The 57,671-nt window shown below is 46.9% G+C and carries 60 protein-coding genes (1 of these 60 only partly in view); all 60 read left to right on the top strand.

The window, feature by feature from the left end; genetic code table 11:
* Nucleotides 1-715: the 3' portion of an ATP-dependent protease ATPase subunit HslU gene (gene hslU, locus V5J77_RS11575; RefSeq protein WP_338555910.1), read on the top strand. It extends 689 nt beyond the left edge of the window; only the last 715 of its 1,404 coding nucleotides appear in the window; its start codon lies beyond the left edge, outside the window; it ends in the stop codon at nucleotides 713-715.
* Nucleotides 716-742: 27 nt separating this feature from the next.
* Nucleotides 743-1,513, top strand: coding sequence for a GTP-sensing pleiotropic transcriptional regulator CodY (gene codY / locus V5J77_RS11580; RefSeq protein ID WP_338555912.1), 771 nt, complete (start codon nucleotides 743-745; stop codon nucleotides 1,511-1,513).
* A 225-nt stretch (nucleotides 1,514-1,738) separates the two neighbouring features.
* Nucleotides 1,739-2,146 (top strand): flagellar basal body rod protein FlgB, encoded by a 408-nt coding sequence (gene flgB / locus V5J77_RS11585; RefSeq protein WP_338555914.1) that lies wholly within the window; start codon nucleotides 1,739-1,741, stop codon nucleotides 2,144-2,146.
* 3 nt (nucleotides 2,147-2,149) lie between these two features.
* Nucleotides 2,150-2,599, top strand: a complete 450-nt coding sequence (flgC, locus tag V5J77_RS11590; protein WP_338555916.1) for a flagellar basal body rod protein FlgC — start codon at nucleotides 2,150-2,152, stop codon at nucleotides 2,597-2,599.
* Between the two features lie 62 nt (nucleotides 2,600-2,661).
* The gene (gene fliE / locus V5J77_RS11595; protein WP_338556722.1) at nucleotides 2,662-2,940 is read left to right on the top strand and encodes a flagellar hook-basal body complex protein FliE; all 279 of its coding nucleotides are present in this window, start codon (nucleotides 2,662-2,664) and stop codon (nucleotides 2,938-2,940) included.
* A 44-nt stretch (nucleotides 2,941-2,984) separates the two neighbouring features.
* Nucleotides 2,985-4,574: a flagellar basal-body MS-ring/collar protein FliF gene (gene fliF / locus V5J77_RS11600; protein WP_338555918.1), complete on the top strand. Its 1,590-nt coding sequence runs from the start codon at nucleotides 2,985-2,987 to the stop codon at nucleotides 4,572-4,574.
* Between the two features lie 11 nt (nucleotides 4,575-4,585).
* On the top strand, nucleotides 4,586-5,599 hold the full coding sequence (gene fliG / locus V5J77_RS11605) for a flagellar motor switch protein FliG (protein WP_338555920.1): 1,014 nt from the start codon (nucleotides 4,586-4,588) through the stop codon (nucleotides 5,597-5,599).
* Nucleotides 5,592-6,431 carry a FliH/SctL family protein gene (locus V5J77_RS11610; RefSeq protein ID WP_338555922.1) on the top strand — a complete coding sequence of 280 codons (840 nt, stop codon included), beginning with the start codon at nucleotides 5,592-5,594 and terminating at the stop codon, nucleotides 6,429-6,431. The genes fliG and V5J77_RS11610 overlap by 8 nt, the downstream gene beginning before the upstream one ends.
* Nucleotides 6,421-7,746 (top strand): flagellar protein export ATPase FliI, encoded by a 1,326-nt coding sequence (gene fliI, locus V5J77_RS11615; protein ID WP_338555924.1) that lies wholly within the window; start codon nucleotides 6,421-6,423, stop codon nucleotides 7,744-7,746. The genes V5J77_RS11610 and fliI overlap by 11 nt, the downstream gene beginning before the upstream one ends.
* An 8-nt stretch (nucleotides 7,747-7,754) precedes the next feature.
* Entirely contained in the window at nucleotides 7,755-8,201 is a 447-nt protein-coding gene (gene fliJ / locus V5J77_RS11620) for a flagellar export protein FliJ (protein ID WP_338555926.1), read from the top strand.
* 39 nt (nucleotides 8,202-8,240) lie between these two features.
* The gene (locus V5J77_RS11625; protein ID WP_338555928.1) at nucleotides 8,241-9,152 is read left to right on the top strand and encodes an MgtE protein; all 912 of its coding nucleotides are present in this window, start codon (nucleotides 8,241-8,243) and stop codon (nucleotides 9,150-9,152) included.
* A 16-nt stretch (nucleotides 9,153-9,168) separates the two neighbouring features.
* Nucleotides 9,169-10,575: a flagellar hook-length control protein FliK gene (locus tag V5J77_RS11630; RefSeq protein WP_338555930.1), complete on the top strand. Its 1,407-nt coding sequence runs from the start codon at nucleotides 9,169-9,171 to the stop codon at nucleotides 10,573-10,575.
* 49 nt (nucleotides 10,576-10,624) lie between these two features.
* Nucleotides 10,625-11,173: a flagellar hook capping FlgD N-terminal domain-containing protein gene (locus tag V5J77_RS11635; RefSeq protein WP_338555932.1), complete on the top strand. Its 549-nt coding sequence runs from the start codon at nucleotides 10,625-10,627 to the stop codon at nucleotides 11,171-11,173.
* Nucleotides 11,170-11,547, top strand: coding sequence for a TIGR02530 family flagellar biosynthesis protein (locus tag V5J77_RS11640; protein ID WP_338555934.1), 378 nt, complete (start codon nucleotides 11,170-11,172; stop codon nucleotides 11,545-11,547). The genes V5J77_RS11635 and V5J77_RS11640 overlap by 4 nt, the downstream gene beginning before the upstream one ends.
* 95 nt (nucleotides 11,548-11,642) lie before the next feature.
* A complete protein-coding gene (gene flgG, locus V5J77_RS11645; RefSeq protein ID WP_338555935.1) occupies nucleotides 11,643-12,464 on the top strand; it encodes a flagellar basal body rod protein FlgG in 822 nt (273 codons plus the stop codon).
* Nucleotides 12,465-12,526: 62 nt separating this feature from the next.
* A complete protein-coding gene (locus V5J77_RS11650; RefSeq protein ID WP_338555937.1) occupies nucleotides 12,527-12,748 on the top strand; it encodes a flagellar FlbD family protein in 222 nt (73 codons plus the stop codon).
* Nucleotides 12,749-12,750: 2 nt separating this feature from the next.
* Nucleotides 12,751-13,215: a flagellar basal body-associated FliL family protein gene (locus V5J77_RS11655; RefSeq protein WP_338555939.1), complete on the top strand. Its 465-nt coding sequence runs from the start codon at nucleotides 12,751-12,753 to the stop codon at nucleotides 13,213-13,215.
* Nucleotides 13,216-13,253: 38 nt separating this feature from the next.
* A complete protein-coding gene (fliM, locus tag V5J77_RS11660; protein ID WP_338555941.1) occupies nucleotides 13,254-14,255 on the top strand; it encodes a flagellar motor switch protein FliM in 1,002 nt (333 codons plus the stop codon).
* Nucleotides 14,245-15,465: a flagellar motor switch phosphatase FliY gene (gene fliY, locus V5J77_RS11665; RefSeq protein WP_338555943.1), complete on the top strand. Its 1,221-nt coding sequence runs from the start codon at nucleotides 14,245-14,247 to the stop codon at nucleotides 15,463-15,465. The genes fliM and fliY overlap by 11 nt, the downstream gene beginning before the upstream one ends.
* 21 nt (nucleotides 15,466-15,486) lie before the next feature.
* Entirely contained in the window at nucleotides 15,487-15,849 is a 363-nt protein-coding gene (locus V5J77_RS11670; protein WP_338555945.1) for a response regulator, read from the top strand.
* 12 nt (nucleotides 15,850-15,861) lie between these two features.
* On the top strand, nucleotides 15,862-16,494 hold the full coding sequence (locus tag V5J77_RS11675) for a flagellar biosynthetic protein FliO (protein WP_338555947.1): 633 nt from the start codon (nucleotides 15,862-15,864) through the stop codon (nucleotides 16,492-16,494).
* Complete coding sequence (fliP, locus tag V5J77_RS11680; protein ID WP_338555949.1) at nucleotides 16,484-17,239, top strand: flagellar type III secretion system pore protein FliP; 756 nt, start codon at nucleotides 16,484-16,486, stop codon at nucleotides 17,237-17,239. Before V5J77_RS11675 ends, fliP begins: the two co-directional genes overlap by 11 nt.
* Nucleotides 17,240-17,260: 21 nt before the next feature.
* A complete protein-coding gene (gene fliQ, locus V5J77_RS11685; protein WP_338555951.1) occupies nucleotides 17,261-17,530 on the top strand; it encodes a flagellar biosynthesis protein FliQ in 270 nt (89 codons plus the stop codon).
* 15 nt (nucleotides 17,531-17,545) lie between these two features.
* Nucleotides 17,546-18,334 (top strand): flagellar biosynthetic protein FliR, encoded by a 789-nt coding sequence (gene fliR / locus V5J77_RS11690; protein ID WP_338555953.1) that lies wholly within the window; start codon nucleotides 17,546-17,548, stop codon nucleotides 18,332-18,334.
* A gap of 11 nt (nucleotides 18,335-18,345) precedes the next feature.
* Nucleotides 18,346-19,446 carry a flagellar biosynthesis protein FlhB gene (flhB, locus tag V5J77_RS11695; RefSeq protein ID WP_338555955.1) on the top strand — a complete coding sequence of 367 codons (1,101 nt, stop codon included), beginning with the start codon at nucleotides 18,346-18,348 and terminating at the stop codon, nucleotides 19,444-19,446.
* A 21-nt stretch (nucleotides 19,447-19,467) separates the two neighbouring features.
* Entirely contained in the window at nucleotides 19,468-21,501 is a 2,034-nt protein-coding gene (gene flhA / locus V5J77_RS11700; RefSeq protein WP_338555957.1) for a flagellar biosynthesis protein FlhA, read from the top strand.
* Complete coding sequence (gene flhF / locus V5J77_RS11705; RefSeq protein ID WP_338555959.1) at nucleotides 21,498-22,727, top strand: flagellar biosynthesis protein FlhF; 1,230 nt, start codon at nucleotides 21,498-21,500, stop codon at nucleotides 22,725-22,727. The genes flhA and flhF overlap by 4 nt, the downstream gene beginning before the upstream one ends.
* The gene (locus V5J77_RS11710; protein ID WP_338555961.1) at nucleotides 22,720-23,592 is read left to right on the top strand and encodes a MinD/ParA family protein; all 873 of its coding nucleotides are present in this window, start codon (nucleotides 22,720-22,722) and stop codon (nucleotides 23,590-23,592) included. Before flhF ends, V5J77_RS11710 begins: the two co-directional genes overlap by 8 nt.
* A 26-nt stretch (nucleotides 23,593-23,618) precedes the next feature.
* A complete protein-coding gene (locus V5J77_RS11715; RefSeq protein WP_338555963.1) occupies nucleotides 23,619-24,908 on the top strand; it encodes a chemotaxis response regulator protein-glutamate methylesterase in 1,290 nt (429 codons plus the stop codon).
* A 40-nt stretch (nucleotides 24,909-24,948) separates the two neighbouring features.
* On the top strand, nucleotides 24,949-27,039 hold the full coding sequence (locus tag V5J77_RS11720) for a chemotaxis protein CheA (protein WP_338555965.1): 2,091 nt from the start codon (nucleotides 24,949-24,951) through the stop codon (nucleotides 27,037-27,039).
* 12 nt (nucleotides 27,040-27,051) lie between these two features.
* The gene (locus tag V5J77_RS11725; protein WP_338555967.1) at nucleotides 27,052-27,513 is read left to right on the top strand and encodes a chemotaxis protein CheW; all 462 of its coding nucleotides are present in this window, start codon (nucleotides 27,052-27,054) and stop codon (nucleotides 27,511-27,513) included.
* Nucleotides 27,514-27,515: 2 nt separating this feature from the next.
* Nucleotides 27,516-28,136 carry a chemotaxis protein CheC gene (locus V5J77_RS11730; RefSeq protein ID WP_338555969.1) on the top strand — a complete coding sequence of 207 codons (621 nt, stop codon included), beginning with the start codon at nucleotides 27,516-27,518 and terminating at the stop codon, nucleotides 28,134-28,136.
* Nucleotides 28,133-28,627 carry a chemotaxis protein CheD gene (locus tag V5J77_RS11735; protein ID WP_338555971.1) on the top strand — a complete coding sequence of 165 codons (495 nt, stop codon included), beginning with the start codon at nucleotides 28,133-28,135 and terminating at the stop codon, nucleotides 28,625-28,627. Before V5J77_RS11730 ends, V5J77_RS11735 begins: the two co-directional genes overlap by 4 nt.
* Nucleotides 28,628-28,633: 6 nt before the next feature.
* Entirely contained in the window at nucleotides 28,634-29,080 is a 447-nt protein-coding gene (locus V5J77_RS11740) for a hypothetical protein (RefSeq protein ID WP_338555973.1), read from the top strand.
* A 5-nt stretch (nucleotides 29,081-29,085) separates the two neighbouring features.
* Nucleotides 29,086-29,856, top strand: coding sequence for a FliA/WhiG family RNA polymerase sigma factor (locus tag V5J77_RS11745; protein ID WP_338555975.1), 771 nt, complete (start codon nucleotides 29,086-29,088; stop codon nucleotides 29,854-29,856).
* A gap of 14 nt (nucleotides 29,857-29,870) precedes the next feature.
* Entirely contained in the window at nucleotides 29,871-31,277 is a 1,407-nt protein-coding gene (locus V5J77_RS11750; RefSeq protein WP_338555977.1) for a FapA family protein, read from the top strand.
* A gap of 38 nt (nucleotides 31,278-31,315) precedes the next feature.
* Nucleotides 31,316-31,639: a hypothetical protein gene (locus tag V5J77_RS11755; protein WP_338555979.1), complete on the top strand. Its 324-nt coding sequence runs from the start codon at nucleotides 31,316-31,318 to the stop codon at nucleotides 31,637-31,639.
* Between the two features lie 18 nt (nucleotides 31,640-31,657).
* A complete protein-coding gene (locus V5J77_RS11760) occupies nucleotides 31,658-32,215 on the top strand; it encodes a hypothetical protein (protein ID WP_338555981.1) in 558 nt (185 codons plus the stop codon).
* Complete coding sequence (locus V5J77_RS11765) at nucleotides 32,208-32,819, top strand: hypothetical protein (RefSeq protein ID WP_338555983.1); 612 nt, start codon at nucleotides 32,208-32,210, stop codon at nucleotides 32,817-32,819. The genes V5J77_RS11760 and V5J77_RS11765 overlap by 8 nt, the downstream gene beginning before the upstream one ends.
* Before the next feature lie 194 nt (nucleotides 32,820-33,013).
* Nucleotides 33,014-33,712 carry a 30S ribosomal protein S2 gene (gene rpsB, locus V5J77_RS11770; RefSeq protein WP_046230742.1) on the top strand — a complete coding sequence of 233 codons (699 nt, stop codon included), beginning with the start codon at nucleotides 33,014-33,016 and terminating at the stop codon, nucleotides 33,710-33,712.
* A 211-nt stretch (nucleotides 33,713-33,923) separates the two neighbouring features.
* Complete coding sequence (gene tsf, locus V5J77_RS11775; protein WP_338555985.1) at nucleotides 33,924-34,574, top strand: translation elongation factor Ts; 651 nt, start codon at nucleotides 33,924-33,926, stop codon at nucleotides 34,572-34,574.
* 122 nt (nucleotides 34,575-34,696) lie between these two features.
* Nucleotides 34,697-35,425 (top strand): UMP kinase, encoded by a 729-nt coding sequence (gene pyrH, locus V5J77_RS11780; protein WP_338555987.1) that lies wholly within the window; start codon nucleotides 34,697-34,699, stop codon nucleotides 35,423-35,425.
* On the top strand, nucleotides 35,425-35,979 hold the full coding sequence (frr, locus tag V5J77_RS11785) for a ribosome recycling factor (RefSeq protein WP_338555989.1): 555 nt from the start codon (nucleotides 35,425-35,427) through the stop codon (nucleotides 35,977-35,979). The genes pyrH and frr overlap by 1 nt, the downstream gene beginning before the upstream one ends.
* A gap of 152 nt (nucleotides 35,980-36,131) precedes the next feature.
* Nucleotides 36,132-36,896 carry an isoprenyl transferase gene (locus V5J77_RS11790; protein WP_338555991.1) on the top strand — a complete coding sequence of 255 codons (765 nt, stop codon included), beginning with the start codon at nucleotides 36,132-36,134 and terminating at the stop codon, nucleotides 36,894-36,896.
* A 28-nt stretch (nucleotides 36,897-36,924) separates the two neighbouring features.
* Nucleotides 36,925-37,719, top strand: coding sequence for a phosphatidate cytidylyltransferase (locus V5J77_RS11795; protein WP_338555993.1), 795 nt, complete (start codon nucleotides 36,925-36,927; stop codon nucleotides 37,717-37,719).
* Between the two features lie 54 nt (nucleotides 37,720-37,773).
* Complete coding sequence (locus V5J77_RS11800) at nucleotides 37,774-38,913, top strand: 1-deoxy-D-xylulose-5-phosphate reductoisomerase (RefSeq protein WP_338555995.1); 1,140 nt, start codon at nucleotides 37,774-37,776, stop codon at nucleotides 38,911-38,913.
* An 87-nt stretch (nucleotides 38,914-39,000) separates the two neighbouring features.
* Nucleotides 39,001-40,266, top strand: a complete 1,266-nt coding sequence (gene rseP, locus V5J77_RS11805; protein ID WP_338555997.1) for an RIP metalloprotease RseP — start codon at nucleotides 39,001-39,003, stop codon at nucleotides 40,264-40,266.
* Nucleotides 40,267-40,272: 6 nt separating this feature from the next.
* Nucleotides 40,273-41,721 (top strand): proline--tRNA ligase, encoded by a 1,449-nt coding sequence (gene proS, locus V5J77_RS11810; protein WP_338555999.1) that lies wholly within the window; start codon nucleotides 40,273-40,275, stop codon nucleotides 41,719-41,721.
* 453 nt (nucleotides 41,722-42,174) lie between these two features.
* Nucleotides 42,175-46,485, top strand: coding sequence for a PolC-type DNA polymerase III (locus tag V5J77_RS11815; protein ID WP_338556001.1), 4,311 nt, complete (start codon nucleotides 42,175-42,177; stop codon nucleotides 46,483-46,485).
* Nucleotides 46,486-46,697: 212 nt separating this feature from the next.
* Nucleotides 46,698-47,159, top strand: coding sequence for a ribosome maturation factor RimP (rimP, locus tag V5J77_RS11820; RefSeq protein ID WP_046230752.1), 462 nt, complete (start codon nucleotides 46,698-46,700; stop codon nucleotides 47,157-47,159).
* 138 nt (nucleotides 47,160-47,297) lie between these two features.
* Nucleotides 47,298-48,401, top strand: coding sequence for a transcription termination factor NusA (gene nusA, locus V5J77_RS11825; RefSeq protein ID WP_338556004.1), 1,104 nt, complete (start codon nucleotides 47,298-47,300; stop codon nucleotides 48,399-48,401).
* A gap of 45 nt (nucleotides 48,402-48,446) precedes the next feature.
* Nucleotides 48,447-48,761, top strand: coding sequence for a YlxR family protein (locus V5J77_RS11830; RefSeq protein ID WP_338556006.1), 315 nt, complete (start codon nucleotides 48,447-48,449; stop codon nucleotides 48,759-48,761).
* Entirely contained in the window at nucleotides 48,754-49,101 is a 348-nt protein-coding gene (locus tag V5J77_RS11835; protein WP_338556724.1) for a ribosomal L7Ae/L30e/S12e/Gadd45 family protein, read from the top strand. The genes V5J77_RS11830 and V5J77_RS11835 overlap by 8 nt, the downstream gene beginning before the upstream one ends.
* 40 nt (nucleotides 49,102-49,141) lie before the next feature.
* Nucleotides 49,142-51,673 carry a translation initiation factor IF-2 gene (gene infB, locus V5J77_RS11840; protein ID WP_338556726.1) on the top strand — a complete coding sequence of 844 codons (2,532 nt, stop codon included), beginning with the start codon at nucleotides 49,142-49,144 and terminating at the stop codon, nucleotides 51,671-51,673.
* A gap of 7 nt (nucleotides 51,674-51,680) precedes the next feature.
* Nucleotides 51,681-52,037, top strand: a complete 357-nt coding sequence (rbfA, locus tag V5J77_RS11845; protein WP_338556008.1) for a 30S ribosome-binding factor RbfA — start codon at nucleotides 51,681-51,683, stop codon at nucleotides 52,035-52,037.
* Nucleotides 52,034-53,023, top strand: a complete 990-nt coding sequence (locus tag V5J77_RS11850; RefSeq protein ID WP_338556010.1) for a bifunctional oligoribonuclease/PAP phosphatase NrnA — start codon at nucleotides 52,034-52,036, stop codon at nucleotides 53,021-53,023. The genes rbfA and V5J77_RS11850 overlap by 4 nt, the downstream gene beginning before the upstream one ends.
* 3 nt (nucleotides 53,024-53,026) lie before the next feature.
* Entirely contained in the window at nucleotides 53,027-53,926 is a 900-nt protein-coding gene (truB, locus tag V5J77_RS11855) for a tRNA pseudouridine(55) synthase TruB (RefSeq protein WP_338556012.1), read from the top strand.
* A gap of 61 nt (nucleotides 53,927-53,987) precedes the next feature.
* The gene (locus V5J77_RS11860) at nucleotides 53,988-54,929 is read left to right on the top strand and encodes a bifunctional riboflavin kinase/FAD synthetase (RefSeq protein ID WP_338556728.1); all 942 of its coding nucleotides are present in this window, start codon (nucleotides 53,988-53,990) and stop codon (nucleotides 54,927-54,929) included.
* Nucleotides 54,930-55,107: 178 nt separating this feature from the next.
* On the top strand, nucleotides 55,108-55,377 hold the full coding sequence (rpsO, locus tag V5J77_RS11865) for a 30S ribosomal protein S15 (RefSeq protein ID WP_338556014.1): 270 nt from the start codon (nucleotides 55,108-55,110) through the stop codon (nucleotides 55,375-55,377).
* A 187-nt stretch (nucleotides 55,378-55,564) separates the two neighbouring features.
* Complete coding sequence (pnp, locus tag V5J77_RS11870; protein ID WP_338556730.1) at nucleotides 55,565-57,646, top strand: polyribonucleotide nucleotidyltransferase; 2,082 nt, start codon at nucleotides 55,565-55,567, stop codon at nucleotides 57,644-57,646.
* Nucleotides 57,647-57,671 lie beyond the last annotated feature (25 nt).

The following is a 57,671-nucleotide window of genomic DNA, read 5'->3' on the forward strand; positions in this document are numbered from 1 at the left end:
GATGCCGAAAAAAACAAAGCGGCGCAAGCTGCCGGTTAAGGAAGCGCGTAAAGTGCTTATTCAGGAAGAAGCAAACAAGCTGATCAATATGGATGATGTGATTTCGGAATCGGTAACACGCGCGGAACAGTCCGGCATTATTTTTATCGATGAAATTGACAAAATTGCGAGCTCCTCGCGTGGCAATGGCCCAGACGTTTCGCGCGAAGGGGTGCAGCGTGATATTTTGCCAATCGTTGAAGGCTCGACGGTTATGACAAAATATGGCCCGGTGAAAACGGATTATGTGCTCTTTATTGCGGCTGGTGCTTTTCATATTGCGAAGCCATCCGATTTGATTCCTGAGCTGCAAGGCCGTTTCCCCATTCGGGTGGAGCTTACATCGCTTACGCTTGACGATTTTGTGAGCATCTTGAGGGAACCCAAAAACGCGCTGACTAAGCAGTACACAGCACTGCTGCAAACCGAAGGCATTGAGATCGAATTTTCAGATGAGGCCATTCATGAGCTGGCATCTATTGCCGCAGAAGTGAATCGGAATACCGAAAATATTGGAGCAAGAAGACTGCATACGATTTTAGAAAAGCTGCTGGAGGATCTGTCCTTCGAAGCGCCTGATATTACGCTTGACCATATGCTAATCACACCGGAATATGTTCGTGAAAAGCTGGGAAGCATTGCACAAAATAAAGATTTGAGTCAATATATATTGTAGTTGGTATGAGTTTTAGGGGGCAATGGCATGACGTTATTAACAAAAACAAGGACGCTAAACCGTCTGCTGCAGCGGGCGGCGGGCAAACCGCTTATTTTTAGGGAAATGGCGGAGGTGCTGTCCAGCACCATTCAAACGAGTGTATTTGTCGTTAGCCGCAAGGGGAAGGTGCTTGGCTGTGCGGCTGTGAATCCGCATGATCATGACTCGCTGCGTTCCATGTCGGCGGAAGAGCTTCGTTTCCCGCAGGAAAGCAATGAGCAATTTCTTGAAATGACGGAATCAGTTACGAATGTGGCGCCGGATGCTGGGGTTTATGAGACTTTTCCATCGCTGGGGCAGCAGGAAATTATGACGGTTGTTCCAATAACAGGCGGCGGGGATCGCTTAGGCACGCTAATCTTGACACGGCATCAGGGCGCGTTTGATGACGATGATTTAGTGTTGGCGGAATATGGCTCCACGATTGTCGGTATGGAAATATTGCGTGAGCGTTCGGTAGAAATTGAGCATGAGGCACGCAGTCGCGCTGTCGTGTCGGTTGCTATTGGTTCATTATCGTTCAGTGAGCTTGAGGCAGTCGAGCATATTTTTGAACAGCTGGAAGGCAAGGAGGGGCTGCTTGTAGCCTCAAAAATTGCTGACAGGGTCGGTATTACTAGGTCTGTAATCGTAAATGCCCTTAGGAAATTAGAAAGTGCGGGGGTCATAGAGACTAGATCGCTCGGAATGAAAGGAACTTACATTAAGATATTAAATCACCAGCTTCTTCAAGAGTTGGAAAAAATTAAATCTTGAAATATGAGTCTATATGACTAAAAAAGTCCTGTCTTTTTATAAAGATAGGGCTTTTTTCTTATTGTAATAAATTAGGTAATTGATGAATATAAACATGTCGGCAAATATCGACAGCGTGATCTCATTTTTTTAATAATTTAATGTCGAACAAAGCAGGAATGCTACGAAGTGTGTTGAATAACTAATGAGTAGGATCTTTTAATTATCGAAAGTGGTGATAATAAAGTGAACTTATTAAGCGGATCTTCATTCCAAAGGCTGGAGGGGGCTGTTCATGCAGCAGAAATGCGGCAAAACGTCATTGCAAATAACATTGCTAATAACGACACCCCGCATTTTAAACGGTCAGAGGTTGAATTCGAGCAGCTTTTGGAACAACAAATGGGTAACAGCTCATCTAAGCTGAAAGGGAAGCTTACGAATGCAAGGCACATTCCTATAGGTGGTCCGGTCAATCCTACGCCTCAAGTCATAAGCGATAAAGACACCGCCATGAACAATAATGAGAACAATGTGGATATTGATCGAGAAATGTCTTTGCTTGCGAAAAACCAGCTCAGCTACAACGCTTACCTGCAACAAATCAATCATGAAATTAAAATGATGCGAACAGCAATTGAAGGGAGAGGCTAAAGAGTGAAAATTTCCAGCGGATTTGATGCGAGCGCCTCTGCTCTAACCGCACAGCGCCTGCGAATGGATGTTATTTCTTCAAATATTGCGAATGCGGAAACGACGCGTGCTGGTTATGAGAACGGACAGTTCGTGCCTTATAAACGGAAGATGGTCGTTTTGGAGCCGTTGAAATCAAGCTTTTCCAATACGCTGAATGCCAAAATGGGACAAAATACAACGACTGGCGGGGTTAAGGCTGTGAAAATCATCGACGATACAGCCCCAACGAAGCTTGTATATAATCCTACCCATCCTGATGCCGATTCAAACGGCTATGTAAATATGCCGAATGTGGATGTCGCCAAAGAGATGGTTGATATGATTTCGGCGTCGCGTTCTTATGAAGCGAACGTCACAGCCATTAATTCTTCTAAAGCGATGTTTGTAAAAGCATTGGAAATAGGGAAATAGCATCAACAAATAAACAATAGTCGAGGAGGAATATAGTGATTCAAGCCATTTCAACAAACCAGATGCAGCCTTTAAAGACGATGACAACTGCATCTGTAGAGCAAGCTACTCCGGCAGAGCTTACACAAACTTTTAGTCAGTTTTTAAATAATGCAATTGAGAGTGTTAGTGCCCAAGAACAAGATGTACATAAGCTTAACGATAAGTTTTTAATTGGTGAAGTTGATGTTTCTCAGGTCATGATTGCTGGCGAAAGAGCGCAGCTTAGTCTTCAACTAACCTCACAAATCCGCAACAAGGTTGTAGAGGCATATCAAGAAATTATGCGGATGCAGGTATAATGAACGATAAAAAACCTGGCAAAGAATTTGGGTGAGGTGACAAGGTGAATGAGAAAATCGCCCAATTTAGACTGAGAATTTCGCAATTCTGGAGTCAAATGGGAAAAAAACAGAAAATAGGCTTGGGGGCTTCTGCAGGCGTACTATTGTTATCAATTATTTTACTGACTGTTATATTTAGTAGAACAGATTATGAGTTGGCTTTTCGAGACCTGGATACGACAGACTCGGCAGCGATTATGAACTATTTGGATAGTAATGGTATCCCTTATGAGCTAGGTAGTGGTGGAACTAGCATTTCTGTGCCAAGCGCAGTTGCAGAACGTACGAAAGTAACGATTGGCTCGCTTGGACTTGTGCAAAATGGATCAATCGGTTTTGAGGCTTTTACAAAGAGCTCTTCGACCTTCGGCACAACCGAAAATGAATTTAATGTCAAATATTTAAGTGCCTTAAATGGTGAGATTCAACAATTGTTAAATCGCATGCAAGGTGTGAAAAGCTCTAAGGTGCTTGTGAACTTGCCAGAAGAAAGCGTGTTTCTAACTCCAGAAGAGAAGGATAAGGCATCGGCTTCCATCTCATTGGAGTTTATGGCTGGCTATCGTCCAACTCAAAAGGAAATTGACGGTTATTACAATCTAGTAAAAACAGCAGTTCCAGGAACAACAGTGGACAGCATCACCATTTCTGGTCCGCAAGGTGAGCTTTTATCCTCTGAAGCGGGAGGTACGATTGCCGGTACCGCTGAAGCAGTTGACAGCCAGTTCCAAATTCAACGCAAATATGAAGCGGAATTGAAAAAAAATATTCAACAGTTTCTAGGGCCGATAGTAGGCTCTGAAAATTTGGTTATCAGCATTGGAAGTAACTTGAACTTCGATAATAAGAAGACGGAGGAACAGCAGGTTGTACCGCTGCCTGACAATAATAATAACGGAATTATTGTAAGTCAAACGGAACAAACCAGTTCTTCTACAGGTGGCAGCTCCAGTGCAGGCGGTGTAGCAGGAACGGGCGAGACAGATGTGCCGGGCTACACAGCAACAGATGGTTCTGGAAATTCCACCTCGGAACAAAGCTCTTCTACTGTTAATTACGATTTTGGGAAAATTAATCGTACCACGATTTCAGGGCCTTTCGTAATTAAAGATCTATCCATTAGCATTGGTGTTGAAGCAAGTCGTCTCACTCCAGAATCACGTACAGAGATTACGACATTTTTGACGGGTTTAGTGCGTGCGCAGCTTGCTGATTCAGGTCAAGATGTAAATAATGACGATTTAATTAATAAAAAGGTTTCACTTATCGGACAAACATTTGCTGAAAGCACCGCTGCAAACACGATTGGCGGCTTATCAATGGGATGGGCAATTGGAATTGGAGCAGCAGCGCTTGCGATTATTGCCGGCCTGATCATTTTGCTCGTTCGCAGACGCAGACAGCAAGCGGCCGCAGCAGCAACAGCTGAAGCACAGGAAGCAGTTGTAGCATCAACCGCTGTAGAATATCCTACCCTTGATTTTGATAGCTTAAGCAATGACAGTCAGGCACGGAAAAATCTTGAGACACTCGCCAAACGCAAGCCGGATGAATTTGTTAATTTACTTCGGACTTGGCTTGTCGATGAATAGAGGTCGTTTGCATGAGTAAATCAATGAATGGGCTAACCGGAAGGCAGAAAGCGGCAATCCTGCTAATTACACTAGGCCCTGAGGTATCAGCTCAAATTTTTAAACATTTAAGAGAAGATGAGATTGAGCAGCTAACTCTTGAAATTGCTAATGTGCGTAAAGTTGATAGCTCAGAGCGTGAAGCCATTTTAGGCGAGTTCAATCAAATTTGTGTAGCTCAGGAATATATTTCACAGGGCGGTATTACTTACGCCAGAGATATTTTGGAGAAGGCGCTAGGAGAGAGCAAGGCGGCGGAAGTAATAAATCGCTTGACTGCTACCTTGCAGGTACGACCATTCGATTTTGCCCGCAAAGCAGAGCCGATGCAAATACTCAATTTTATTCAAAATGAGAACTCTCAAACGATCGCGCTCGTGTTGTCCTATCTTCAATCGGACCAGTCATCGCATATTTTATCTTCTTTGCCGCAAGAGAAGCAGGCGGAAGTTGCCAGAAGAATTGCGCTTATGGACAGCACTTCGCCAGAAGTTATTTCTCAGGTGGAGCGTGTGCTGGAGCAGAAGCTTTCAGCTACTGTCACTCAGGATTACACAAATGCTGGCGGTATTGACGCTATCGTTCAAATTTTGAATGGTGTTGACCGCGGTACGGAACGTACCATTCTCGATTCTTTGGAAATTCAAGATCCAGAACTTGCAGAAGAAATCAAAAAACGGATGTTTGTCTTCGAAGATATTGTTAACATCGACAATCGTTCGATTCAGCGGATTATCCGCGATATCGAAAATGCCGATTTGCAGCTTGCGCTTAAAGTTGCTAGTGAAGAAGTGCGAGATGCGATTTTCCAAAATATGTCGAAGCGTATGGCGGAAACATTCAAGGAAGAAATGGAGTTTATGGGTCCAGTCCGATTGCGTGACGTAGAGGAGGCCCAAACCCGCATTGTCGCAACGATTCGTAGATTAGAGGAATCAGGTGAAATCATTATCGCCCGTGGCGGAGGAGATGATATCATTGTCTAATTTGATTAAATCGACAAGCGTTGTTTCTATTGATCAACTAAGAGAGCTTTACTGGAAGAACAAGTATGCGACACTCGCAGCAGATGCGAATGGCGAAGCTGAAGCTCCTGAAGAAGAACAGCCTGATGAAGAAACGATTACGCTGCGTGATCAAATTATTGCTGATGCCAGGCAGTTTGCAGAAGAAAGATTGCGGGAAACGGGAGTTCAGTGTGAGCAAATGCTGACTGAGGCTGAAGCGAATGTGGAGGCATGGTGGCTGGAGAAGAGGCTTGAAGACGAAGCGACGACAGAAGCTGCCCGTAGCAATGGCTATGAGCGTGGTTTCGCGGAAGGCATCGAGCAAGCGAATATGCTGGCCAAGCAGGAATGGGAGCAAAAGCTACTCGAAGCGAATTCGATTCTAGCTTCCGCTTATACGATGCGTGAGCAAATTATTCAGGAAGCAGAACCTTTTCTCGTTGAGCTTAGCTGCGCAGTTGCAGAAAAGGTAATTGGACAACAGCTTGAGCAAGCTCCAGAAATGGTCATTGAGCTGATTAAAAAATCGCTTGCAAGAAGACGAGAGCAAGGTGTTATCACGCTGTGCGTCGCACCTGGTCAGTTGGCATTCGTTCAGGCTGCTCAAGAAGAGCTGAATTTGGCGGTGGATTCTCAAGCTGAATTGCAAATTTTGCCGGATGCAACCGTTAAAGATTTTGGCTGCGTTATTCGTTCCGCTTACGGAAGCATTGATGCCCGCATCGATACACAGCTGTCTGAATTAAAGCGCGAGCTGGTACAGTTTGCCCACCAGTCAAGGGACGAGCGAGGGCCTGCTGATGAGCAATAGTTCATTGCAGGCAGGCAAATATGTTGAGCATTTGCAAGCAATTGATCCAATAAGAGTGAATGGGAAGGTCACACAGGTTATCGGGCTAACCGTTGAATCGGAAGGTCCTGATGCAAGTATCGGTGATGTGTGCTACATCTATCCCAATAAAGGCGCAAAGCCGATTAAAGCTGAGGTTGTAGGCTTTCGGAACAATAAAGTTATTTTAATGCCGCTTGGCGATCTGCATTCCATCAGCTCAGGCTGTGATGTAGTAGGAACAGGCAAGCCGCTTAGTGTGCAGGTTGGCTCCGAATTGCTTGGAAAAGTGCTGGATGGCCTCGGTCAGCCACTGGACGGTTCTTTTTTACCAAGCCGAATGCAGCATTATTCTACTCATAATGAGCCTAGCAATCCACTTATGCGCCCACGTGTTCTGGAGCCGCTTGGTATTGGGGTTAGAGCTATTGACGGTTTGCTGACCGTTGGCAGGGGCCAGCGTGTAGGTATATTTGCCGGGTCGGGTGTAGGGAAAAGTACGCTGCTCGGCATGATTGCCCGAAACACCTCTGCTGATGTCAATGTCATTGCGTTAATCGGTGAGCGGGGCCGTGAAGTGCTTGAGTTTATTGAGAAGGACTTGGGGCCTGAGGGGTTAGCCCGCTCAGTCGTCATCGTTGCTACCTCGGACCAGCCGGCGCTCATACGGATGAAGGGGGCTTTGATTGCCACCTCCATTGCTGAATATTTTCGTGATCGCGGTCTAAACGTCATGCTTATGATGGACTCCGTGACGCGTTACGCTATGGCGCTTCGTGAGGTAGGTCTTGCGATTGGCGAGCCGCCGGCTACGAGAGGGTATACGCCTTCGGTATTTGCGAATTTGCCTAAGTTGCTGGAACGAGCGGGTACGGGCCCGAAAGGATCTATCACCGCCTTCTACACGGTTTTAGTAGATGGGGATGATATGAACGAGCCGATCGCAGATGCGGTACGGGGGATTTTAGATGGCCATATCGTTCTGAGTCGTCAACTTGCACATAAAGGACATTTTCCAGCCATTGATGTCCTGCAATCCGTAAGCCGGGTTATGAAAGAAATTATTACGGAGGAGCAGCAGGATGCGGCTAATCAGTTGAAGCGCCTGTTATCTATTTATAAGGATTCGGAGGACCTCATCAATATTGGGGCTTATCAACGCGGTTCTAATGAAGAAATTGATTTGGCGATGCAATTTATTGATTCGATTCATCAGTTCACGAGACAAAAAACAGATGAAAAAGTCACCTTGGAAGAGGCTCAAGAGCGGCTAATAATTGATTTTTACAGGAGATGAAGCGTTGAATGGGAGCTTTTCGTTATTCCTACCAGAAAATCGTTGATCTGAAGACAAGTGAAAAAACGCAGGCTGAATGGATTCTGTCCTCTTCAATTGGAGAACTCCAGGCTGCCGAGCTAACCGTCGAGCAATTGCGTGAACGCCGAGAGGAATGGGAGCAGAAGCAGCATCAGTCTTCGCAGTCTGGCGTTTCATTGGCTGAACTTCAGACCATTCAACAATATGTGGAATATTTGGATTCATGTATTGAAGCTAAAATGCTTGAAGTGAAACGGGCGCAAAAGGTCGTCGAGCAAAATCGGATCAAGCTTTCGGACAAAATGCAGGATGAGAAGGTATGGTTGAAGGCAAAGGATAACGAGAAGGAACGTTTCCGGTATGCGATGCAGCTAAAGGAGCAAAACGAGTTGGATGAAATGGCAACGGTCCGTTTCATGGTAAGCGTGCCGTAAACATCCGGCTGCAGCGCAAGGTTAGAGGGAGTGAAATCAGTGGCAGATACAGATGTGGAGAAACAAGGATATAGTGGATTTGAGCGGGCTATGTTTTTTATGACCCCGGTGTTGTTTACGATTGTTGTGCTCGGTATATTGCTAATACTTCTTAATAGCGATATGCGAAATCAGGCGCTAACGATCGGAAATTCAATTCCATTGCTCAAAGATGTGCTGCCGAACCCGCAGTCTGCTAGCGGTGAAAGCACAGATGAAACGCTCAAGGCAGAAAATATGACTCGTAAAATTGCCGAGCTGCAAGCTCAACTGACAGAGAAAGAGGGCCAATTGACGGAGACGTCGACTCTTAAAACGGATCAGGAAAAGGAAATTGCCAGCTTGAAGAGTCAAATTGAGCAGTTGAAACAGTCAAATGCAACAAAGGCGCTTGAGGATGAGGCCTACACGGCCAAAATTAAAGAGCTTGCTAGCATGTACGCGCGAATTGCTCCTAATAAGGCTGCACCTATTTTAGAAAGCATGACGCTTGATGAAATGGTGCTCGTGCTCGATGCGATGGCTCCTAATGATCGTGTGAAAGTGTTGGAGAAAATGACGCCGAAAACGGCGGCTGATGCGACGCTGAAGCTGAAGGATACCGTTTCGGCGAAAGATTTGCAAATTGCGGCGCTGCAATCGCAGCTTAAAAATGCCCAGTCGACGACAGCTACCACGACTGCCACGACTTCTACACTGGATTCGACGCAGCTAGGTGCAACGTTTGCAGCTATGGATGCGAAAAGCGCTGCCAAGCTGCTGATGACGATGTCGGATGTAAGTGCCAGCAAGGTGCTGCGGATTTTGAACGCGGTAGATGACACAACAAGATCCAATATTGTTGGCGAGATGTCGACGCTGAATGATAAAGTAACAGCGCAAATCGTTTCGAAGCTGATGGCGGGTAAATAGAGGGGAGGTGAAAAAAATGGACGTTTTATCATCACCAGCAGCTTCACAGGCGGCGGCTCCTTCCGCTGGTGTGAATGCCCAAGTGAAGGGTACAGGCGATGCGGCTTTTGCCCAAACGCTAAACGGTCAACTAAATAATGGCCAAGCAGGAACAGGTACTGGTACAACAACTCCAGCAAATACGACAGATGCGGCAGCACTCGGAACAATTCGGATGACTGCGCTAAATGTAGCCGGGTTGCTTGGAGAAACGAACAATCAGGATTTGCTTGCCGCTATTGATGGGCTGCTAGAGCAAATGGATGAATTGGATGCTGCTGATACCGATGAGGCTGCACTAGCCCAATTGGCAGATTTGCAAGCGATGCTGGAGCAGATGCAGGCATTGCTGGCGTTGTTAGGTTCTCCGCTTGTCACTTTGAAACAGCCTGATGAGCTGCTTTCCTCAGAGGAGCTCGTTCAAGCAGAGGACGCAGGGAATGATCACGTTGCAGTAAAAGCACAATTTGCGCTTGTAAAGCATGATTTGGAAAATGCATTGATTCAGCTTGCTAATGTGCTTGAGCAGGGCTCTGCGAAACGCGTTCAGCAGCAGGAGCCATCGCAGCTGATTGCACAGCAGCTGGAAGCTTTGCAGAAACTGCTGCTGAAGCAGAAGGAAGCAGGCACGGCCGATCGCAATAACAGCAATGCTCAGGCGATATTTGAGCCAGCTGCAACGGATGAGGCTGCTCCTTGGCAAACAGCTGCATGGCTTCAGCGTTTGAACCAGCAGTCACAGCATACTATCGCCTTGAAAAGCGCAGTAGCGGAAGCTTTATCAGCCGAAACTTTGGTTGAAGAAACGGCAGATACAGCCGATGATGAGTCTGTTCTGGCTGGTAATTTAAATGCAAACTTTGCTCATTCGCTTAAGCAGGCAACGACTAGCGTGGCAACGAGAGCAGTCGCTCAGCCTTACGTACTTGCAGACCAATTTGCGGAATCCATGACGGGGCTTATCGTACAGAAGTTTGATATTTCTTCATTGAACGGGAAGCACGAGGCTAAAATCATGCTGTTCCCTGAACAACTGGGCCAGGTTGATGTTAGGATCACGATGCAAAATGGTCAATTGACGGCGCTTTTCCATACGGATACGGTAATGGCCAAGGATATGCTGGACAACCAAATGTCGCAATTGAGACTGGCACTGCAATCCCAGGGCTTAACGATTGACAAGCTTGAAGTGACGCAGGGTCAAGCTGCATCAGAGCTATTTAACGGCGGGCAGGGACAAGGCTCCAATCAACAATTCACGAATCGGAACAACAATGGAAAAGGCGGAAACAGAGCGGATGAAGCTGCTTTTGAAGCAGATGTAATCGAGCAAATCGCCATTCAGGATATGGGCTACGGACGGTCGGTTAACGCAACTGTCTAAAGTGAGGTTAGGGTCATGAGCAACCATTTGCGGGATGGAGGTGATGGAATTGGCAGTCGTTACGAATAAAGTAGTCTGGCCGAATTATGATCAGACCAATGTTAAAACAGCAGGAAAGACCGAGGATGATAAAACATCGCTTAGTAAGGACGCATTTCTCGAATTGCTCGTCACACAGCTTAAAAATCAGGATCCATTAAGCCCGCAGAGCAACACAGAGTTTATTGCCCAAATGGCGCAGTTCACCTCAGTCGAGCAGTTGATGAATATGAATAAGCAGCTTACACAGCTGAATTCGGACATTGGCAGTGCATCTACAATGATTGGCAAGAGCGTAACATGGAAGGAGCTTGATGATAAAGGAAGCACCGTCATGTATACGGATGTTGTGAAGTCGATTGTAGCAACAGACGGGGTATTATATGCCAAGTTTGAAGATAACACGATGATTAAAGTAAGTGACATCGTTACTATTTCTGAGCAGACTCCAGCAGAGACGGAGGAGCCTGAAACGGATGCTCCAACTGAAAGTGTTGGTGATGCTGAAACGCCTGATAGCGAGGCCGCTGCTGATAGCGGGGAGGAACAAACCTCATGAGCGACAGCGTAAAGATTGGACATTATTTTCCACTCAAATCCTCGTCATTAAACAATGCGAAGTCGGCGGGGCTAAAATCACAGCAGCCAAGTGAATTTCAGGATTTGCTTGATTCAAAAGTATTGAAATTCAGCCATCATGCTGAAGTTAGGATGAAGCAGCGTGGCATTCAGCTTCAAGCCGATTCAATAACGAAAATTGTAAATGCTGTTGACGAAGCGGCATCTAAAGGCGCGATTGACTCTTTAATCGTTTTTAAGGATATCGCGATGATCGTGAATGTGCCTAGTCGTACAGTCGTTACTGCAATGGACGGCAAGCAAATGCAAAGCAATGTGTTCACGCAAATAGACAGCGCCGTTATTTTAAGCTAGAGCCGGACCAATACGGAGGCTCTTCAGGCTGCTGACCGACAGAGGCAGCCAACTAATCAAAAGGATAAACCTAAATTTAGGAGGGCTTAAATACTATGCTAAGATCAATGTACTCCGGTGTGTCAGGTATGCGCGGTTTTCAAACGAAGCTGGATGTCATCGGCAACAATATCGCGAACGTTAATACGGTGGGCTTTAAAGGCGGCCGCGTCATGTTCAGCGATATATTAAGCCAAACAACAGCGGGTGTTACTGCTTCGACTGAAGGCGAGCAGGGCGGTGTGAATGCGAAGCAAATCGGACTTGGTGTCAGCATTGCTTCTATTGATACCATTCATACGCCAGGCAGTGCAATGACAACAAACCAACCGACGGATCTTCGCATTGACGGCGATGGATTTTTTCAAGTGAGCCCTACTGCAGACGCTGAGGTTTCTTACTTAACCAGAGCCGGAAACTTTACACTTGATGCAAACAGGCAGCTTGTAAATGCAAATGGGTTGTTTGTATTAGATAATGGTGGTGGTGTTATTACTTTGCCAGCAGAGGTCACTTCGTTCACAATAGGGCAAGATGGGATGATCACCGGTATTACCGCGGATGGAACACAAGAAGTTGCTCAGATTGGAGTAGTCAAAGTCATTAATCCAAGCGGTCTTGAAAAAATGGGCGGTAATCTTTATCGTATGACGAATAATGCCAATCCAGACGGAGATATTGAAGCCTTCAGAACCGTTGCAGGTGACGCTGATCTTGGAACAGGCGCAATCGTAGCTGGACAACTGGAAATGTCGAACGTTGACTTGACAGGCGAGTTCACAGAAATGATCGTAGCTCAGCGCGGCTTCCAAGCGAATTCGCGTATCATCACGACTTCTGATGAAATTTTGCAAGAGGTTGTCAATCTGAAACGATAATCGCTAGGCATGACGCAGGTGGGGGGCTATAGCGCCTCCCCCGCGATGTGAGGGGGCAGTTTATGATTACAGTGACTCGTATTAATGGTACTAAGCTCATGATCAATGCTCTGTTGATTGAAGTGGTGGAGGAAGTGCCCGATACCATTATTACTTTGACCACTGGAAAGAAATTTATAGTGGTGGAAAGCTCGCAGGAGCTTTTGCTGCTGATCCAGAATTATCTTCGTACGATCGGCGTATATGCGGCGGCCCAGAAGAGTGAACAGACGGAGGGTCCATAGAGATGAAAAAAATGTTGCCATGGTTAGTAACTATACTGCTGTCAATTGTATTAATTGCTGTTGTGGCCTGGTTTATGTGGCCCACAATAATGGGAAGTACAAAAGAAGATTCGGCTAACCAAGAGGTTGAAGTCAAGCATCTTACTGCCGATGAGCGTGTCGAAGTAACCTCAGAGCTTAAAGAATTCAAGCGTAACTTGAAAGATTCGAACAAAGTCGTTGTCGTTAGCTTTGCTTTCCAACTGGACAGCAAGAAGACGAAGGAAGATTTTGATAAAATCATTGAAATCGAAGTTAAGCCGATTATTAACCGGGCACTTGCAGATATGACGGCTGAAGAGTTGAATGGCTCTAAAGGCGAGGATTTGCTGGAATCGAAGCTGCTCAATGAAATTAATCCGATTTTGGATAAAGGGCAGAAGCTGGTCAAGGTAGAAATAACAGCGTTTATCATGACCAACATTTAATGCTGGTTGGCGACATTCCTTGAAGGGGGTGAGAAAATTTGGTTGATGTTTTATCGCAAAATGAGATAGATGCGCTGCTGGCGGCCCTAAATTCTGGCGAGATGGATGCTGAGGATTTAAAAAAGGAAGAAGAAACGAAAAAAGTCAGAGTTTATGATTTCAAACGCGCTGTTCGATTTTCGAAGGATCATATTCGCAGCTTGACTCGCATACACGAGAACTTCGCGCGATATTTGACAACCTATTTCTCAGCGCAGCTTCGTACTTTCGTTCAAATCAGTGTAGTTCAGGTCGAGCAGCTTCCTTATGATGAGTTTATTCGTTCGATTCCGAAGATGACCATATTGAATATCTTTGAGGCGGAGCCGCTTGAAGGACGTATGGTGATGGAGGTGCATCCAAATGTCGCTTACGCGATGCTGGATCGTATGCTTGGCGGTCAAGGAGTTGCGCCTTCCAAAATCAATAGCTTGACTGAAATCGAAACGATTATTATGGAAAAGATTTTTAGCCGGACGTTTGAGAGTTTGCAAGAGGCGTGGAAAACAATCATTGATATATCTCCACGGCTGGAAGCACTTGAGACGAATCCTCAATTTATGCAAATCGTATCGCCGAATGAAACAATCGCGCTTATATCCTTAAGTACGAAAATCGGTGAAACGACGGGGATGATCAATCTTTGTATACCCCACGTTGTCATTGAGCCCGTTATGCCTCGTTTGTCGGCGCATCATTGGTTCGTTTCGCAGAAAAAGGAGCGTATTCCAGCGGAAGTTGAAATGCTGGAGCAGCGCGTCAGCAAAGCGAAGCTGCCGATTGTTGCCGAGCTTGGTGAATCTTCCATTACCATTCAAGAGTTTCTGGGTCTTAATGTCGGAGATGTCATTTCGCTTAGCAAGCCGGTAGGGGAAGGCCTGCATATTAAGGTAGGCGATAAATTGAAGTTCATCGGCAGTCCAGGCTCCGTGAAAGATCGGTTGGCTATTCAGCTTGATGAAGTTGTGAACGAAGGAGCGGGAGAAGAATATGACGAGTAAAGATTATTTGTCGCAGGAGGAAATTGATGCGTTACTAAATCAATCTTCTGGCAGTACGGATGCTGAACAGCCATCTGCCGATGATGTTCAGTTATCAGATTTCCTCTCAGCTATGGAACAGGATGCGCTTGGTGAAATAGGGAACATTACGTTCGGAAGCGCAGCAACTGCCTTGTCCACATTGCTAGGCGTGAAGGTGGATATTACGACGCCGGAAGTTACCTTTATTCGCAGAGATCAGCTGTCAGATGAATTTCCAAAGCCACATGTTGCAGTAAGTGTTCAATATGTTGACGGCTTTCAAGGAATAAATTCGCTTGTCATTAAGACGAGAGACGCACAAATTATTGCTGATTTAATGCTTGGCGGGTCAGGTAATCCTACAGATGAAGAGCTTAATGAGATTCACATTAGCGCCGTCCAAGAAGCGATGAATCAAATGATGGGGTCATCTGCAACGTCGATGTCTACTATTTTCAATCGTTTTGTCAATATATCGCCGCCAGGCATTGATATTCTCGATGTAGACAACGGTGGGGGAATGGGTCATCTGCCTCCGGTAGATATATTCATAAAAATTTCATTCCGTCTTAAAATTGGAGATTTGATAGATTCGACAATTATGCAGCTACTGCCAGTTTCTTTTGCTAAGCAAATGGTTGCTATTCTTATGGGTGAAGAGACGGCTGTAGAGAGCGCGACAATAGTCGAAGCGCCTCCGGTGGTAGAAGCCCCTCCGGTTGCTCCGCAAGCGCCACAGAGCGCTCCAGCGCAGCCTACGGCTCCATCGTTGCAGAAGCAAGAACAACAACCGCCAGCGGGATATTATGAAGCGCCGATGATGCAGCCGCCTGGCCCGAATACATATGGCCATGCAGCCAATCGCAATGTGAATGTCCAGCCTGTGCAGTTTGCTAATTTCAATAATGCGCCATATATTCAAGGCGATGAAACAAACCTCAATTTACTGCTCGACATACCACTGAAGGTTACCGTAGAATTAGGAAGGACCCAGAAGCAAATAAAAGATATTTTGGAATTGTCTCAAGGGTCTATTATCGAGCTGGACAAGCTTGCTGGTGAGCCTGTAGACATTCTGGTTAACAATAAGCTGATCGCAAAAGGCGAGGTTGTCGTTATTGATGAGAACTTCGGCGTACGTGTAACCGATATCGTAAGCCAATGGGACCGAATTCAAAAATTACAATAGCATCCTAGGAGGAAGAAAAAGATGGCAAACCGCATTCTAATCGTAGACGACGCAGCATTTATGCGCATGATGATCCGCGATATTTTATCCAAAAATGGTTACGAGGTAGTTGGTGAAGCACCAGATGGTGCACAAGCAGTGGAAAGATTTAAGGAATTAAAGCCGGACCTTATTACAATGGATATCACGATGCCAGAGATGGACGGCATTGCAGCACTTAAAGAAGTAAAAAAAATCGACCCGAATGCAAAAGTCATTATGTGCTCTGCAATGGGACAGCAAGCAATGGTTATTGATGCCATTCAAGCTGGAGCAAAAGATTTCATCGTAAAGCCTTTCCAAGCTGACCGTGTTATTGAAGCAATCAAGAAAACGCTGGGCTAACGGTTGTATGCGATGGTCAAACTTAAAGCTCGTGTAACGCTTATATTGTTTTCAGGCATGGCCGTTCTGCCTGCCGCCGCTTTTGCGGGAGCAGCTCAGACGAGCCAGCCTGAATCACCATATACTAGCCCGTCCAACATGGCAGGTAGTGTGGTATGGGTTATCTTTTCTTTGTTGCTAATTATCGGGTTAATCATTGTTGTTATTAAATGGCTCTCGCGGCGCAACCGAGCGTTCGGAGGAACAAATCGTTCGCTTCGCTCGCTCGGGGGCATTTCCTTAGGTCAAAATCATTCGCTTCAAGTTGTTGAGCTTGCAGGCCGTCTATATATTGTAGGGGTTGGTGAGAACATTACCTTGCTGGATAAGATTGATGATGAGGCACAGGCTGAGGCAATTATTGAGGCAATGGAGAGGCAAGTGCAGGGTGGCTGGTCGCCTAGCGCTTTGACGGGCTTAATCTCACGCTTTCGTCAAGGCACTGGCGAGCAGGAACCACGAGATGAACAGTGGAATGATGCTTCTTCGTTTCAGAATGTGCTCAAGGACAAGATGAATCGTCAGGCGGATCGCAAGCAGCAGCTCGAAGCACTCCTCAAAGACCCTAACCCTAATGAACGGTTGAATGATGATCATGAAAAATAAATGGTGGATAGCTCTTGTTGCGGTACAGTTAACCGGACTCATATTTCAATCACATGCTTTTGCTGAACCGCTGCCGAACGTAGAAATTAACTTTGGCAATACGGGCAGTGATCAGCCGAACCCTAGCGCGCTATCGATATTGTTGCTTATTACTGTACTAAGCATAGCACCTGCTATTCTAGTATTAATGACCAGCTTTACACGCATTATTATCGTGCTAAGCTTTGTTCGAACATCCCTCGGTACGCAGATGATGCCGCCGAACCAAGTGCTGATCGGACTTGCGATGTTTTTAACCTTTTTTATTATGGCCCCTACCTTTGGTCAAGTAAACGAGGTAGCCTTTCAGCCCTATTTGAAAGGGGAAATTTCCCAAACAGCGGCTTTCGAGAAGGCGTCTGTGCCGATGAAGGCGTTTATGTTCAAGCAGACGAGGGAGAAGGACTTGAAGCTGTTTATGGATTACACGAAGACGGAAAAGCCGGCAACATTCGAGGATATTCCACTGACGGTTCTCATTCCGGCATATGCGATTAGCGAAATTAAGACAGCCTTTCAAATGGGCTTTCTAATATTCATACCATTTCTCGTCATTGATATGATTGTAGCGAGTACATTGATGGCGATGGGGATGATGATGCTTCCGCCAGTAATGATTTCATTGCCGTTCAAGCTTTTGCTGTTCGTCATGGTAGATGGCTGGTATTTGATAGTCAAATCCTTGTTATTAAGCTTCAATACCTGACGACTGTAAGGGGGATGTTCAATGAGTGCCGATTTTATTATCGGTTTGGCAAGCGAGGCTGTATTTGTAGTTTTAAAAAGCAGCGCACCTATGCTCGCTATCGCTCTTGTTGTCGGACTATTGGTTAGTATTTTTCAAGCGACTACCCAGATTCAAGAGCAAACCTTAGCATTTGTTCCGAAAATCGTAGCGGTTTTTGCATCCGTTGTTTTGTTTGGGCCGTGGATTTTAAATACGATCGTCGATTTCACTTATAATCTGCTGGACAACCTGTATAAATATATCGGATAGGCGTGAATCGCAGCGATGGAGCTTATCGAAAAAAGTTTTCCTATTTTTTTGCTTATTTTTTGTCGAATTACATCATTTTTCGTCGTGGCTCCGATGTTTTCAGGTAAAATGGTGCCGAATGTTGCGAAGCTTGGGCTAGGTTTTTTTATATCCTTTATTGTGTTTCTCACTTATGGCGTGAACCAGACGGTGGCTACGGATGCAAGCTATGTGCTTTACGTTGTACAGGAAATATTGATTGGCCTGCTGTTCGGGTTTGTTGTTTATTTATTTTTTGTGGTCGTACAGACAGCAGGGGCATTAATGGATTTGCAAATTGGTTTTGCAATGGCGAACGTCGTCAATCCTTTGACGGGCACTTCGGCACCATTGCTGGGCAATTTTAAATACCTTATGCTCATTGTCATTTTCTTTTCCTTGAATGGTCATCATTATTTGCTTAAAGGGCTAATGGACAGTTACAAATGGATGCCGCTTGCTGGAGAGTTTTTTGCGAGAATCAGCAGTGGCAGCATTAGCGAGTTTTTAGTAAAGGCAGTTGGAAACACCTTCCTTCTAGCTTTGCAAGTTGCAGCACCGCTGGTCATTGCTATGTTTCTAACCGATGTTGGGCTGGGGTTTCTAGCCAAAACAGCGCCCCAATACAATGTGTTTGTTATTGGAATACCGCTCAAGCTCATTATCGGAATGATTTTGCTCGTGCTTTTAATGCCGGGACTTGCCGGATTATATGAACGGCTCTTTTCTATTATGTTTGATAATCTGGAGCAGCTATTCGTTATTTTCAAAGGGCCGAACGGGTAAAGGGGGCTGTAATGGTGCAATTGTATCGCTTAAAGCTCGACCTGCAGCTGTTCAGCCAAGAAAAAACGGAAAAAGCAACCCCGAAAAAACGCTCGGAATCACGTAAAAAAGGGCAGGTTTCCAAATCGGCGGATTTTCCCAGCTCCTTCATTTTATTGTTTACGTTCGCTGGTTTTGCTATGTTTGGCGGTTTTTACAAAAAGCGTATTATGACGATGTTCGATGATATATTCGAAAATTGGCTGCTTATGGAGCTGACCTCAGAAAATGTTTTCAACTTATTTTATACGCTAATAACCCAAATGCTGATTTTCTTGTTGCCGATATTTACGATAGCCATTTTGGTTGGCATTATTGGCAACGTTGCTCAATTTGGATTTCTGCTTACTGGAGAGCCGCTTAAGTTGAAGATCAGCAAGCTCAATCCACTCCAAGGATTAAAGCAAATATTCTCAATGCGCTCGATTGTGGAAATGCTTAAAAGCATGCTCAAGCTTGCAATCATTGGATTGCTGGTCTATCAGACGATTGCCAGTGATTGGAGCCGGTTGCTTTCGCTCTCAGATTTATCTGTTGAACAAATTTTCGCCTTTGCAGCTGGTTTGACAGTTAATTTGGGGATTAAGATCGGTGCTGCACTAGTCATACTTGCCTTTGCCGATTATTTGTATCAAAAGTATGAAAATGAGAAAAGCATGAAAATGTCCAAGCAGGACATTAAGGATGAGCATAAGAAATCAGAGGGTGATCCGCTAATTAAAGGCCGCATCCGTGAAAAACAGCGGCGAATGGCCATCCAGCGGATGATGCAGCAAATTCCGAATGCAGATGTCGTTATTACGAACCCGACGCATTTTGCAATCGCCTTGAAATATGATTCCTCTAATATGGAGGCGCCCGTTATTATTGCCAAAGGCATGGATCATGTGGCGCTGCGCATTAGGGAAATCGCCAAAGAGCACGGCGTTATAACGATGGAAAATAAGCCGCTTGCCAGAGCATTATACGAACGCGCCGAAATCGGAGATGCCATACCGGCAGATCTGTTCCAGGCGGTGGCGGAGGTGCTCGCATACGTTTACAAGCTGAAAGGCCGTGTCAAATCATCGTAATTTAAGGGAGGAGGAAGCGTCATGAAACCAAAAGATCTTATCGTTTTACTCGGGATCATAGGCATCGTGCTCATGATGGTTATTCCCATCCCTATTCTTTTGCTCGATATTTTGCTTATCCTGAATATTTCAGTTGCTTTAATGATATTGCTTATTGCAATGAATACGAAGGAAGCGCTGGAGTTTTCCATCTTTCCCGCCATTTTGCTTGTTACGACCTTATTTCGATTAGCGCTCAACGTTTCCACAACCCGGAACATTTTGCAGCATGCAGAAGCAGGGGAAGTTGTCGCAACATTCGGCAGATGGGTCGGCGGTGGGCAAATCGCAATCGGGTTTATCGTCTTCCTTATTCTCGTCGTCGTTCAGTTCATCGTTATTACAAAAGGTTCTGAGCGGGTGGCCGAGGTAGCAGCACGGTTTACGCTCGATGCGATGCCCGGCAAGCAAATGAGTATTGATGCCGACTTAAACGCGGGGCTCATTAATGAGCAGCAGGCGCGGGCTCGTCGTTCCAAGATTGAAAGAGAAGCAGATTTCTATGGAGCTATGGACGGTGCCAGTAAGTTTGTAAAAGGGGATGCGATTGCATCCATCATCATTCTCATTATTAACCTGGTTGGTGGATTTATAATCGGGATGGCAGTACATGGCTTTGCGTTTGCTGAGGCACTCGAAACCTATTCGATTCTAACGATCGGGGACGGCCTCGTCAGTCAAATTCCAGCATTGCTAATTTCGGTAGCAGCAGGCTTAATCGTTACACGGGCTGCATCGGATGGGAACCTGGCGCAGGACTTAACAGCACAGTTATTTAAATATCCTAATCTTTTATACATAGTTGCAGGAACTATTGCTATGCTTGGTCTCGTTTCGCCAATCGGCGTTCTTCGTACGTTCCCCTTTGCGGCGTTTCTCGCATTTGGAGCGTGGAGAATGAAGAAGTTGCAGGAGAAGCAAGTGGAGCAAGAGGAGATGCTTGTGGAAGAGCAGCAAATTGAAGAGGTTCGCAATCCGGAGAGCGTCATTGGCTTGCTGCAGGTGGATCCAATCGAGTTCGAATTTGGCTACGGCCTAATTCCACTGGCAGACACGCAGCAGGGCGGGGATTTGCTGGATCGAATCATTATGATCAGAAGGCAATGTGCGCTTGAGCTAGGTCTTGTCGTTCCCGTTATTCGAATCCGCGACAATATTCAATTAAGGCCCAATGAGTATGTGGTTAAGATTAAAGGGAATACGGTTGCGAAAGGCGAGCTTCTGCTCAATCATTATTTGGCAATGAGCCCAGGGTTCGATGATGAGTCGGTACTCGGTATCGAGACGACAGAGCCGGCATTCGGGCTTCCAGCCATTTGGATTGACGAGCAGATGAAGGAAAGAGCGGAAATGTCGGGATACACTGTCGTAGATCCGCCATCGGTTGTCGCCACGCATTTGACTGAAATTATTAAGCGTCATGCGCATGAGCTGCTCGGCCGTCAAGAGACGAAGGCGCTTATTGAAAATGTTAAGGAATCGTATCCAGCGCTTATCGACGATCTCATTCCTTCTGTTTTATCCATTGGCGATTTGCAAAAAGTGCTTGCCAAGCTGCTTCGTGAGAAAGTTTCGATTCGCGATTTGGTGACCATTTTTGAAACGCTAGCTGATCACGGCCACTATACGAAAGACCCCGATGTACTGACGGAATATGTCAGACAAGCGCTGTCAAGGCAAATTACTCAGCAGTTTGCGGCATCGGGAGACAAGCTTAAAGTGATTACAGTCGGGCCAGCGATGGAGAAGAAAATCGCTGAATCCGTGCAGCAGACCGATCAGGGAAGTTATATTGCGCTTGATCCGATCGTCACTCAACAAATTTATTCCAAGCTGAATGAGCAGGTTACACGGCAAATCCAGTCTGGACAGCAGCCTGTTGTGTTGACTTCACCTACAATCCGCATGTATTTGCGTCAGATTGTGGAGCGGACGATGCAGGAGGTTCCGGTCATTTCTTATAGTGAGCTTGAACCTAGCGTTGAAGTTCAGAGCGTAGGGGTGGTGAATTTATGAGAGTGAAACGTTATGTGGTCAATGCCCTTCCCGAGGCGCTGCCAATGATTCGAAGCGATCTTGGCAAGGATGCCGTTATATTGAATACGAAAGAAGTCAAAGTCGGCGGCTTCATGGGTATGTTTCGTAAAAAGAAAATGGAAGTTATTGCCGCTATTGAGTCCAGCGCTGCTGCCCCAAACAATCCGCCGCAGCAGCGCAAAGCGCCGGATGATGTCAGTGCCGTAATGGCTGCCATTACGGAGACGATGCAGAAGCAGCAGCGTGCAGCAGCGGCAAACGCAGCAGCTGCTACAGCTACGATTGAACCGCCGGCAAGAGCTGCGCCAGTTGCAGCGGCTTCTCCGGTAAGCGAACAGCTGATGGATGAAATTAAAGGGATTAAGCAGTCCCTCCTACAGCTTTCTTCTCAGAAAGCAGGAAATTCATTTTCGGAAGCTGCACAAGCGCTTCATAACCGCCTTCAAGAGCAGGAGCTGGAAGCGGAGTGGATCGATCAGCTAATGGCGATCATCTCTGAGCGGGAAGCGGAGCAAAGGGAGCCATTGACACGTTCGCAAGTATGGGAGCTAGCCAAACGGCAGTTGCTGGAATGGATGGCTCCATATGCTGCCGGCATGATTGATGAGCAGGCTAGAATCGTTCATTTTGTTGGTCCAACGGGCGTAGGAAAAACGACAACAATCGCTAAGCTTGCGGCTAATCAAACGATTAAGCATAACAAGAAAGTAGGCTTTATTACATCGGATACGTACCGAATTGCAGCCGTCGACCAACTGAGAACGTACGCGAATATATTAAATATTCCGCTGGAGGTTGTTTTTTCTCCTATGGATTTGCCGAAGGCATTCAAGCAGCTTGAAGACCGAGAGCTCATCTATATGGACACGGCTGGCCGCAACTTCCGTAATGAGCTGAATGTCTCAGAAGTGAATAGCCTGCTTCAATCGCATGATCGTAACGAAACGGTGCTTGTGCTGAGTCTTACCGGCAAAACGAAGGATATGACGTCAGTAGCCGGAAACTTTGTGAAATACGGCATCGAGAAGGTATTGTTTACGAAGCAGGATGAAACGGCGGTGTACGGCTCTATTTTCAACCTTGTGATGAAGTTTGGTTTAACACCGACTTATGTGGCAAGAGGGCAGACGGTGCCGGACGATATTGGTCGTTTTGACGCTGCTGCTTATATGTTTGACTTGCTGGGGGAAGCAGACGATGAATGATCAGGCTGAAGCGCTGCGACATATGGTAAAGGCAAGCAGCAGCGAAGGCAGCAAGCGCGAGACGCGCATTTTGGCAGTCACCAGCGGCAAGGGCGGTGTGGGCAAGTCCAACTTTAGTCTCAATTTTGCGCTGATGCTTCAGAGGCTGGGTCAGAAGGTTCTCGTTTTTGATGTCGATATTGGAATGGCCAATATTGATATACTGATGGGCGTACGCTCCTCCTACCATTTATACCATTTGTTCAAGCAGGACAAAACGATTTGGGATGTCGTTCAGGAAGGGCCCGAAGGGCTGCATTATATTGCAGGTGGATCAGGCATCAAGGATTTGCTGGAGCTGTCGGATAAAGAACTGACTTTGTTTATGGAGCAGGTTTCCAAGCTTCAAGGTCTGTACGACGTTATTGTGTTTGATACGGGAGCGGGACTTTCCAAGGAAACGGCGAGATTTATTGCCGCAGCTCAGGAAACCATCGTTGTTACGACGCCAGAGCCGACATCTATAACCGATGCGTATGCCTTGATTAAGATGGTAAAAGCGATGGGTATCCATCCTAATTTCAGACTTGTTGTTAATCGGGCAGACAGCAAGCGGGAAGGTCGACTAACAGCAGATAAAATCAATTTGGCTGCTGAGCGCTTCCTAGAAGCCTCCTTGCCATTTCTTGGGCTTGTTCCCGATGATGCTCATGTGGGCAAGGCAGTAAAACGCCAGATTCCTTTCACGATTGCCTACCCAGGCAGTGAAGCATCGAAAGCGATGCATGAAATTGCAGTTCGTTTTCTCGAAATCAATAGACCGGAATCTGATGCTAAAAACGGTGTAAAGGGATTTTTGCATAAATTATTCAAGCTAACGAGATAGTCCTTTTAATCAGGGGAGGGGAAAAGATGGCTCCTTATCGTGTACTTATTGTAGATGATTCTGCTTTTATGAGAAAAATTTTTAGTGACCTAATTTTAAAAGATTCAATGTTTTCAATTATAGCGACTGCAACCAATGGGGCCGAAGCTGTTAAAGCAGTGGAAAAATGGAAGCCCGACGTTGTGACACTTGATCTGGAAATGCCTGAAATGAATGGACTTGAAGCTTTGCAAAAGATTATGAAACAAAATCCGACACCGGTCATTATGCTGTCCGGCATTAGTGAGGATAATACGCGGGATACAATCAAAGCCTTGCAATTTGGAGCATTTGACTTTATACGCAAGCCGTCAGGCATTGCAACAAATGATATTATCCAGGTTGGGGAGCAATTGATTGAGAAGCTAAAAACTGCCGTACAGGCGAGGAAGCCTTCATTCATTGAAGAGAAGATGGAGCTGCCAGATAAGGCAAAGGAGTTAGAAACGAAAAAGCCTCCAACAACCGAAGCACAGACAAAAGCAGCATCACGGCTTGCTGCACCTACTACGGCGAAGAAGAGAACGGAAATTACGCCGCCCATAAAGCCGCCCAGCATTAGCAAAAAGCCGGAACAGCCAGCGGCAGCCAAAACGGTGGCGCCTTCCTCTACATATAAGCCAGTTGCTCCGCCAATTATAGCGAGCAAAAAAACGGAAGAGCCTTCCCCGCCGAAAAAAGAGCTGCCAAGGTCTACATCGTTTCAGCATATTGTCGCAATCGGCGCTTCAACAGGTGGACCACGTGCCTTGCATACGGTCATTAGCGCTTTGCCTAGGGATTTAGGTGCGCCTGTCCTAGTGGTTCAGCACATGCCTCCCAAATTTACAAAATCGCTGGCTCAGCGTCTCGACAGCTTCAGTGCGCTGCATGTCGTTGAAGCGGCTCAAGGCGACCGGGTACATCCGGGCGTTGTCTATGTTGCTCCCGGAGGCTATCATTTAGAGCTTGGCAAAGATAGTTCCGGTTATTATATTCATTTAACTGAGCAGCCGCTGCGCAATGGGCATCGTCCATCGGTAGATGTGATGTATGAATCATTGGTTCCTTTCAAGGAGCTAAAGCGTCATGCGGTCATCCTGACCGGAATGGGCAGCGATGGTACGAAGGGTCTTAAGCAGCTGGTTGAGAGCGGTGCGGTAACCTCCATAGGCGAGGCGGAGGAAACTTGCATCGTTTACGGTATGCCGCGCAGCGCCTACGAAAGCGGAGCAGTTAAGACCGTGCTCCCGCTGCAACAAATCGCTGCACGCATAGAAAGCTGTGTACTTAAATAACGATTGAAGCAATCACAAGTCTAGCAGGAGGTGCGATACAATGGATATGAATGCCTATCTGTCGATGTTCATCGACGAATCTAACGACCATCTTCAAAGTTTGAATGAAAACTTATTGCGACTGGAAGGCGAGCCGGAAGATCTGTCAATTGTTCAAAATATATTCCGTTCGGCTCATACTTTGAAAGGCATGTCGGCAACGATGGGATATGAGGATCTGGCTGCCTTAACACATGAAATGGAAAATGTGCTTGATCTTGTTCGCAATAGCAAGCTCAAGATGGACAGCTTTATATTTGATACCCTTTTCAAGGGTCTTGATGCGCTGGAGGCTATGGTGCAGGATGTCGTTAACGGTGGTACTGGTAAAGCGGATGTGACATCAATTGTGTCCGCACTTCAGTCGATTTTTAGCGGAGAGCATAAACAAGCGGAGCCGGATCAAAAGGCCGCAGCTACAGGCGAATCTGCCAGTGCGGACAAGCCTATTTTGCTGCTGGATGAATATCAGACTTCGGTTCTTAAGCAATCCATTGATAGCGGTCATCAGGCCTATCATATTCATGTAACGATTCGCGAGGACTGTTTGCTGAAGGCCGTTCGCGCCTATATGGTGTTCAACCTGCTAGAAGCACACGGAGAGATTGTGAAATCGGAGCCCTCTGTACAGGATTTGGAGCAGGAAAAATTCGATCGTTCCTTCACTGTATTTACAATTACACAGACGAAGCTGGAAGATCTGCACGTGCAAATTATGAATGTATCCGAAGTAGAGTCGGCAGTTGTGACTTTGCTTGATGAGGAGTCGCTTCATCTGCTCAGCACGCCAACAGCGAGCCAGCAAGCAGAGAATGAGATTAAGAAGGCGAAGGAAGAGGTTGCAGCGGCAATCGCTGTCATCGAGAAAAAAGACGAAGACAAGGCTCCTGCCGCGGCTGCACCTCGTAAAGAAGCTGCTGCTGCGGCTGCACCAGCAGCTGTTAATCGGACAATTCGCGTTGATATCGACCGTCTGGATACGCTGATGAATTTGTTTAGCGAACTGCTGATTGATCGCGTACGACTGGAACAGCTTTCAAGCGAAATCAAGCGCAATGATTTGACCGAGACGGTTGAGCATATGACGCGTGTAAGTACGGATTTGCAAAATATCGTACTCAAGCTGCGCATGGTTCCCGTCGATTCGGTGTTCAACCGTTTCCCGCGCATGATTCGCGATTTGGCGAAGTCGCTTGATAAAAAAATCGAATTGGTCATCACAGGTGCGGATACAGAGCTTGACCGTACCGTTATTGATGAAATAGGCGATCCGCTCGTTCACTTGCTTCGCAACTCAGTCGATCATGGCATCGAGACGGTGGAAGAACGTATTGCTGCTGGAAAGTCGGAGGTAGGAACCATTTACCTGCGCGCTTACCACAGCGGCAACCATGTGTTCATTGAAGTGGAAGAGGATGGACGCGGCATTAACCAAGAGCGCGTTCTGAAGACAGCGATCAAAAACGGCGTCGTTACCGAAGATGAGGCGAAAAAGCTGTCCAGCGACGAAATTAATATGCTGATTTTTGCAGCAGGTTTTAGTACAGCTGAGAAAATTTCAGATATTTCTGGACGCGGTGTAGGACTGGACGTTGTACGTTCCAAAATTACATCGCTCGGCGGAAATGTTACCATTGATTCGGCGTTTGGCAGAGGGACTAAATTTTCGGTACAGCTTCCGCTGACGTTGTCGATTATTTCGGCCATGCTGATCAAGCTGGGCTCGGAAAAATATGCGATTCCGCTATCCTCCATTGTGGAAACCAGCATTATCCGCAGATCGCAAATTTTGAACGTTCATGGCAATTTAATGATTGAATTCCGCAATACTGTTATTCCTCTTGTATCGCTGAGCCGTGTGCTTGAGACACCTGACTTTAATGATAGCGCCGAGGAAGAAACCGAAATTGTAGTGGTGCGCAAGGGAGAAAAATGGGCGGCGGTCACCGTTGATGAGTTTATCGGCCAAAACGAGATCGTGCTTAAAACGCTTGGCAAATATTTGACCAATATCGAGGCGATTTCTGGAGCGACGATTTTAGGTGACGGCCAAGTGGCATTAATTATTGATCCTAACGCATTAATCAAATAGGAGGTTTTCACAATGGGAGAAGAATTGAAGGTCATTGTTTTCGCGCTAGCTGAAGAGGAATACGGAATTGAAGTAGATAAAGTCAGAACGATAGAGCGGATGTCGCCGATTACTCGCGTACCTAAAACAGCTGCTTTTATTAAAGGCGTTATGAATTTGCGCGGTGTGGTTGTGCCTGTTGTCGATCTTCGTGGGCGTTTTGGCCTACCTGAGCAGGAACCGACAGATAATTCGCGAATTATAGTAGTAGCGGTAGATGATCTTGAAGTAGGATTTATTGTCGATTCCGCGAATGATGTCATAGATATCGATACGGACAACATCGACTCTCCACCAGAAATCGTTGGCGGTGTTAAAGCGAAATACTTGCACGGCATTGCTAAGCTTGGGGACAGCAGGCTGCTCATTATGTTAAATCTAGTTGAGGTGCTGAATAAAAACGAGATCGAACAGCTCATGCAACTGGAGGGATAAAAGTGCCACAATTCAGCAAGTTTGAAGCTTTTGAGCTCGACGTACTAAAGGAAGTTGGCAATATTGGCGCAGGCAATGCAGCTACTGCATTGTCTCGTCTCCTTAACAAGCCAGTCGATATGGGAGTGCCAAAGGTTAGCCTGCTGCCCTTTGAAGAAATTGCCGAACGCGTTGGAGGTACAGAGCAGGTCGTCATCGCCGTATTTTTAAGAGTGGAAGGCGAAGCGCCAGGAAATATGTTCTTCATTATTCAGGAGGATGCAGCAAAGCGTTTGCTTACTCAACTGCTGGCACTGCCTCATGACGATGAGACGGGCTATTCCGAAATGGAGTTTTCAGCTTTATGTGAAATCGGAAATATATTGACAGGCTCTTATCTGTCCTCGCTAGCTGATTTTACTCACTTGGCGATGGCTCCATCGGTTCCATCTGTTGCGCTGGACATGGCGGGTGCTATTTTAAGCTATGGCTTGCTGCAATATGGCGAGATGGGTGATTCCGCGCTGTTGATTGAAACGACATTTCTAGAAGACTGCCAAGACCTGGAAGGCCATTTTTTCCTCATACCCGATCCTGAATCGTTCACAAAAATTTTCCGCGCTTTGGGAGTAAATGTCGAATGATACAGCAAAATTTGATTAAGGTAGGAATGGCTGATTTAAATATTGCAACGGAGGGTTCCGTCCTCAAAACAACTGGGCTTGGTTCTTGTGTAGGGCTTACGCTATATGATCCGTATAATAAAGTAGCCGGTATGGCGCATGTCATGCTGCCTTCCTCTGAAATTGCAAGAGAGTCGACGATTAACGTGGCGAAATATGCGGATACAGCCATTCCTGAGCTTCTAGAACGGATGAAGCATGTGGGTGCACAGCAAAATCGCATAGTTGCGAAATTGGCTGGCGGCGCACAAATGTTCGCTTTTTCAGGGCAGTCGGACTCTATGCGCATTGGTCCAAGAAATGTCGAATCTTGTCTTGAGATCGTCAACAAATTCAAGATTCCCGTTTTTGCACAGGATACAGGCGGCAATTATGGTCGCACTATTGAGTTTGACAGCGGAAGCGGTCTGCTACTCATTCGCAGCGTACAGCTTGGAATAAAGGAGATTTGAATTAATATGATCGGAAATTGGCGATGGAATGTCGGATTAGGACTAACGGGTGTTATATTAACGATTCTTTTCTCACTCGGTAAAAATGCGGTCACAGTCATACTGCTACGCAGTGTATATGCATTCATCGCCTTTGTTGTCATTGCGTTTATACTGCGTGCGGTGCTTACGTTTATTTTGAAGCCTCCGGCACTACTGGATAACGGCGCTATAGAAGAAGATGGAGTAGGATCACAGTTTGATTTAACGACGCCGGACGAAAGCGAAGATTTAAATCAGCTGTTGAAAGACGGACTGGATACTCGCCCTGCACAAGGTGAGGCAGATGGCAAGCAGCAAATGTCGCAAGAGCAAGAGCCGTTTCGGCCATTAGCGCCGCCGCAGCTCGTGTCTGCACAAAACAAAGAACCGGAAGAACTGGCTAAAGTAGTACGTCACCTGACAGGAGGGTGAAAAATATGATTGCTTCTTTAAACATTCCGATGTGGCAAGCCTGGAAAGAAGAAGGGGATATTGAAGCGAAGAAGCGGCTTATTGAGCAATATTTGCCGCTTGTTGATTATGTGACCAATCGTATGGCTATTGGCCTGCCTAAAAATGTATCGAAGGATGACCTAGCCAGCAATGGCGTTATGGGACTAATTGATGCGATAGAGAAGTTTGACTACTGTCGGGGGCTGCAATTCGAGACCTATGCTTCCTGGCGCATTCGCGGCGCAATTATTGACGGTCTCCGTCAAGGCGACTGGGTACCGCGATCCGTGAGAGAGAAAGCGAAAAAAGTAGAAGAGGCTTATCAAAAGCTGGAACAACAGTATTTACGCTCGGTTTCCGATGCTGAAATTAGCAGTTATCTGAACATAACGGAAAAGGAGTTTACAACGATGCTCCAAGAGATTGCGGTAACGACTGTATGTTCGCTTGAGGATCCTCTTCGCGAGGAAGAATCGGAAACAAGACTTTCTCTGCTCGTGGATGAACGGGCAAAAAATCCTGACCATAAGGTCCATGAAGTATATTTGAAAGATTCGTTAGTGAATGGAATAGAGAAGCTGACGGAGAAAGAACGTATCGTCGTTTCCCTTTTTTATTATGAAGAGCTTTCTTTAAGTGAGATTGCAGACGTGATGTCGCTTTCGCCGTCACGGATTTCCCAGCTCCATTCCAAAGCTATTTTACGTCTTAGAGGAGCTTTATCCAAGCATAAAGATCAACTAATGCAGTACTAGAGTGGAGGCGTGTAATGGAAGGTCAATTATTGGATACTATAATGAGCGTTCAAATTTCCGCAGATAAAATGTCAGCCTTTTTGACATTCAAACGTTTGACGGATGATTTTGAATGCTCGGTCGAACAATTAGAGCAGTTTGTGCAAAGCAGTGGAGTGAGCGTTGGTGTTGTGCCCGGCGTCCTTCAAAGCATTTGTAACAATCCGCTCGCTTTTTATAAAGAGCAAACTTTAATTGCCGAAGGAAAGCCTGCTGAAGTTGGCAAGGATGGCTTTGTTCAATTTATTTACGATATGAAAAGCAAAGAGCGGCGCCCGGCCGAAAATGAAGATGGCACTGTGGATTTCAAGGAAATGACGCAATTGAAAAATGTGACGCGTGGTCAGCTGATTGCTGAGCTGGTAGCCCCTGCTGCCGGTGAGCCGGGTATAACGGTAACCGGGGATGAGGTAGCTTCGAAAGAAGGCAAGGCAGCGCGTTTTAAAATAGGAAAAAATGTCGTGCTGAACAATGAGCAAACTGCCATGTATGCGGCGCTGGACGGACTCATTACGATGACGGATAAGGATAAAATCAATGTATTTCCTATTTACGAGGTTAATGGCGACGTAGATTATAAAATAGGAAATATTGATTTTGTCGGTACCGTAGTCATCCGCGGGAATGTACTTAGCGGCTTCCGTATCAAATCTGCGGGAGATATTCGCATTATTGGCGGGGTTGAAGGCGCCGATTTGGACGCTGAAGGCTCCATCGAAATATCAGGTGGCATTATGGCCGGCAACAAAGGGTTTGTCAAAGCTGGTAAAAATGTGAAATGCTCCTTTATTCAGGATGGCAATGTTATTGCTGGCGATGATGTGCTCGTCTCGCAGAGCATTATGCACTCGAATGTTCGTGCTGGCAACAACGTCATTTGCTCTGGAGCCAAGGGGCTGATTGTTGGCGGGACTGTTCAAGCGGGTGAGCGCGTAAAGGCTCGTACCATTGGGAATACAATGTCTACCGCTACAGTAATTGAAGTAGGTGTAAAGCCGGAGCACCGCTCGGAGCTTCTGGAATTGCGCACAAAGCTTAAACAACACAATGAGAGTATGGATAAGGCAGATAAAGCGCTTGTAATTTTGGATCAATTGGCTGCAATTGGGCAGCTGACCGATGACAAAATGGCGATGCGCATCAAGCTTAGTGCGACTAGACGGCAGTCGATGACCGAAGTCGAGCAGTTCCGCGAGCGAATTTTGGAAATTGAGCGCACGCTGGAGGATAGCGACCAAGCTGGAGTTGACGTCAATAACACGATTTATGGCGGAATCAAAATTGTAATTGGCCGATATACGAAATATATTAAAGACCCGTTGCAGCGTGTTTCCTTTCAGTATTTAGATGGAGACATCTCGCAGGTTAATTACCGTTCGTAAAAACTTGAGCAAGCTGACCGAAGAGGGAGGTAATCAAGATGGCTTTCAAACCTATTGATTTGCAAATATCGGTTCCTCGCACACCGGAATCCAGCGTACTTCAAGGGCAGATGAATCATAAGCCGTTGTCGGATCAGACGAAGCTTGCCGAGCAGCAAGCTGCCCAGACCGAGCTAGTTCGTCACAAAAATACGGAAGTAGAGCATTCTGTAGGCTTAAACGTTCGTCAGGATCAAGAATCAAGCAAGTATTCAGATGAACGCAAGGGCAAACACAAAAAACAGGATGGGCAGGATAAGCATGAAGAAAGCCATCCCCCTGTGCATCCCTATAAGGGACATCATGTAGATATTTCGCTTTAAAGGCAGGTGGGAGCAATCATGTCTAACTGGCAATATATCGTTTTGCTTGGTGCAGTAGTCGTTGTTTTTGGGTTGCTTTTGCCTAGAAGGAAACAACCCGCAGCTGCACAAGCCGTCAATAATATGGAAGTTTCGCTGGAACAGTTTATGGAGAACATGGAGCAGGACAATCGGGAGCTTACTGCACTTATCGTGCAATCGCAGGAGGAAGCACGTGCTAAGGCGCAGCGCAGCGAGGCGCGTCTAGCGGACCTAGAGCGGAAATACAGCGCTTTGGAGCAATTATTAGAGCAGCAGAAGGCTGCCGCAGTATCAATGCCAATCGCACTGGTGCCGCCTGCTATGGCTGCTTCACCCGCTCCTCCTGTTCCTGCTGCACTGCTTGAAGAGCCTGAGGAGCTAGAAGAGCCAGCTCCGTCAGCGAAGCAAACGATCCAGCAGCGCTATCCCAATTTGTTTGAGCTTCATCAGCAGGGCAGGTCTATTGAGGCTATCGCTAAAAAAATGAATATGAACAAGGGCGAAGTCCAGCTTATCCTTCAGCTTGCGAAGCAGGAGGAGGGAACCCGTGTTTAAAAATCGCTTGTTTTTAACCGGGCTGGGTATTGGTATTATTGTCGGTGCATTATTGCTCCAAATGATGATCATTGGCGAATCCAGCCAGCAAAAGCTCAATAACCGCGACAACGCAAGTACAGAGCAAGGGGAAAAGATATATTCGCAAAGTGAAGTCGACGCCATGCTTGAAGCGCAGCGGGCAACGAGCAGCAATAAGGAAGAAGGTAAAGCTACTGCTACAGCTGCGCCTTCACCAGCTGTCTCGCCTGAGCCATCGCCAGTAGAGAGTGCTGCTCCTACTGCCTCCGCTGCAGCGTCACCAAAACAGACAGCAACGCCAGCTGACAACTCTTCAGCTGCTGCAGATACGGATGAGTTGTCACCTCGCAAAATGGTTCGCATATATGGAGGAACAAATCTGACTGCGGCGGCTAAAGTGTTGGCTTCGGAGCAGCTTATTAGTGATCAAGCGGCATTTATTCGCAAAATGAAGCAAGAAAAGAAACTGGTTCGCGCCGGTTATTTTTTATTTACAGGAACACCAACGCTTGAAGAAGTCATTACAACAATTACGACACAGCCGATGACGTCAGAGGAAGTTAAAGCGTTTAATTCACAATAAAATGGCGGAATGCGGTAATTTTCACCTAGAGATTGTTGCGTACGTCATGCAGTTATGGTATATTAATTGACGGTGTTAAAAACACACGCTGATTAATTTCGTTAACGGTGCTTCTGCTTAGGTGGAAGTTTTAGCGAAAGATGACGTCGGCGGAGGGCACTACAAAAAAACCATTATCAGGAGGTGTTGAAGAAATGGCGGTTATTTCCATGAAACAGCTACTTGAAGCTGGGGTACACTTCGGTCATCAGACTCGTCGTTGGAACCCGAAGATGGATCGTTATATCTTCACTGAAAGAAACGGAATTTACATTATCGATTTGCAAAAAACAGTTAAAAAAGTTGACGAGGCTTATAACTTCGTTCGCTCAATCGCTGCAGAGGGCGGCACTATGCTGTTCGTCGGCACGAAGAAGCAAGCTCAAGATTCCGTTAAGGAAGAAGCTGAGCGTTGCGGTAACTTCTACATCAACCAACGTTGGCTCGGCGGTACGCTGACTAACTTCCAAACGATTCAAAAACGTATTGACCGTTTGAAAACTTTGGAGAAATGGGAAGAGGATGGCACTTTCGAAGTTCTTCCTAAGAAAGAAGTTATTATTCTTCGCAAAGAAAAAGACCGTTTGGAAAAATTCCTCGGCGGCATCAAAGGCATGAAATCGTTGCCTAGCGCATTGTTCATCATCGATCCTCGTAAAGAGCGTATCGCTGTTGCTGAAGCACGCAAGCTTGGAATCCCTATCGTAGGTATCGTTGATACAAACTGCGATCCAGACGAAATTGACTATGTCATTCCTGGTAATGATGATGCAATTCGTGCAGTTAAATTGCTTACGTCCAAAATGGCTGATGCAATTGTTGAAGCTAACCAAGGTGAGCAAACAACTGCTTAATTCAATAAACGTAAGCTATTAGGCGAAGGGCGGTCAGAAGGTGAAAGCCTCTCACCGCCCTTTTCTCACGAATACCCAAGGTGAAACGGCCGAAAGCCGTCCTCTGGCGGCGCGGAGCGTTTCAGTCCGAGAAATATAAGCCTATTTATAAGGGGAAACTTATAAATTCTTATATTTTGTAAATAATTCGAAACCTTCAGGAGGGCTCAAAATGGCAGTTAGTGCGAGCGCAGTAAAAGAACTTCGCGAAAGAACAGGAGCAGGAATGCTCGATTGCAAAAAGGCTTTGGATCATACAGATGGTGATATCACGAAAGCGATTGAATTCCTTCGTGAGAAAGGCCTTGCTGCAGCAGCTAACAAAGCTGGACGTATTGCAACTGAAGGCGTTGTTGAATCCTACATCCATGCTGGCGGCCGTATTGGCGTTCTAGTTGAAGTTAACTGTGAAACAGACTTCGTTGCTAAAACAGACCAATTCCGCGAGTTCGCAAGAGATATCGCGATGCAAATCGCTGCTGCAAACCCTAAATTCGTTCGCCGCGAAGAAGTTCCTGGCGATGAGCTTGAGAAAGAACGCGAAATTTTGCGTGCACAAGCCCTTAACGAAGGCAAGCCTGAGAAAATCGTTGATAAAATGGTTGAAGGCCGCATTTCCAAATATTATGAAGAATATTGCTTGCTTGAGCAATCGTTCATCAAAAACCCAGACCAAACCGTTTCTGAGCTTCTTAACGAGAAGATCAACAAAATTGGTGAAAACATTTCAATCCGTCGTTTCGTTCGTTATGAGTTGGGCGAAGGTCTTGAGAAAAAAGTTGATAACTTCGTAGAAGAAGTTATGTCGCAAGCTAAACTGTAAACCGATCGCAAAGGCGGGGCGGGGCGTCCGCCTCGCCTGCTTTCGTAAGCGGAGAAAACTTTATATTATGATAACCGGATGCAATCTAAGAGCTTTAGATTCATTCATGGAGGTAAGCAACGTTGGAAAAACCCGTGTTTAAACGTATCGTATTAAAAGTTAGCGGTGAATCGTTGGCAGGAAATAATGGCTACGGTATTGAGGCTTCGACAATTGCTTCTATTGCAGAGCAAGTAAAGGAAGTTGTAGCATTCGGTGTTGAAGTTGCCATTGTTGTAGGCGGCGGTAATATTTGGCGCGGCATTGCAGGAACTGCTAAAGGGATTGATCGCGCAACGGCGGATTACATGGGAATGCTGGCTACAGTAATGAATTCTCTTGCTCTACAGGATGCATTGGAACAAATTGAAGTGCCAACCCGCGTACAATCCTCGATTGCTATGCAGCAAATCGCTGAGCCGTACATTAGACGTCGTGCTATTCGCCACCTGGAAAAGGGACGCGTCGTTATTTTCGCTGCTGGCACAGGCAACCCGTTTTTCTCAACAGACACGACAGCTGCATTGCGTGCTGCTGAGATCGAGGCTGAAGTCATTTTAATGGCCAAAAATAAAGTGGATGGCGTCTACTCTGCTGATCCATTCAAAGATCCAACTGCAGTCAAGTTCGAAGAGCTTACTTACATGGAAGTATTAAATAAAAATCTGGGTGTTATGGATGCAACAGCATCTTCGCTATGCATGGACAACAATATTCCGCTCGTTGTGTTTGCAATTACAGAGCAGGATAACATTAAGAAGGTCGTGCTGGGCGAAAAAATTGGCACCATTGTGAGAGGAAGTGTGAAATAATGCCTCAAGCTATTAAGAAAAATGCCGAAGAGCGTATGGAGAAAGCAATCGGTGCGTTGCGCCGCGATTTGGCCACGCTTCGTGCAGGCCGTGCATCAGCATCCTTGCTTGATCGTGTGCAGGTTGAATATTACGGTGCAATGACACCCGTTGCGCAGCTAGCTAACATTAACACGCCGGACTCCCGTACGCTGATGATTCAGCCGTGGGATAAAACATCGCTTGCAGCTATTGAAAAAGCGATTATGAAATCGGATCTTGGTTTAACGCCAGCTAATGACGGCTCAACGATTCGTATTTCGATTCCGCCGCTTACCGAAGAGCGTCGTACCGATCTTGTTAAAATGACGAAAAGATTCGGTGAAGAAGCGAAGGTTGCTGTTCGCAACATTCGTCGCGATGCGAATGATGATGTGAAAAAACTCGAAAAAACGGATATTTCAGAAGATGAGTCCCGTCGTCATCAAGATGACATTCAAAAGCTGACAGATCGTTTTATCGTTGAAGTTGATAAAGTATTGGTAGCTAAAGAAAAGGAAATTATGGAAGTATAATTTCGCTAAAGCCCCTCCGTTAGGTGGGGTTTGGTTTAAATATAAGGCTCTATTTTTAAAATGCCCTATATATCAACGCGAAACGCAAGCTGCCTTCTATTTGGCAGGCGGCAGTCGTTTACGCTTGTTAAATCCGGGTTGGAGGAACGAAGATGATCAGTCGACTTTGGGCTAAATTTAGCAAATCGTCTCCACGTCCGGCTGCTCCGCCACAATGGAGCAATGTGCCTAAACATATTGCCGTAATTATGGATGGAAACGGGCGTTGGGCCAAAGACCGTGGATTACCGCGAATAGCGGGTCATCATTCCGGGATGAAAGCGGTCAGACGTATTACGATGGCAGCAGACCGGCTCGGCGTTAAATATTTAACGCTTTATGCTTTTTCGACGGAAAACTGGAAAAGGCCTAAAGATGAAGTTGATTTTTTAATGAAGCTTCCTCAGCAATTTTTAGAAATTGAAATAGATGATTTAATGGAGAAAAATGTTCAGGTTCGCGTCATGGGGCACAGGGAGGACCTGCCTTCCTTTACCATTAAAGCGTTGGACGAAGCAATGAGCAAGACCGCAAATAATACGGGACTCGTACTTACTTTTGCGCTAAACTATGGCAGCCGCAAGGAAATGCTGGAAGCGGTCAAGGAGATCGCAGCGGATGTGCAAGAAGGACGGCTCACCTGTGACCAAATAGATGATCATGTGATGAGTTCCCATTTACTGACCCGCGACCTTCCAGATCCTGATCTGCTGATTCGCACAAGCGGAGAATTGCGCTTAAGCAATTTTATGCTCTGGCAGCTTGCCTACAGCGAAATGTGGTTTACGGACGTCTATTGGCCTGAATTTTCGGAGACCCATTTGGAAGAAGCGATTGAGGAGTATGGGCGGCGCGTACGACGATATGGCGGACTATAAGCTTCGATAACGGAGTGTGACCTATACATTGAAACAGCGAATAGTGACGGGAGTAGTAGCAGGCGCATTTTTTATTGCGCTTGCAGTAGCGGGAAGCTGGCTATATGCCGCTTTGCTCGTATTGCTCGCGATGGTAGGCTTTACTGAATATGTCAAGATGAACGGCCAAGCTTGGGCTCATCCGGCTTCATTGCTCGGATACGCGGGTGTGCTGTTTTTTGTGCTACCATGGAACCTGATTGGGGTAGAGACGCCATCCTTCATGTTTGTAACATGGGTGCTTGCATTTCTGCTGCTTGCTTTAACCGTTTTGACCAAAAACAAAACAACAATAGACCATGCGGCACTTATGCTGCTTGGTGCACTGTATGTTGGTGTGGGTTTTGGAGCAATGAATACGGTGAGACAGATGGACGATCATGGCTTGTTTTGGACATTTTTGCTTCTTGGCTGCATATGGTCCTCAGATATTGGCGCCTATTTTGCGGGGAAGGCTTTTGGCAAAAACAAGCTTTGGCCGTCCATTAGTCCAAATAAAACGATTGAGGGGGCGCTTGGAGGCGTTATGCTGTCGCTAGTTGTTGCGGCTATCGGCGCAGTTTTATTCCCCGACTTCATCGTATTTGGCAAAGCGCTTCTTATTGGGCTGCTTGCTGCTGTAGCTGGTCAGTTTGGTGATTTGATTCAATCGGCTTACAAACGAGTACGTGATATAAAAGATACAGGAAATGTATTGCCTGGTCATGGCGGCGTTTTGGATCGTTGCGACAGTTGGATAATCGTATTTCCATTGATCGTGCTCTCCGGACTGCTTCCTTTATAATTTGTAAAACAAGCAATAAGCATATGTCTAAACCGAGTGTCAGAGGAGATTAAGATGAAAAAAATAACGATTCTTGGATCAACAGGCTCCATTGGCACGCAAACGCTGGATGTTATTGCGAACGACCCGGAGCGTTTTCAGGTTGTCGGCTTATCGGCGGGCAGCAATACGGATCTGCTTATCGAGCAGGCAATCCGCTTCAAGCCATCCATCGTTTGCTTGTCAACGAAGGAAGCGGCTGAAGCAGTTGCCTCTTCGCTGCCTGCGGGAACTAGGGTCACTTACGGCGAGCAGGGCTTGATTGAGCTTGCTGAAGGAACAGATGCTGATATCGTCGTTACAGCGCTCGTGGGCAGCAGAGGACTCCCTGCGACGCTTGCAGCAATTGAAGCCGGCAAAACGATTGGCCTTGCGAACAAGGAGACGCTCGTAACGGCGGGGCATATCGTGATGGAGAGGGCCCGGAAAAAGGGTGTGCCGATTATTCCGATCGACAGCGAGCATTCGGCTATTTTTCAATGCTTGAATGGAGAAGACCGCAGATCGCTAAATCAGCTTACGCTGACAGCCTCAGGCGGCTCATTCCGCGATCGCACGCGCGAGCAATTGAAGGGCGTTACTGTGGCGGAAGCGCTGAATCATCCTAACTGGTCTATGGGGGCCAAAATCACAATTGATTCTGCCACAATGGCTAACAAAGGGCTGGAAGTCATTGAAGCCCACTGGCTGTTTGATGTTACATACGATCAAATTCATGTGCTTGTTCATCCGGAGAGTATTATTCACTCTTATGTGGAGTTTACTGACCATAGCGTAATCGCGCAGCTGGGGCTTCCCGATATGCGTGTGCCGATTCAATATGCGCTGACTTATCCGCATCGCTATCCAACGCCTACAGGCCGGCTTGATTTGGCGGCGATTGGCAAGCTTCATTTTCGAGAGATGGACTTTGAACGATATCCGTGCCTGCGTCTTGCCTTCGAATGCGGCAAAGCGGGACAATCAGCCCCTACAGTTTATAATGCGGCGAATGAAGTAGCAGTGGCGCGGTTTCTTGCTGGCGAAATCGAATTTTTGGATATTGAGCGCACGATTGAGGAAGTGCTATCTCGCCATCCTGTAACGGTTGTCGATACGCTGGAAGCTATCGCTGATGTCGACGCCTGGGCGCGTCAAATGGCTGCTACTGTGTAACTTGAACGCTGCTCTTGCGGTTCTCTTGTAACGGGTAGGAGAATAATGATAATCTATGTACAGGCCGTTACGAACAGGAGGCTCTATATGGAGACGATTCAAATTGTTTTATTAACCGTGCTCGTGTTTTTTGTGATCGTGACGATCCATGAATGGGGCCACTATTATTTTGCCAAGCGAGCAGGAATATTGGTCAGGGAGTTTGCCATTGGGTTTGGGCCTAAGCTCCTTTCCATTAAGCGCGGTGAGACGAGATTCACCATTCGCCTTGTCCCGGCAGGTGGCTTCGTCCGCATGGCAGGCGAGGATCCGGAAATTGTAGACGTGGCCTCCGGGCAGACGATTGCAATTAAGCTTAAAGACGATAAGGTAACGAGACTATACCTTGACCGTCTGGATGAGCGAAGCGGCGTCATTCGTGGTGAAGTGACTCAGATAGACCTCGAAAGGGATTTGTTCGTTACGCTCGATATTGAGGGCGAGAAGGAACGTTTTTCCCTGCATCCGCAAGCGTTAATGATTGCCAAAGGCAAAGAAACGCAAATTGCTCCGCTGGACAGACAGTTTGGGAGCAAATCGGTAGCAGCGAGGGCGCGTGCTATTTTTGCAGGTCCGTTTATGAATTTTGTACTGGCGTTTTTATTGTGTGGCGTTTATATTCAACTCGCAGGAACACCGGAAAATTTGCTTGTTGATTCGATTAGCAAGGGGATGCCGGCTGAAAAGGCACAATTGCAAAGCGGAGACATGATTCAAGCGATTAATGGTACGCCGATTGGTACGGATTATGATAAAATGATTGAGATTATTGGCGGCTCGCCTGGCGTACCGATCCAAATGGACATTGTGCGCGGCGGCGTAGCGCAGAAAATAGTGCTGACGCCAGCTCCGGATGACAACGGTGTCGGTAAAGTCGGCATCACTGCTACTTACAAGACGCGAACGGCAACCATTACAGAAACGGTAACGGGTGCGGGTAAGCTGATGAAGCAGATGACCGTTATTATTTTTGAAGGGCTTAAGAAGCTCGTAACGGGTGATTTTAAACTGGATGATTTGGGTGGACCGGTGCGTACAGCAGAGGTGACCAGCCAAATTGCTAAGCAGGGAATTGCTGAATTGACGCGGTGGACCGCCATGCTGAGCTTATATTTGGGGATTTTCAACCTGTTGCCGATTCCAGCGCTGGATGGAAGCAGACTTATTTTTCTCGGGCTGGAGGCGCTGCGCGGCAGACCGATTGACCCGAACCGGGAAAGCATGGTTCATTTCGTCGGCTTTGCGCTCATTATGCTGCTGATGCTGGTAGTAACCTATAACGATATTTTGCGATTGGTGCGAGGGGAGTCTTAATCTTTTATGTCTAAGGATAAAAAATTTGTTTCGGAAATTACGCCGCAAAGCGAGGATTTCTCCAAATGGTATATTGATGTCATCAAAAAAGCCGAGCTTATGGATTATTCGCCCGTGCGCGGATGTATTATTTTTCGCCCGGAAGGTTATGAGCTATGGGAAAATATTCAACGTGATCTGGACCGTCGCTTTAAAGAAACCGGCCATCGCAATGCTTATTTCCCACTGTTTATTCCAGAAAGCTTTTTCCAGAAGGAAAAGGAGCATGTCGAGGGCTTTAATCCTGAGCTTCCTTGGGTAACGGAAGCAGCAGGCGAGAAGCTTGAGGAGCGCCTTGCTATTCGTCCAACCTCGGAGACGATGTTCGGGCATATGTATGCCAAATGGATTCAATCGTACCGCGACCTGCCGCTGCTCATTAACCAATGGGCGAACGTTGTTCGCTGGGAGAAACGGACACTTCCGTTCCTGCGTACAAGCGAATTCCTATGGCAGGAAGGCCATACGGCGCATGAGAATGAAGAGGAAGCTCGTCAGGAAACGATGCAAATGCTGGGCATTTACCGTGACTTTGTTGAGGAGTTTTTGGCGATTCCGGTTGTTGTAGGTCAAAAGACGCCTTCGGAGCGTTTTGCTGGCGCTGTAGATACGTATTCGATTGAAGCGATGATGAAGGATGGCCGTGCTGTACAGGCGGGAACCTCTCATTACTTGGGGACAAAATTTGCCGTAGCGTTTGACATTAAATATTTGGATCGTGAAAATCAGCTGCAATTTGCCCACACGACCTCATGGGGTGTGAGTACCCGCCTTATTGGGGCGATGATTATGGTGCATGGGGACGATCGCGGCCTTGCTTTGCCGCCGAAAGTTGCTCCAACACAGGTCATAATGATTCCAATTGGACCAGCAAAGACACGTGACCAAGTTGCCCACCGAGTAGATGAGCTGTATGCCGAGCTTAAAAAAGCAGGCGTTCGCGTCAAGGTGGATGACCGTTCTGATGTAAGCCCAGGCTGGAAGTTCAATGAATATGAAATGCGCGGCATTCCGCTTCGTCTTGAGCTCGGGCCACGCGATATGGAAAATGGGCAAGTTGTACTCGTATCCCGCATTAGCGGCGAGAAGAAGGTAGTCGAGCAGGCTAATCTTGTCGCTGAAGTAGAGGCGATGCTAGTACAGATCCATAATGAAATGTATGAGAAAGCGAAGCAGTTCCGCGAGGATCATTTTTATTCGGTAAATACACTGGATGAGATGAAGGCATCGCAAGAGGAGCAGCGCGGCTTTGTGCTTGCGGGCTGGTGTGGCTCGGACGCATGCGAGAAGCAGGTTAAGGAAGAGACGGGCGCCACAAGCCGCAACATTCCTTTCGAGCCAGCAGAGAAAAAGAGTACATGCCTCGTTTGTGGCGATGCCGCCGAGCATACGGTCGTTTTCGCTCGCGCTTACTAGAAGGAAGCCGCCCTTGTATAGCAAAAGCACGTTTTCATTCTTAGACTCTAAGCGTGGTTTTCCGGGCAATTAATCTTTCTGTATTTTATTGTTTTGTATTGTGTTTTGATGTGTTATGCTAATTTCAAAGCAATTGCAGGGCAGGGAAATGGAATCAACCATTTCCCTGCTTCTATGAGAAGTGCTGGTTTAGTGAGCGCTTATAAAACGGTTTTTGCAGTGGGGAGAGCGAGGTTAAGGGGGCAAGCGGAGTGAAAGGTTTGAGCTGGAGAAGCGTTAGCGTTCGCTTTTGCCCTTGGAATTGTACCGTTGGGTGGTTTATTCCAACAATTCCAAGGGCAATGGCGATCGTAAGCCAAACCTTTCACGCAGCGACGATCCCCCTTAACCGAGCCGAGCCATCCCATTGCAATACCTTAAATAAGCCAGCGAGCGTTAGGAGTGGATAAATTCATGAGCCAAACCGACAACAAGAGGCAGCGCTTTGAGCTTCTGCTGCAGCAGTCGGAATTACCGCAGGAAATGATACAATCCTTTTTTCAGGATGGTTATATAGATCAGGTTGTCGTCGCTAAAAACAACCGCAAGTGGACGTTTTGCATACGCAAAACGTCTTTGGTTCCTTATAAGGCCTATAGTGGACTATGCCAGGCGGTTAAGCAAAAGTTTGCCCATATTGCCGATACCTCTTTCCAATTTATATACGATGAACAGCTTTCTTCAGAGGAGCTTGCGAGCGAATATTGGCCGCTTTTCAAAGAGTGGGCTCAGCAGGAAATAGCCTCGGTTAACGGTTGGCTGCTCAAAGCAACGATTACGACGGAAGGCGATGTTATTACGCTGCTGATGCTCGATGAAATGGGGCTTGAGCTGGCACGCAAAAAGCGGATGGACGAAGAAATCACTCGATTTTATGAGCAGCAATTTAGCCGAAGCTATAAAGTAAAGCTTGCTGTTGGCGAAGCTAAAGCAGAGGTTTACGAGGAGTTTGAGCAGCGGCGGGTAGCCGAGGAACGAGAGGTCATTCAGCAAATTATGGCCAGCGCGGCAGCCGAGGAATTGGGCGATGACGGCGAGCCGCCAGCAAAGCTAGCGGTTGGATATGACATTCGCGAAGAACCGGTTCCACTTATGAACATTCGGGAGGAAGAGAAGAAAATAACGGTGCAAGGCGCCGTTTTTGGATTAGAAAAGAAGGAGCTGCGAAACGGAAGCACGCTCTTTACCTTCAACCTGACCGATTTCTCAGATTCCTTGTCTCTAAAAATGTTCGCCAAAACAAAAGAGGATGTCAAAGTGCTGGATCTATTGTCCAACGGCAAATGGGTGAAGGCAAGGGGCAGAGTTGAATACGATCGTTTTATGCAGGAGCCTGAGCTTGTCATGATGCCGAATGATTTGCACGAGGTTCATGCGCCAGCGGAGCGTAAAGACAACGCGGAGCAGAAGCGGGTAGAGTTCCATCTCCATACGACGATGAGCGCGATGGATGCGGTAGCTCCCATTGACGCTTATGTAAAGATGGCAGCCAAATGGGGACATACAGCAATGGCGGTTACGGATCACAGCAATGTGCAATGTTACCCGGAAGCGGCGAAAGCAGCGAAAAAGAACGGTATTCAGCTATTGTTCGGCCTGGAGGCTAATGTAGTAAATGACGCGGTTCCGATGGTGCTTAATCCGCGGGAGCAGCCGCTTGCTGGCTCCGAATATATCGTTTTCGATATTGAGACAACTGGACTTTCCGTCATTAACAACAAAATTATTGAGCTTGCCGGCGTGAAAATGAAGGATGGGAAAGAAATAGCGACGTTTGCTACCTTTATTAATCCTCATGAGAAAATTCCTTATCATATTCAGCAATTGACGAATATTAACGATGAAATGGTACAGGATGCGCCGGAGCTTGAGCCGAAGCTGCGCGAATTTATTGAATTTATTGGGGACACTGTACTCGTGGCTCACAATGCCCGCTTTGATATTGGGTTTTTGCAGGCCAACTGCAAATCGCTAGGACTGCCGGAAATTAAAAATCCGGTCCTCGATACGTTGGAGCTGGCGAGATTTTTGCATCCAAGCTTGAAAAACCATCGTCTCAATACACTGTCGGCTAAGTACAAAATCAGTCTGGAAAACCATCACCGGGCAATTGATGATTCCATTGCCTTGGGAGGCGTATTGTTCGGCTTGATTGGCGATGCGGCAGAACGAAATGTAACAGGCCTTCATCAATTAAATGATTATGTCGGTATCGACTTATCGAACAGCCGTCCGTTTCACTGCTGTATTTATGCACTGAACGCGGTCGGCAAGAAAAATTTATATAAGCTCGTTTCGCTTTCCCATACGGAGCATTTTAAACGGGTAGCAAGCATCCCGAGGACGAAGCTGGTGGAGCTGAGAGAAGGACTGCTCGTCATATCCGGCTGTGAGAAAGGCGAGTTTTACGAAACGGTGCTGAATAAGTCCTATGAGGAAGCTGTAGAGGTCGCACGATTTTATGATGTGCTGGAAATTCAGCCGATTGATTTTTACATGCATTTGGTGGAAAAAGGGCTCGTCGGCAGCCGTGCTGAAATTGAGCAAGCACACCGCCGTGTGTGCCAAATTGGGGATGAGCTGGGTAAGCCAGTGATAGCGACAGGCAATGTCCACTATTTGCATCCAAGGGATAAGCTGTTCCGTGACATTGCCATTCATGGCATAACGGGCTTTAGTCCGCTGAAGGACATGCGCAAGCCGGATGCCCATTTCCGGACAACCGATGAAATGCTTAAGGAATTTGCATTTCTTGGAGACGCGCGGGCGTATGAGGTTGTTGTGACCAATACGGTGCAGCTCGCAGAGCGCTTTGAACCGTTTGACCTGTTTCCGCCAGAGCTGTTTACGCCGATTATGGAGGGAGCGGAGGAGGAAATCCGCACCACCTGCTACAATACTGCAAAAGGATTTTATGGCGAGGATTTGCCGCAAGTCGTTATAGACCGTCTGGAGAAAGAGCTCGTCCCGATTATTAAATTCGGATTTGCCGCGAACTATTTAATTTCTGAGCGTTTGGTGAAAAAATCGAATGAGGACGGCTATTTGGTCGGCTCCAGGGGCTCGGTTGGCTCCTCCGTCGTAGCTACGTTTCTCGGCATATCCGAGGTTAACCCGCTGCCAGCGCATTATATGTGCAAAAATCCAGCGTGCAAGCATAGCGAGTGGTTTCTCGATGGCAGCATACCAAGCGGTTTTGACCTTCCCGACAAAGCTTGTCCAAAGTGCGGAGAGCAGCTAAAGGGCGAGGGGCAGGACATTCCGTTCGAAACGTTCCTTGGCTTCAAAGGCGATAAAGTTCCCGATATCGATCTTAACTTCTCTGGCGAATACCAGCCGACAGCTCATAATTACACGAAGATCATGTTCGGGGAAAAGGCGGTATTCCGGGCCGGAACGATTGGAACGGTAGCAGAGAAAACGGGGTTTGGCTTTGCCAAAAAATACGAAGAAGCGAACGGGAAAAAATGGCGCGGAGCCGAGCTGTCCAGGCTGGCAGCAGGCGTAACGGGCGTCAAGCGCAGCACTGGTCAGCATCCGGGCGGCATCGTTGTCGTGCCGGATTATATCGAGGTAGAGGATGTAACGCCTGTCCAATATCCGGCTGATGACGTAAATGCAGAATGGAAGACGACTCATTTTGACTATCATGCCTTTGAGACGAATTTGCTCAAGCTCGATATACTCGGACACGATGATCCGACGATGATGCGGATGCTACAGGATTTGACTGGGGTTGATCCAACAACGATTCCAATGAACGATCCTAAAGTCATGAGCATGTTTAATTCGACTAAAGCGCTTGGCGTTTCTCCAGAGCAAATTCGGACACCGGTGGCCACGTATGGAGTTCCAGAGATGGGAACGAAATTCGTTCGGCAAATGCTTCAGGAGACGCAGCCGTCTTCTTTTGCCGATTTGCTGCAAATTTCCGGCTTGTCGCACGGAACGGGCGTTTGGCTTGGCAATGCGCAGGAGCTCATTAAGAAGGGAACCTGCAACATCAAAACCGTTATCGGCTGCCGGGATGATATAATGCTTTATTTAATATACAAGGCGGGCATGGATGCGGGGCTGGCCTTTAAAATTACCGAGAGCGTGCGTAAGGGCAAAGGGCTTTCGGATGAATGGATTGAAGAAATGAAACGCTGCAAGGTGCCGCAGTGGTATATTGACTCCTGTCTGCGCATCGAGTATATGTTTCCGAAGGCGCATGCGGCGGCCTATGTTATTTCGGCAGTGCGCACCGCTTACTTCAAGCTGTATTATCCAATTGCTTATTATGCGACCTACTTTACCGTTCGTGCCGAGGATTTTGATCTCGAAATATTGTGCCAAGGCTATGATGCGATCAAACGCAAGCTGATTGAAATTGAAGAAAAAGGCTTTGCTGCGCTGCCTAAGGAGAAGGCGAGCATCTCGCTGCTCGAGATGGCGCTTGAGATGACAGCTCGCGGCTTTTCTTTTAAACCGATTGATTTGTACCGTTCCGATGCGACAAAATTCCAGGTTGATGGCGATTCGCTCGTGCCTCCGTTTGCGGCGATTCCGGGTATTGGCGAAAATGCAGCACGCAATATAGCGGCTTCCCGCAACGATGGCGAGTACTTGTCAATTGAGGATTTCCAGCAAAGGTCGAAGGCAAGTAAAACGATTATTGAGGTGCTTGGCGGGATGGGCTGCTTCCGCGGATTGCCGGAATCCAACCAATTGTCGCTGTTCTAAAACGTGGTAAATCGGCATTTGTGCAGCCTTTCAACTTGAAAAGTTTTCTTGTCACTACTTATGCGGTTATGTTATAATTTTCGTGGCAATGATGTTGATAAGCGTTTGATGCAGAAGAGTGGGGAAACCCACTCTTTACGTTTTGTTTTCGGGTCTTTAAGGGTCTGAAAGGCCAAATCAATCGTTTGGACCGAACGGGAGGTAGCAGCAATTTGAGCATTTCCAAAATCAAAACCGTCGTAGAAGAAATGGTTACACCGTTTCTAAGCGAAAATGGATTTGAACTTGTTGATATTGAGTACGTCAAGGAAGGAAGCAACTTCTTCCTCCGGGTTTCAGTAGACAAGGAAGGCGGCATTGATATTGACGAATGCGGCCGTATTAGCGAATTTTTAAGTGAACAGTTGGACAAGAACGATCCGGTAACGGATGCTTATTTTCTTGAAGTGTCGTCGCCTGGCGCCGAAAGGCCGCTTAAGAAAGCCGAAGATGTGCGCAAAGCCGTCGGCAAGCACGTATACATTACAACCTATGAGCCGATAAACGCATCCAAGGAATTTGAAGGCGACCTCATTTCGTTCGATGGAGAAGAGCTTGTAGTCAAAGTCGGCAAGAAAGAGCATGCCATTCCTTATGCTAAAGTGGCGGGAGCACGCCTCGCTATCGTTTTCTAAAATATAGGAAAGTATTTCATTTTGTTATTCTTTCTCTATATTTCTCGGAATGAGACGTGCCGCACCGCCAAGGGACGGCTTTCGGTCGTTTCATCTTGAACAACGTTTGTTATTATTGAAGGGGGGACCAGAGTTCCAATGAGCATGGATTTTATTGAAGCATTATCGGAAATAGAGCGGGATAAAGGGATAGCCAAAGAAGTGCTGATTGATGCGATCGAAGCAGCGCTGATTTCAAGCTACAAGCGGAACTTTAACGCTGCACAAAATGTGCGTGTCGATATTAACCGCTATACGGGTGTTATTAAAGTATATGCCCGCAAGACGGTGACGGACGAAGTGCTTGATCCCCGTTTGGAGATTACAGTAGAAGCGGCGCGTGAGGTGAATCCGCATTACCAGTTGGATGATGTGGCAGATATTGAAGTGACGCCTCGTGATTTTGGCCGTATTGCAGCACAAACCGCGAAGCAGGTCGTTACGCAGCGCATTCGCGAGGCAGAGCGTGGCCTGATCTACAATGCCTTTATCGACAAAGAAGAGGATATTGTGAATGGTATCGTGCAGCGTCAGGACGTTCGCAACCTGTTTATTGATTTGGGTAAAGTAGAAGCAGTTATGCCGCTTACAGAGCTTATGCCAACTGATAAATTCAAGCATGGCGACCGAGTGAAATCGTATATTACGAAAGTGGAAAATACGACTAAAGGTCCGCAAATCATTTTGTCCCGTACGCATCCAGGTCTGCTTAAGCGTTTATTTGAGCTAGAGGTTCCGGAAATTTACGATGGAGTCGTTGAGATTCGCTCGGTTGCGCGCGAAGCAGGCTTCCGTTCGAAAATTGCCGTTTTCTCTCGCAATGACGAGGTTGACGCTGTAGGCTCATGCGTAGGTCCGAAGGGATTGCGTGTACAGACAATTGTTGGCGAGCTGAAGGGCGAGAAGATTGATATCGTTTGCTGGTCTGAAAATGTAGAGGAATACGTTGCGAACGCGCTTAGCCCATCTAAAGTGCTTGAAGTTATCGTTTTCGAGCAGGAAAAAATGGCTCGCGTCATCGTGCCGGATTACCAGCTTTCGCTTGCAATCGGGATTAAAGGGCAAAACGCTCGTCTAGCGGCGAAGCTGACTGGCTGGAAAATCGACATTAAGAGTGAATCGCAAGCTGAGCAGGAGTACGGTCGTCCGAAAACGATGACGGCAGTTATGCCGCAAGATTCGGTTTCCATTGATCTGGCTTAACTAATACATCGGCTGCGTTCATCAACGGGTAAAGGGGGGTGTGCGATGAGACCGAGAAAAGTACCGCTGCGCAAATGCGTAGCCTGTCAGGAAATGAAACCGAAGAAAGAGCTTATTCGGGTCGTTAGAACGCCTGATGAGGAAATTCTAATTGATCTTACTGGCAAAAAAGCTGGTCGGGGCGCCTATTTGTGTGGGAAAGTCAGCTGCTTTAAGCTGGCCAAAAAGACGAAAGCACTGGATCGAGCTTTGAAGCAACCTGTTGGCGTAGCCATTTACGACCAGCTTGAACAGGATTTCATTGCGGTAGAGGAAGAGTTTCTGGCAGAAAAGGAGCGGGTAAGCGATGAAGATGCATAAAGGCTTGTCCTCGCTCGGCATGGCCATGCGGGCTGGAAAATTGGTTACTGGCGATGAAATTGTGCTCAAGGCGGTACGTAAGGGAGAGGTGCATCTCGTTATTATTGCGGGTGACGCATCTCCAAATACGAAAAAAAAGTTTCAAGATAAATGTAGCACCTATGGGGTAGAGCTCGCCGAAGCGTTCGACCGCAATCAACTTGGAAAAGCTATAGGAAAGCTCGACCGAGTCGTACTGGCGGTAACTGACGCAAAGTTCGGAAAAATGATTGCGGGTCATCTGAATCAAAATTCGGAGGTGGATCATATTGAACAAACCACAGGACAGCAAGGACAATAAAGATAAGCTTCGTGTATACGAATATGCGAAATCCCTCAGTATGAGCAGTAAAGAAATTATAACGATTCTTAAACGGCTGGATATGCCCGTAAACAACCATATGAGTGTGATGGAAAACGAAATGGTTAATAAAGTGGAAGGCTTCTTCCGCGATATAAAAGCTAACGCAGCTGCGAAGCGGGCGAAAGAATCCAGCGGGGCAACTGTATCTTCTACATCGCAGGCGCCATCGAAGCCGGCTCAGCCGAAGCAGCAACCAGCACCACAGCAAGAAGCCATTAAACCGGAGCTCGAAGCTTCCGGATTAAACAATAAAAAAATTATGCAAGATAGACAGGAGCCTATGAATTCTATTAAAACGACATCGCAAAACAACCAACAGCAACGTCCGTCCCAATCGTCCCCAAGCAGCAACAGATCTGCAGCGCCTAGCGGCAGCCGTCCAGCACAGGGCTCAGGCCCATCGCAAGGCGGTAACCGTTCTGGCCAAGGCGGCCCATCGCAAAATAGCCGTCCTAACCAAGGATCAGGTCAAGGCAACCGTCCAAGCAGTGGCGGCCCATCGCGTCCAGCAGCTTCACAAGGAGCTAGTCGTCCATCTGGAACGGGTCCGTCCCGTCCGGCAGGCGATGCTTCGAGAAGCACAAGCGGCAATTCGAATAACAAGCCTGGTGCAAGAAAACCAGGTGCAAATCAAGGGCAAAAACGGTTTGAAGATGGCAGACCAGGCGGTTTTGGCCGCAACAATAACAATAATCGCGGTGGCAGAGGACGCAATCAGCGTAATCAGCCGCAAGTATTCCGTGAGAAAATCGACAATACGCCTAAGAAAATCATCGTACGCGGTACGTTGACTGTTGGCGAATTGGCGAAATTGCTCCATAAAGATGCTTCAGAAGTAATTAAAAAGCTGATCGTTCTTGGCGTAATGGCTACCATTAACCAAGAGATCGACATGGATGCAATCCTTCTGCTTGCTGGTGAATATGGCGTAGAAGTAGAAGTGAAAATTCCGGTTGAAGAAGATACGTTCGAAACGTTAGAAGAAACGGATGAGGAAGCTGATTTGTTGCCACGCCCTCCGGTTGTAACGATTATGGGTCACGTTGACCATGGTAAAACAACCTTGCTCGATGCCATTCGCAAAACGAATGTAACGGGCGGAGAAGCTGGCGGTATTACTCAGCACATCGGTGCTTACCAGATCGAAGCCAACCACAAAAAGATTACATTCCTGGATACGCCTGGTCACGAAGCGTTTACGCTTATGCGTGCCCGTGGAGCACAAGTAACAGATATTACAATTATCGTAGTTGCAGCCGATGACGGCGTTATGCCGCAAACGGTAGAGGCAGTCAACCATGCGAAGGCTGCTGGCGTTCCAATTATCGTTGCGGTTAACAAAATTGATAAGCCAGATGCTGATGCAGATAAAATCAAGCAAGCTTTGACCGAGTATGAGCTGGTTCCGGAAGAGTGGGGCGGAGACACGATCTTCGTTAACGTTTCAGCAAAGCAGCGCATTGGTCTGGAAGAACTGCTCGATATGATTTTGCTTGTAGCTGAAGTCAATGATTTCAAAGCTAACCCTGACAAGCGTGCACGCGGTACAGTCATTGAGGCTGAGCTGGATAAAGGTAAAGGCGCGGTTGCACGTGTTCTCGTACAGCATGGTACGCTCAAAATTGGAGATGCTTTCGTTGCGGGCAACTGCTTCGGCCGTATCCGTGCCATGGTTAATGACAAGGGGCGTCGCTTAAAAGAAGCTGGACCTTCGACACCAGTCGAAATTACTGGTTTGACTGAGGTTCCACTTGCTGGCGATCCGTTTATGGTGTTTGAAGACGAGCGTAAAGCGAGAGCAATTGCTGATCGCCGCGCAATTAAGCATCGTCAAACCGAGCTTGGCGCTAACTCACGCGTAACGCTTGACGATTTGTTTAAGCACATTAAAGATGGAGAGATCAAGGATCTCAACGTTATTATTAAATCCGACGTTCAAGGCTCGGCAGAGGCGCTTAAAGGCTCGCTCGCAAAAATTGACATCGAAGGCGTGCGTGTCAAAATCATTCATAGCGGTGTAGGTGCGATTACAGAATCGGATATTAACCTTGCTTCAGCTTCGAATGCAATCGTTGTCGGCTTTAACGTTCGTCCTGAGCCGCAGGCTGATCTGGCTGCGCAGCAGGAGAAAGTTGATGTTCGTATGCACCGCGTTATTTATAACGTAATTGAAGAGATCGAACAAGCGATGAAAGGGATGCTTGATCCAATCTTCAAAGAGGTCATTATCGGCCATGCTGAAGTCCGTAATGTATTTAAAGTAAGCAAAGTCGGAGCAATCGCGGGCTCCATGATTACTTCCGGTAAAATTACTCGTTCTTCTGAGGCGCGGATCGTACGCGGCGGTATCGTTGTATTCGAAGGTAAAATTGATACGCTCAAGCGCTTCAAGGATGATGTCAAGGAAGTTGCTCAAGGCTACGAGTGCGGAATTACGCTTGAGCGGTTTAGCGACTTCAAAGAAGGGGATATTATTGAAGCCTTCGTAATGGAGTCAGTAGAGAGGTGAATAAAGCATGGCTAAAATTCGTGTAGGTCGGGTAGGCGAGCAGATTAAAAAAGAGCTCAGCCAAATTATCCAGACAGAAATTAAAGATCCACGCGTCGGTTTTATTACAGTGACGGGCGTAGAAACGAGTAATGATTTGTCCCAAGCCAAAGTATATTTGAGCGTGCTGGGCAGCGAAGAGCAAAAGGAAGAAACACTCAAAGCAATCGGCCGTGCAACAGGCTTTATCCGTTCTGAGCTTGGCAAGCGGATGCGTTTGCGCCATACGCCAGTGCTGATCTTCAAATTCGACAGCAGCATTGAGTATGGAAGCCGGATTGAAGGTATCCTCGAGGAAATTAACGGGGAGAACAAACGATCATGACAGCTGCTGCGTCCTATTTGCAGCAGTTGGATGATGCACTTGCTTTTATGCGCGGTGGGGACGACTTTCTGGTCGTCTCCCACGTGCAGCCCGATGGCGATGCCATTAGTTCGACGGTTGTCGTCGGTTGGCTGCTGGAGAAGCTTGGGAAAAAATCTACGTTGATTAACGAAAGTGAGCTGCCTTCAAGGCTTGCTCATTTGCGTTCATTCGATACGATTATTCATTATGCAAAAGCCCAGCCAACACAATCGTATACTCGTGTTATTGCGGTCGATTGCGCTGATTATCGCCGGATGGGCAAAGTGGAGAGCTTGTTTGCTCCGGGAGTGGAGCTGCTCAATATTGATCATCATCCAACTAATGACGGCTTTGGTACGGTTCAATTGATTCGTCCGAATGCAGCAGCTACGGTTGAAATTTTATATGATTTAATCGAACGTGCGGGCATTTCCTTTGATTTGGAATGTGCGACGGCTATATATACCGGGCTTATTACAGATACTGGCGGATTTCGCTACTCCAATACGACACCACATGTAATGAATATTGCTTCCCGCATGCTGGCGATTGGTGTACCGGGTCACAAATTGGCCGATCTGCTGCTCGAAAAAATGTCGATGTCCAAGCTCAAGCTTCTGCAGCGTTGCCTTAGCAGACTTACGTTTAGCGACAATCAGCAAATTGGCTGGCTATATGTCAATAAGGATGATTTTGCTGAGACAGGTGCGATATCGGAAGATATGGAGGGCATCGTCAATTATGCACTGAACATTGACGGTGTAGAAGTCGGCATTATGTTTAAAGAGACGGAAGATGGCGGAGTGAAAGCCAGCTTGAGATCAGCAGGGACGGCGGATGTTGCTGCGATTGCCCAATCTTTTGGCGGTGGCGGACATGTCCGTGCTGCTGGCTGTCGTATTGATGCGCCGCTTCAAGAAGCAATCACCCAGTTGGTCGATGCGGTCAGAAAGGCGTTGAGCTAACAGATGGACGGTATTATCGCAGTATGGAAGCCTGCCGGCTGGACCTCGCATGATGTTGTAGCCAAGGTGAGAAGACTGCTGAAGATGAAGCGTATCGGCCATACGGGAACGCTAGACCCTATGGTGACAGGTGTTTTGCCGCTATGTCTTGGCCGAGCTACTCGTGTAGTCGAATATGTGCAGGAGCGCCCCAAGGCGTATGAAGCGGTTATCCAGCTGGGCCTTGCAACGGATACAGAGGATTTGACAGGTACAGTCACGGAGCAGCAAACAGGTGTGCAGGTAACGCGTGAAGATATTATTCGCGTGCTGCGCCGTTTCGTGGGCGAAATTGAGCAAGTTCCTCCGATGTTCTCCGCTGTAAAGGTAGACGGAAAACGTTTATATGAATTGGCGCGTGAAGGCAAGACAGTAGAGCGCAAAGCGCGGAAAGTAACGATTCATCAAATTGAGCTGCTTGACCTAGAGCTTGATTTGGAATTTCCACGCTTCTCGTTTTCTGTTGTTTGTTCAAAAGGGACGTATATTCGCACGTTATGTGTAGATGTCGGTCATGCGCTAGGAGTTCCAGCAGCGATGGCAGAGCTTACCCGGACGATGTCTGGCGGTTTTACGAAGGAGCAATGTGTAAGTCTGGAGCAGATTGAAGCTCTTGGCACGGAGGGTATAGCGCCGTTTATATTGCCTGCTGAGCTGGGTATCCAGCATTTGCCAAGGATTCAGGTCGATGCTCGTTTGACTTCGCTTGCTCTTAAAGGACAGAAGCTTCCGCTTCGCTTGCTTAACGAGGAACCTGAAGCAGGGAAGCCAGTACGTCTTTTTGGTGAAAATGATTTGTTTATTGGTATTTTTGAGGCCGATCATGCTTTAGCGGTACTCACGCCTATCAAGGTGTTCTCGTAACCTAACGTATACTTGGTTATCGGAAAGTCATATAGGAATTGCAGGTGCATCAGCGTTGGAAATGATCTCATTGGAATATCCGGTAATTGAGCTGCCAAAACAGCTGCGAAATAAATCGCTTTCTATTGCAATTGGACATTTTGACGGAGTACATCGCGGCCACCGCAATGTGATTGAGCAAGTTGTTGCTGCAGCCAAGAGAACCGGAGGATTGTCGGCGGTTATGACGTTTAACCCGCATCCGAAGGAAGTGCTTGGCCGTGGCGATCAATATTACAACTGCTTGACGCCGCTTGCTGTCAAACAGTCGCTATTTGCTGAATTAGGTGTCGATTTGGTGCTAGTCGTCAAATTTGATCATGATTTTGCAGCGATTATGCCGGAGCAGTTTGTTGACGAGGTACTTCGCCGATTAGGAGCTACACAAATTGTAGTTGGTTTTGATTTTAATTTTGGCTACAAGGGCCAAGGAAATGCCGCCGCAATGAAGGCGTTATGCGAGCCGGACATTCAGGTCGAAATTGTTGAGCCGCTATACGATAATGGCTTAAAGGTGAGCAGCACATATATTCGACAGGCGCTTGGCGACGGTGATATAGAGCTTGCGACAAAGCTGCTCGGGCGTCCCTTTGAGATAGCAGGAACGGTTGTGCACGGTGACGGCAGAGGCAGCAGCATTGGCTTCCCGACGGCTAATGTGGATGTTTCCTTGCCTTATGTCATGCCGCGCCTCGGCGTTTTTGGCATTTCAGCGGTCGTACTCGGCAAGTCGTATTATGGCGTATTAAATCATGGGATGAAACCGACCTTTAATAAAGAAGATATTCGTCCGGTGCTGGAAGCCCATTTATTCGACTTTCATCAAGTTATTTATGATGAGCCCATTAAACTGCAATTTCATACTTTTATCCGTCCTGAGCAGCGTTTTAGCAGTGTAGATGAGCTTATCCGGCAAATCCATGCGGATGCTGAGCAAGCGAAGCGTCAGTTTGGTGTGGAATAGCTGCCTAATGGCATTTACTTTTACTATAGGCTTGTGATATACTAAAACACGTTGCGATTCTACTTTTTTGTCAGAATACGCAGCTGCAATTGGAACCTTAGCTTGGATGTCCGCTCTCACCGACGGCGCCTGGGCTAATGGCGATTATTGAATATAAGTTCAAGGAGGTGACTTTAGGATGGCAATTACACAAGAGCGTAAACAAGAATTGATTGATACGCACAAAACGCATGCGAGCGATACGGGTTCACCGGAGGTTCAAGTAGCTATCCTAACGGAAAACATCGTTAACTTGACGCAACATTTTCGGGAGCACAAGAAAGACCACCACTCCCGTCGTGGTTTGCTCAAGATGGTAGGTCAACGTCGTAAGCTGTTGAGATACCTTAAAAACAAAGATGTTAACCGTTATAGCGCATTGATCGAAAAACTCGGCCTTCGCCGCTAAAACATGTTTCATGAGAAGCAACCTGGTTGTTTTGCTGTCCGGCATTACGGACTTGGCAAAATCGGGTTGCTTTTTGTAATATGCGAGAGTTAAGCAGGATATAGAGGTCTTGCTGGCGAATGTTATGTTTGTCAATCGTTAAAATTATATTTGAAACATAGGAGGGATACGTTTGCAACAGGTTGAAATGATTTTGGGTGGACGCAAGCTTGTTCTGGAAACAGGCAGACTTGCGAAGCAAGCGAATGCTGCTGTAACCGTACGTTATGGCGACACCGTTGTACTCTGTACAGTGACCGCTTCCAAAGGGCCAAAAGATTTAGATTTTTTCCCGCTTACGGTGAACTATGAAGAGCGTCTGTATGCAGTTGGTAAAATCCCTGGTGGATTTATTAAACGTGAAGGACGTCCGAGTGAGAAAGCGATTTTGTCAAGCCGTCTGACGGACCGTCCAATTCGTCCATTGTTCCCTGAGGGCTTCCGTAATGATGTTCAAATCGCGAACATCGTAATGAGTGTGGATCAGGATTGCTCGCCTGAAATGGCGGCAATGATTGGTACCTCCGCAGCACTGGCGATTTCTGATGTTCCATTTAACGGACCAATCGGCGGCGTGAGCGTCGGTCGTGTTGACGGCGAATTCGTAATTATTCCAACCGTTGAGCAAGAGCAGAAAAGCGATGTTTTCGTTGTCGTTGCTGGTACGAAAGATGCCATCATGATGGTGGAAGCAGAAGCAAATGAAGTTCCTGAGGACGTTATGCTGGAAGCGATTATGTTCGGGCATGATGAAATTAAGAAAATCGTTGCTACAATTGAGCAATTGCAGGCAGTTGCCAGCAAAGAAAAAATGGAAGTTACGCTTCATGCAGTCAACGAAGAAGTAAATGCTGCTGTACGCGCATTTGCATCTGCTCGTTTGGTTGAAGCGATTCGCATTCCCGAGAAGCATGAGCGTCAAGATGCTATTGATGCGGTTAATGCGGACACGGTTGCACATTTCGATGAAGTATATGCAGAGACGCCTGAGCTGCTTGGCGATGTCAAAGAAGTGCTTTATGATATCGTTAAAGAAGAAGTTCGTCGCCTGATTACACATGAGAAAATTCGTCCTGATGGCCGTGCGCCAGAAGAAATTCGTCCAATCGAATGTGATGTGGCGATATTGCCGCGTACACACGGATCTGGACTGTTTACACGTGGACAAACGCAAGCACTCAGCATTTGTACGCTTGGACCGCTTGGCGATGTGCAAATTCTTGATGGCATCAGCCCGGAAGAAACGAAACGTTTTATGCATCACTATAATTTCCCGCCATTCAGCGTAGGTGAAGCAAGACCGCTTCGTCCTCCAGGTCGTCGTGAAATTGGGCATGGTGCACTCGGCGAGCGCGCTTTGTCGAAGGTTATTCCGTCTGAGGCTGATTTCCCGTATACGATTCGTCTTGTATCCGAGGTGCTTGAATCGAATGGATCAACTTCGCAAGCTAGTATTTGTGCAAGCACACTTGCTATGCTGGACGCTGGCGTTCCGATTAAAGCTCCGGTTGCAGGTATCGCGATGGGTCTAATTAAAGATGGTGAGCATTTCTCCATTTTGTCTGACATTCAAGGGATGGAAGATCATCTCGGCGATATGGACTTTAAAGTTGCGGGTACAGCTGAGGGTGTAACGGCTATTCAAATGGATATCAAAATTGACGGTATTGATCGTTCGATTTTGGAGCAGGCGCTTGAGCAAGCACGTGAAGGACGCATGCATATTCTAGGTAAAATGACGGAGATTATATCGGTTGCTCGTCCAAATCTTTCTAAATATGCGCCTAAAATTCTCACGCTTCGCATTAATCCGGACAAAATCCGTGATGTTATCGGCTCTGGCGGTAAAATCATCAATAAGATTATTGAAGAAACTGGCGTGAAAATTGATATCGAGCAAGACGGCATGGTTTATATTGCTTCTTCTAATGAAGAGATGAACCAAAAAGCCAAAGCGATCATCGAAGGCATTGTGAAGGAAGTTGTAATTGGCGAAATTTATTTAGGTACGGTTAAGCGAATCGAGAAGTTCGGCGCATTCGTTGAAATTTTACCGAACAAAGACGGTTTAGTGCACATTTCCCAGCTTGCGAACGAGCGTGTCGCTAAAGTGGAAGATGTCATAGCGATCGGCGACCAAATTACAGTTAAAGTAACGGAAATTGATCAGCAGGGTCGCATTAACTTGTCCCGTAAAGCTGTATTGACGCCAACTGTACCAGCACAATAACGGCTGCAACGTTACAAGGCAGGGG

Source organism: Paenibacillus sp. KS-LC4 (assembly GCF_036894955.1).
Lineage (GTDB): Bacteria > Bacillota > Bacilli > Paenibacillales > Paenibacillaceae > Pristimantibacillus.

Coding starts and splice junctions, on each gene's coding strand:
- codY (WP_338555912.1), top strand. CDS start 743: ATGACGTTATTAACAAAAACAAGGACGCTAAACCGTCTGCTGCAGCGG.
- fliE (WP_338556722.1), top strand. CDS start 2,662: ATGCAGCCTTTAAAGACGATGACAACTGCATCTGTAGAGCAAGCTACT.
- fliG (WP_338555920.1), top strand. CDS start 4,586: ATGAGTAAATCAATGAATGGGCTAACCGGAAGGCAGAAAGCGGCAATC.
- fliI (WP_338555924.1), top strand. CDS start 6,421: ATGAGCAATAGTTCATTGCAGGCAGGCAAATATGTTGAGCATTTGCAA.
- fliJ (WP_338555926.1), top strand. CDS start 7,755: ATGGGAGCTTTTCGTTATTCCTACCAGAAAATCGTTGATCTGAAGACA.
- V5J77_RS11630 (WP_338555930.1), top strand. CDS start 9,169: ATGGACGTTTTATCATCACCAGCAGCTTCACAGGCGGCGGCTCCTTCC.
- V5J77_RS11640 (WP_338555934.1), top strand. CDS start 11,170: ATGAGCGACAGCGTAAAGATTGGACATTATTTTCCACTCAAATCCTCG.
- flgG (WP_338555935.1), top strand. CDS start 11,643: ATGCTAAGATCAATGTACTCCGGTGTGTCAGGTATGCGCGGTTTTCAA.
- V5J77_RS11650 (WP_338555937.1), top strand. CDS start 12,527: ATGATTACAGTGACTCGTATTAATGGTACTAAGCTCATGATCAATGCT.
- V5J77_RS11655 (WP_338555939.1), top strand. CDS start 12,751: ATGAAAAAAATGTTGCCATGGTTAGTAACTATACTGCTGTCAATTGTA.
- fliY (WP_338555943.1), top strand. CDS start 14,245: ATGACGAGTAAAGATTATTTGTCGCAGGAGGAAATTGATGCGTTACTA.
- V5J77_RS11670 (WP_338555945.1), top strand. CDS start 15,487: ATGGCAAACCGCATTCTAATCGTAGACGACGCAGCATTTATGCGCATG.
- V5J77_RS11675 (WP_338555947.1), top strand. CDS start 15,862: ATGGTCAAACTTAAAGCTCGTGTAACGCTTATATTGTTTTCAGGCATG.
- fliP (WP_338555949.1), top strand. CDS start 16,484: ATGAAAAATAAATGGTGGATAGCTCTTGTTGCGGTACAGTTAACCGGA.
- fliQ (WP_338555951.1), top strand. CDS start 17,261: ATGAGTGCCGATTTTATTATCGGTTTGGCAAGCGAGGCTGTATTTGTA.
- fliR (WP_338555953.1), top strand. CDS start 17,546: ATGGAGCTTATCGAAAAAAGTTTTCCTATTTTTTTGCTTATTTTTTGT.
- flhB (WP_338555955.1), top strand. CDS start 18,346: ATGGTGCAATTGTATCGCTTAAAGCTCGACCTGCAGCTGTTCAGCCAA.
- flhA (WP_338555957.1), top strand. CDS start 19,468: ATGAAACCAAAAGATCTTATCGTTTTACTCGGGATCATAGGCATCGTG.
- flhF (WP_338555959.1), top strand. CDS start 21,498: ATGAGAGTGAAACGTTATGTGGTCAATGCCCTTCCCGAGGCGCTGCCA.
- V5J77_RS11710 (WP_338555961.1), top strand. CDS start 22,720: ATGAATGATCAGGCTGAAGCGCTGCGACATATGGTAAAGGCAAGCAGC.
- V5J77_RS11715 (WP_338555963.1), top strand. CDS start 23,619: ATGGCTCCTTATCGTGTACTTATTGTAGATGATTCTGCTTTTATGAGA.
- V5J77_RS11720 (WP_338555965.1), top strand. CDS start 24,949: ATGGATATGAATGCCTATCTGTCGATGTTCATCGACGAATCTAACGAC.
- V5J77_RS11725 (WP_338555967.1), top strand. CDS start 27,052: ATGGGAGAAGAATTGAAGGTCATTGTTTTCGCGCTAGCTGAAGAGGAA.
- V5J77_RS11735 (WP_338555971.1), top strand. CDS start 28,133: ATGATACAGCAAAATTTGATTAAGGTAGGAATGGCTGATTTAAATATT.
- V5J77_RS11740 (WP_338555973.1), top strand. CDS start 28,634: ATGATCGGAAATTGGCGATGGAATGTCGGATTAGGACTAACGGGTGTT.
- V5J77_RS11745 (WP_338555975.1), top strand. CDS start 29,086: ATGATTGCTTCTTTAAACATTCCGATGTGGCAAGCCTGGAAAGAAGAA.
- V5J77_RS11750 (WP_338555977.1), top strand. CDS start 29,871: ATGGAAGGTCAATTATTGGATACTATAATGAGCGTTCAAATTTCCGCA.
- V5J77_RS11755 (WP_338555979.1), top strand. CDS start 31,316: ATGGCTTTCAAACCTATTGATTTGCAAATATCGGTTCCTCGCACACCG.
- V5J77_RS11760 (WP_338555981.1), top strand. CDS start 31,658: ATGTCTAACTGGCAATATATCGTTTTGCTTGGTGCAGTAGTCGTTGTT.
- rpsB (WP_046230742.1), top strand. CDS start 33,014: ATGGCGGTTATTTCCATGAAACAGCTACTTGAAGCTGGGGTACACTTC.
- tsf (WP_338555985.1), top strand. CDS start 33,924: ATGGCAGTTAGTGCGAGCGCAGTAAAAGAACTTCGCGAAAGAACAGGA.
- frr (WP_338555989.1), top strand. CDS start 35,425: ATGCCTCAAGCTATTAAGAAAAATGCCGAAGAGCGTATGGAGAAAGCA.
- V5J77_RS11790 (WP_338555991.1), top strand. CDS start 36,132: ATGATCAGTCGACTTTGGGCTAAATTTAGCAAATCGTCTCCACGTCCG.
- V5J77_RS11800 (WP_338555995.1), top strand. CDS start 37,774: ATGAAAAAAATAACGATTCTTGGATCAACAGGCTCCATTGGCACGCAA.
- rseP (WP_338555997.1), top strand. CDS start 39,001: ATGGAGACGATTCAAATTGTTTTATTAACCGTGCTCGTGTTTTTTGTG.
- proS (WP_338555999.1), top strand. CDS start 40,273: ATGTCTAAGGATAAAAAATTTGTTTCGGAAATTACGCCGCAAAGCGAG.
- V5J77_RS11815 (WP_338556001.1), top strand. CDS start 42,175: ATGAGCCAAACCGACAACAAGAGGCAGCGCTTTGAGCTTCTGCTGCAG.
- nusA (WP_338556004.1), top strand. CDS start 47,298: ATGAGCATGGATTTTATTGAAGCATTATCGGAAATAGAGCGGGATAAA.
- V5J77_RS11830 (WP_338556006.1), top strand. CDS start 48,447: ATGAGACCGAGAAAAGTACCGCTGCGCAAATGCGTAGCCTGTCAGGAA.
- V5J77_RS11835 (WP_338556724.1), top strand. CDS start 48,754: ATGCATAAAGGCTTGTCCTCGCTCGGCATGGCCATGCGGGCTGGAAAA.
- infB (WP_338556726.1), top strand. CDS start 49,142: ATGAGCAGTAAAGAAATTATAACGATTCTTAAACGGCTGGATATGCCC.
- rbfA (WP_338556008.1), top strand. CDS start 51,681: ATGGCTAAAATTCGTGTAGGTCGGGTAGGCGAGCAGATTAAAAAAGAG.
- V5J77_RS11850 (WP_338556010.1), top strand. CDS start 52,034: ATGACAGCTGCTGCGTCCTATTTGCAGCAGTTGGATGATGCACTTGCT.
- truB (WP_338556012.1), top strand. CDS start 53,027: ATGGACGGTATTATCGCAGTATGGAAGCCTGCCGGCTGGACCTCGCAT.
- V5J77_RS11860 (WP_338556728.1), top strand. CDS start 53,988: ATGATCTCATTGGAATATCCGGTAATTGAGCTGCCAAAACAGCTGCGA.
- rpsO (WP_338556014.1), top strand. CDS start 55,108: ATGGCAATTACACAAGAGCGTAAACAAGAATTGATTGATACGCACAAA.
- pnp (WP_338556730.1), top strand. CDS start 55,565: ATGATTTTGGGTGGACGCAAGCTTGTTCTGGAAACAGGCAGACTTGCG.